We start from the raw sequence: 57,671 nt of genomic DNA, 5'->3' as shown, positions 1-57,671 counted from the left end.
TTTGCGCTGTTACTGTTGTTCTTCACTGTATTTTTTATTTTCACTAAAGTCTGTTCTTATCAAGTTTTTCATTTTTTTCTGTTTATGCGTCCCATTTTAGAGCGATCAAGTGTCAATTTGGTGACATCGGTATGACGTATTGATGACACATACCATTTAAACAGCCAATCATTGTTCACTGCAAGTTTCTAGCACTTAGCGCTGTTTTGGGCTAGGCTATAGCCAGTTTGATGATATTAACGTGAAAAAAATATGTTAAAAATTTATGGGATTAAGAACTGCAATTCAATGAAAAAAGCCTTCGATTTACTCAATGAATTGGGGCTAAGTTATGAGTTTCACGATTATAAAAAACAAGGGATCGATGCCGACACTGTCAAAAGTTGGTTAGATGCGCTTGGGCAAGATGTAGTACTGAATAAAAAAGGCACCACTTGGCGCAAACTCAGCGAAGCAGAACAGCAAGCTGCTTTGGCCAGTGAAGCCAACTTAATTGAAGCACTTTGCACTCACACCAGTTTAATTAAACGTCCTGTCTTAAAAACTGAATCAGGCTTTATTGCGGGTTTTGATGAAGCGGCTTATCGTGCTTTAGGTTAAGTTTAAAAAAATACCAATAAAAAACCTGCTCACATGGAGCAGGTTTTTTTATATCCTGTGCAATATGATTTCAACTGCACAGGTGGAATACATGCTTAGTTCGCACGAATCCATGTTTGGTTACGACCCAATGCCGCTACACCAATGAAACCACGCAATTCCAGTTTCTTACCACCATCGGCAAGTTTACCTTTTAGCTTGTAGGTTTTACCTGTTTGCGGGTCAAGAATTGAACCACCATCGTAGCTCGTGCCGCCTGTATTTTTCAGACCGCGAACAATGGTCAAACCTTTGAGTGATTTGTTGTGATACGGACCTTCACATTTTGTACAGGCATTTTCTTCACCAGGCGTTAAAATTGACTGAATGCTTGCGGTTAAAGTTCCATTTTTTTGCTCAGTAAATCTTACCGTGGCTTTGGGTTGTTTGGTTTTGTCGTCAATTGTTTTCCAAACTGTGCCGTTAAGCGGATCTGCAGCATTGGCCAAAGCGCTTAAACCTAACAGCCCGAATGCAAGTGCAATTTTTTTCATTGTTTTGTTTCCCTGGTCTACTATCAGACAACTTTATTATTAAAAAGTCACAACAAATTTGCAATTTTTGAATGTGACCGTTTAGTGTACCCTTGTAAATTATGTTGGTAAATACACAAATATCCGATCAAATAAAGAACAAGATGGAAAAATCATGAAGATTAACCCCATGTGGAAACAAATTATTACAGAGCAGTTTTTAAAAACCACCATTCGCAAACCAAGCCAATTTAATTTACCCCCCAATTCTGTACGTTTTGCACTAGAACAAATGTGCCGTTTATTTCCCATGCAAAAGTCGGTGCAGGTACGCGCGCTGCGTTTAGCAGGTCTGCATGCCGAAGAATTAAAACCACAGAATGCTGCAACACAGCTCATTTTTCATATTCATGGCGGGGCTTTTTTTCTGGGTTCGTTAAATACCCATCGAGCATTTTTGAGTCAAGTTGCGGCACGCACCCAAATGCAAGTGATTCATGTCGATTATCCGCTTGCACCTGAGCATCCTTTTCCACATGCTTTGGAAGCCGTGTTTGATGTCTATCAAAGTCTGTTGGCGCAAGGTATACACGCCAAAGATATTATTTTGTCAGGAGATTCTTGCGGTGCAAATTTAGCGTTGGCGCTAGCTTTAAAAATACGTGATGAGCAATTGCCGCAAGTGAGTGGCTTAATGCTGCTGTCACCATTTTTAGATTTAACCCTCACCAGTGAATCCTTGCGTTATAACAGCAAGCATGATGCCCTGCTGTCAATTGAAACGCTGGAAACAGGCATTGATTACTATGTACCGCCTGAACTTGATCGGGCAGACCCGCAAATTTCGCCATTGTTTGATGATTTACACGAATTACCACCAGTTTTAGTACAAATTGGCTCTAAAGAAATTTTGCTGGATGATGCAACACGTTTTAAAGAAAAAGCCGAACAGGCAGGCGTAGAAGTGCATTACAAACTCTACACGGGTATGTGGCACAATTTTCAAATGTTTTCACCGTGGTTTGAAGAAGCCAAACGTGCATTGGCAGATTTAGCAGAGTTTGCACATCGGCAAGATCAGAGCTAAGTTCAACCATAACAAGGCTTTGCTAACCAACCCTTTTAGCCGATCCATCTATATAAAAAAAGCTCAGCACCCTCAAGGCACTGAGCTTTTTTTATTGAAATAGTGGGTTAAATCGCCTGAATTTTTTGCATCGCATTGGCAACAGCTTGGTCTTTAAATTCCGACATACTCACCCCTTCAGCGCGAATAATTTCTACATCATTCACCCCTGTAAAGTTGAAGATGGTTTTCAAGAAATCTTCCTGAAAATCGGCAGGGCTGTTATCACCATACACACCGCCACGGCTACTGGCGATATAGGCTTTTTTCTCACCCGCCAAGCCTACAGGCCCTTGCTCGGTATATTTAAAGGTTTTACCTGCCACGCTGATGCGATCAATCCATGCTTTTAAAGTTGAAGTCAAACCAAAGTTATACATGGCTGCACCCACCACCACGACATCGGCATCAATATATTGTTGGATGATTTTTTCACCCAAAGCCGCTTGTTCTGCATCCTGCCCCATTAAAATTTCGGCAGTTAAGTGCGGAATCGGCTGTTGTGCCAAATCTAAATAATCGACCTGTGCATTGCTATTTTTTGCAGTCAATTGTTGCACAATCGCTTGGCTTAACTGACGTGAAACTGAGTTTTCACCTAAAATACTCGAGTCGATGTGTAAAATTTTCATGGGGATGTTCCAATCTTGTATTCATTTAATAACGCTATTTTAATCGTGCAGCGTAAATAGAATAATTGGGAAAACTAAGACACTATGTTTTATTTTTGGAACAAAAAAGACCACTTTACCGCACAAAAACTTCCGCAGTATTTTTCCTAATCCTGCTTTTTCCAAGTCATTTTGCTGGTTTTTGATAAGGCTCTAAATAATTGACCCACATTGCTTCTTGTGATGCGGCGTGTACCCAAGCGCGCATAGCAGGATGCTGCATCACCAGTTGCATATACTGCTGACTTTCTGCGCTCACGGGCAAAGCATAAGTCATAAAACGTGTCACCACAGGGGCATAAAAGGCATCGGCAATGCTGAATTCACCACATAAAAAGCCACCTACAGTTGGGCGTGTTGCCCAAATCTGTTCAATGCGAGCCACATCCTGCCTCAAACCTGCATGTTCTTGCCATAATTTTGCGCCAACTTCCGCTAAATTGGCGCGAATATTCATCCCACATAAACTGCGTAAATCTGTAAAACCGCTGTGCATTTCTGCACAAATACTGCGTGCCCAAGCGCGTTGTTGTGCATTACGTGGCCACAGGGCTTGCTCTGGAAATTGCTCAGCCAAATATTCACAAATGGCAAGAGAATCCCAGACCAATAATCCATCATGCAATAAAGCAGGTACTTTACCGTTTGAGTTCACTGCCAGCACCTGCTGTTTAAAATTACCCTCACCACGCTCGCATGGAAAGTTCAGTTGTATTTCTTCAAAAGCCAAATCAAACGCCTTCAGTACCAACCACGGGCGCATCGACCAGCTCGAATAATTTTTATTGGCAATATACAGCTGCATCATGGCGATGACTCCTGTGTGGTTTGAAGTTGCTGCAGTTGATTTAACAAGGTGCTTTCGTTAAACGCACCCGTTAAACGCAGACTGCGAATTTCTTGTTGTTGTGCATCCAAAAATAAAAAGGTAGGTGGCCCTAAAATTTCCCATTTATTCAGCAAAGCTTGATGACTGGCATCGTAATGGCTTAAATCGAGTTTAATTAAATAAAATTCTGCAAGTGCCTGTTTTACAGTGGAAGATGTCAATACCTGTTGCTCAATCGGACGGCACGCCACACACCAATCGGCATAGACATCTATAATCATGCGCTGATTTTTCGGAGCTTGGGCAAGTAACTGTTGTAATTCCGTTGCAGTCGTTGCACGGTGCCATTCTAAAACCGCATCGTTTTCCTGCTGCCAAAAACGCTGGCTGTGTTGATATTGGTTATAAATCAGATACGGCACCACCACCAATAACGCACTCAGATAAATCGCCCGCAGCGTACCATGATAGCCACTCAAACGATGCAGCACATAGCCGACAAAACCCACTCCAAGTGCCAAACTAAGCCATTGCATCCATGCTTCACCCAATAACGGACGAATGAAATACAACGCCAATGCCAACATAATAAAGGCAAACAGCACTTTGACTTGATGCATCCACAAACCTGCGCGTGGTAAAGCTTTTGCCCCAAGCACACTGGCCAATAATAACGGCGTACCCATACCAAAACCGAGCGTAAATAACAGCAACGCCCCCTGCATCTGACTTTGGGTTTGTGAAATAAACAATAACGCCCCTGCCAGTGGTGCAGTCATACACGGGCCGACCAAAAGTGCCGACAACATGCCCATGAGTGCAGCACCCGCCAAATTACCGCCTTTTTGCATGGATTGTGCCTGATCGAGTCGGTTGACCCAAGCACGTGGTAACTTGATCTCAAACAGTCCAAACAAATTTAAGACAAACAACACAAACAGTAAACTAAAGGCAATTAAAGTAGCAGGTTGTTGTAACCAACGCTGAAAATTCAAACCTGCGGATGACGCAATTAAACCCAATATGGCATAAACCATTGCCATGCTACAGACAAAAACCAGAGTAATCGTCCACGCTTTGACACCTTTATGTTCACGCACCAACAAGGAGGTCAAAATGGGCAACATCGGCAAAGAACATGGAGTAAAGGCCAATAAAACCCCTAAACCAAAAAACAGTAGCAAGCCATAAGCAAATGAACTCTGTGCCAGTTTTTCTGACCACATTTGATCTTGTGCAGTGATGGGTTGCGCTGTCGCAACACTTGTTGAGGATGCTAGCGTGGAATTGGCAGGTGTTGTCGAAAACACATTCTGGGTTGGGTTACTGTGTCCACCCCACAGATTTTTTTGTGCTGCGCTTTGATTGTCTAAAATCACCAAACCAGTGCTGTCTGTCTGAAATTCAATGCGCTGTGGTGGATAACAAAGTCGATCTTGCGCACAACCTTGCCAGCTCACTTGATAGCGCTGTGCAGCCTGCGTGGGAATTTTAAAACTGACTTGTTGATAATAAACCTGAGTATGTCCATAGTTTTCATCATAAACATCTTCTGCGGGAGGCAACTCTAAAGCCAGTATTTGCTGTCCATGCTCAACCTTAAATTGATGCTGATACAAATAATACTGTTCAGGCATGTTCCAGCGCAGTTCGGCTTGTTGGGGATTGACCGATTCAACGCTAAACTGAAAGGCTTGTTCGGGTGGGAGTAAAGGTGCTTCTGCGTGTAGGCTTAGCGAACACAATAAAAGTAGACTTGCGAGCAGACAAGATAAGCCCCTATTCATATAGCGAAAAATATCAGCCATTAGATCAACAGCAGCTTGCCAAAAGGTCTGAAATAAGGACTGCTTCATGTTCTGCTCGCCTCGGCATGAACTTTATTAGGATGAAAACGAATCTGCAGCAAGCTTGATGAGTTTAGCCTGCTGCAACATACAACGTATTTTAAAGCTTTAAATGGTTTAAATGGCTTAGAACAAGAACGCCATACCTAAACCTGCATGGTAACTTTTATCTGCACCGTCTAAATCTACACCGACACTGGCATCCAGCTGAGTGCGTTCATTCAGTGCGTAAATCACCCCCGAAGTTAAGCCATATTCATTGTCCTGACTTTCTGCTTTACGATAGACCAATTCTGAAAAACCTGACCATTGATCGCTTAAACGATACTGAATATTGGGAATTGCTGTAACCGCCCAATCGCTATTTTGTACATCGTAACGCATGTTGATGCCTGTTTTTAACAGCTCACTGTATTGATAGCTGACTGCCGTACCCAAGCTATAAATATCATCTTCTTCGCTAAAGCCATCATTGCCTGTGGCAATTAGCGCTTGCAACAACACGGCCATAGAAAGTTTGTCATCATTTAAGTCAATGGCTTGTTTTAAACCAATGCTGACATCACCCAAACCATCATCTTCAACCGATTGACCTGCAGTTTTGCTTTTGCTCCATGCAGGCCCTTGCCAGCCCAGCTGTAACTCTAAATCTTGCGCCAAACCTGTACGTAACAGCATGTCAGCATTAAGGCGAGTAGTTTTAACTTTTTCGCCCGAAGCATCGTTACTTTCTTGATAACTTGCACGTGGCAAAGCCTGTTCCCAAGCCAGTTTCCCTACAGGTGTAATACCCGTACTCATTCCTGCACCAGGACGATCAAACTCAAAATCTGCCGCGCTCACCTGCATGCTGATGCCTGCCGCCACGATTAACCCAACTGTTTTTAATGCTGACATATTTTTATCTCTGCTCTTAGGCCAATTCTTTGCTCATTTTTGCGCCATAACGACGCAACAATTCTAAAGTCTGCTGTTCTTCTAGCAAAGCATCCGACCACTGAATTTCATCAAAATCACAATCAAACAATAAATCACTAATTGAAGATAAAATCGTTAAACCATCTTCATCTTTGCTGTTCGGATCGACTTTTTCATCTAATAAACGCTGTACCGCAGGAACACATGCTGCAGAAGCCGCATCCCACAATGGGCCGTAAATTTCTTCGGCATCCCATAAATGCAAATTCACTTTGGCTTGAATCAAGGCCTCTAAAATATCTAAATGCACTTGCAAATCTTGCTGTTTTTGCTGCTCTGTGAGTGGCTGACCTGCTTCATATGCTTCGCAGACTTTTTCCCACCATTGAAATAAACCATCTGACCAGACTGAAATTACAGGGCCTTTTTCGGCATCCATAAAGTTAGGGTCTAAACCGTCTGCCAATAGGCGTTGCACTTGGGCAAGGTCTAATTCTTCTATTGCTTGCACCAAGACTTGTTGTTGCGCAGTTAACATGCAGAGAGCTCTCTTATTCAATGTTTAATTTAGAACTATTATGCCCAATAAAGCGACATTTGTATGAGATAAATGTCAGCAAATCGTGAATTTAGTGCATTGGCTGCATGCAAACACAAAAAAGCCCCGCAAAATTTGCGAGGCTCTTGGAATCTGTCTGATCCTTATTCGTCGTCGCCACCAACATCTGTATCTACAAATTCTGGGCGAGCACCACGAGGATTCTCATTTTTCTCAAACGCATGTTCTAGGCTGCGTTTTAAACGGTCAATCGCACCGTGAATGGCTGTATCAATATTATGACCACGATGATTCACAACCACTGGTTTTAAACCTGCTGGACGTGCTTCAATCATACAACGAATGTCGTCATCACCGCCTTTTTCACCATTTTCATCACTAAAATGCACTGAAAAATGGGTAATACGCTCACTGTGGCGTTGGAATTCATTATTCAGTTCTTCACGAACGTAACTAATTAATCGATCACTGTTTTGAATGTTTTTATCGGTACGGATTTCAATGTTCATGATTTCATCCTCTTGCGTTCGTTATTTCTGAATCTTGTTGTGCCAAAATCTTACACATAATTTTATATATATGTTTTGGCGTGTTTATAATGTGCTGTTTTTACAGCATAAAGTACATCTTCAACTTAGTTTGGAATCACTTCCTCCTACGTGAATGATGAACACTTTTAATTCTGCAGAACCGTGTCCCTATACCTTGAATATCGGGCCTATCTGAAAAATATGCAAGCAATATTTATAGAAAAGCAGCAAAAGAATAACCCTTTTATCACCAATTTCAGCTTAGATGCTCAATAAGCGATCAATTTGGATAGCACCATGTTGTTCAATCTATTGCCAATAAGAAACTTGATGCTTTTAAAGGGTTTAGTTACATCTGCAATATTCGCCTTTGCATTTTGACCATTGGTTTTAAATCGTTTAAAAAACACTCAACCCAAAAACTGATAAAAAACACCCAAAAATGACCCGTCAATAATCGAATTTTGCTTTATTTTTGCTAAAGGATCTGTATCCTTGAAACGCTTTTATTGGGGTCTATTTTTATGAAACTTACACATATTGCTGCGCTGTGCGCAATCTCCACTGCTGCAACTTTTACGCAAGCTGCACCGATTTGGCAAGATTTTAGCGTGACAGGTTTATACGGTGAAAATTACAAATCACCTTTTTTAACTGGCGATCAAGAGATTGAACAAAGCACTGTAACTTTTGAATACGCTGCTGGTTTTAAATATGGTGATTTTTTTGCCTTTGCTGACCGTTCAAACAATGATGTAGATGGCAATGACACTTACTTTGAAGTATCACCACGCTTAAGCTTAGGCGCTGTTTCTGGTCAAAAACTTGCCTTTGGTCCAATTAAAGATGTTTTAATTGCAACCACTTGGGAAGGTGGCGAAGGCTTTAACAATTACCTATACGGTATTGGTTTTGATCTTGAGCTTCCATATTTCAAATATGCGCAATTGAACTTCTACAAAGCAGATAATGATAAAGATATCTCTCAAGATGATTATCAAATGACGTTTGCTTACGGTCTTCCATTTAAAGTCGGTGTTGAAGACTTTTTAGTAGATGGTTTCCTTGATTGGTCTACTGCAGAAGATGACCACGCTAGCGAACTCAACTGGACTACACAATATAAATGGAATGCAGGCAAACACATTTCGCCAAATACACGTTTATATGTCGGTATCGAACACTCTGTTTGGAACAACAAATACGGTAATAAATCAGGCATCAATCAAAACGATGTCAGCGCATTGGTCAAATACCACTTCTAAGCTGTATTTTTCGCTGTTCAAAAAGCAAGACCTCGGTCTTGCTTTTTTATTGGTCGTTAAAATAGTTTCCAATAAATATGCTTTGCTCATAACCATGCAGCCCATTTGCACTTAGCGCAAAACTCCGCTACATTGAGTTAAATTTCAAATAAAAAGCACTGTGAAGCCCACATGCAAAAAACCGATTTCATTATTCTGCTGTTTTGTGCGATTGCTGCAATTTTGCATGGCATGAGCGGTTTTGGTTTTCCTATGCTCAGTACGGCTGCGGTGGCGATGTTATATCCACTCAGTACTGCGGTTGCTTTGGTTCTGATTCCCTGTTTGCTTCTCAATATCTACATGCTGCGGGGCGATGCCACACAATCTATATTCAGCAGTTTATATGGCTACTGCAAAAAATATTGGGGTTTAATCTTCAGTGCGCTGATTGGCAGCTATTTGGGCGTCAGTTTGCTGCTCATTCTGAACGAAGGTTATTTAAAATTGGCAATGGGCGTACTGATTTTATTGTACGTGGCCGATCAATTTCGACAACGTCCTTTGCAAATTTCTGCCTCACTCAAAAATATGCTGATTTTTGGTTTGCTGGCAGGTGTGATTGGTGGTGCGACCAATGCCATGGCACCATTTCTAATGATGTATTTACTCAGCACTCAACACAGCAAAACCGATATTGTGGTGATTAGCAACTTAAACTTTATTATTTCCAAACTCATTCAATTGGCAGTTTTATATCCAGTAATTCAACAGTTTAGCCACATACAATTAAAAGTTTTAGCCCTGATTTGCATCATCTCTATGCTGATGGTGTATATCGGCAGTCTGATTCGTAAACAAATTTCCCAGACATTATTTAAGCAGATTGTATTTACGTTATTGGGTTTTATGGCACTTTACGCGATTGCTCAAGGATTATTCATCATCCAAACATCACCTGCTTTATTGATATAAATCAGACCAATAAACATAACAAATGGAAAATTATTTAGATTTTTTTTGGCTTAAATAATTATTTACACCTATAATTAAGACCAGCTTAAAAAACAGTCTATTCAGACTGCTTCGGTCGTTTGCATCGACCAATCTTCCCTCTTTTCTTTTAATTCCTTTTGACGGAGTGAACTTCTATGGAAAATAACCATATAGAAGTGCCAGCCAATATTAAGCGAAAAGAACTGATCAAGACCTGGGTGATTGTTGCAATTGCAGCCCTGCTCTCTTTCGGTTTATACAATGTCTTGCCCTATGATGAAAATGCAAATAAGGGTCTAAGTCTGTTGCTTTTTATTGGTATTTTATGGCTCACCGAAGCTGTACACATTACCATTACCGCGCTTTTGGTGCCAGTGCTTGCCGTAATTTTGGGCATGCCTGTAGAAAATGCCAGCAAAGTGCTTGAGCCAATTAGCACCAGCAAGGCATTGGCGACTTTTGCCGATCCTGTTATTTTCCTGTTCTTTGGTGGTTTTGCTTTAGCGACTGCACTGCACATTCAGAAACTGGATCGTAAAATTGCGATGTGGATTATTTCCATGTCGGGCGGTCACTTGGGGATTTCGGTTTTATCTATTTTTATTGTCACTGCTGCGTTGTCGATGTGGATTTCCAACACAGCCACGGCGGCGATGATGTTACCGTTGGCGCTGGGTTTGTTATCACACCTCGATGCCACTAAAGAGCGTAAAACCTTCGTTTTCATTTTATTGGGGATTGCCTACTCTGCCAGTTTAGGTGGTTTGGGTACGTTGGTAGGTTCGCCACCAAACGCTATTGCAGCCAAAGCGTTAGACTATGACTTTGCTGACTGGATGAAAATTGGTTTACCAATGATGCTGATTTTGCTACCAGCAATGTTGGTCAGCTTATATTTGGTATTGCGTCCAAATTTAAATCAAAAAATTCATTTTGAAACTGAAGTAATTCCTTGGACCAAAACCCGTGTTGCAACGATGATTTTATTCGTATGTACTGCAGTGGCGTGGATTTTTGGTAAAAAACTTAGCGAAACCTTTGGTATTAGCCAACCCGATACATGGACTGCATTAACTGCTGCATGTTTAGTGGTTATGCTAGGTACTGCGTCTTGGAAGCAAGTGGCTGAAAATACCGATTGGGGCGTGTTATTACTGTTCGGTGGTGGTTTAACCCTCAGTGCGATCTTAAAAGATTCAGGCGCATCTTTGGTATTGGGTCAAACCCTTGCCAATACCTTTGGTGATACTTCGCCATTGGTAGTGATTTTTGCGGTGACCATCTTCATTATTTTCTTAACTGAATTTACCAGTAATACAGCGTCTGCTGCGTTATTGGTTCCTGTATTTGCTGCAATTGCAGACCAAATGGGTATTCCAAAAGAAATTTTAGTGGTGATTATTGGTATTGGTGCATCGTGTGCCTTTATGTTACCTGTGGCAACGCCACCAAATGCGATTGTATTTGGTACAGGTCAAATTAAACAAAGTGAAATGATGAGTGTGGGCATGGTGTTGAACGTCATGTGCGTATTTATTATTTCATTATTTGTATATTGGTTCTTTAGTTAAGGATCAATAAAAAATGGAGCACAAGATGCTCCATTTTTTTCGCCTCAATTTTAGAATATTTTTAATCATCAAATCATTACCTAAATAAATTCGCTATACTCAGGACATAATAATTTAGACACAATGAGGAGGGTTAAATGGCTAAGTTTTTAAATACGAGCGCGACCAATTTTTTCTTAGAAGAACTGATAAAAAATGCCAAAGAAAGGTTAATTTTAATTAGCCCATATTTACGTTTAAATGACCGTATTAAAGAGTTACTTGAAGATAAAGATCGACTCAAAATTGATATTCGAATCGTTTATGGAAAAAGTGATTTACATCCTGATGAAATAAAATGGATGCAAAAACTTGATTTTGTTCGGCTCAGTTTTTGTAAAAACTTACATGCTAAATGCTATCTCAATGAATCTGAATGTATTATTTCTAGTCTAAATCTTTATGAATTTAGCCAAATTAATAATAACGAAATGGGCATTTTGATTCGCAAATATGAAGATCAAGATGTCTTTAAAGATGCTTATGAAGAAGCGCAACGTATTATTCGTATTAGTGATGAAGTTAGAATTAGTTTAGATGAAGTGAAAGCCGAACCAACAAATGAATCTGTTGAAGAAACCAATGACAATAATGTTGGTAAATTAACATCATCTAAACTTGCAGCAAAACATAAAATGAAAACCAATGAATTGTTGGCTCATTTTACCGAAAAAGGCTTATTAAATATCAATGATGCTGGAAAGCACATACTCACTCAACAAGGCAAAGACGTAGGTGCAGAATTTAAAACCAGTCAATATGGTGGATATTTTTTATGGCCTGAAAATATTGAATTATAAACACCAATCAAAATTACAATAAAAAGCATCCATTACTTTTTTGAAATAATGGATGCTTTTTCTAAATTAAATCAGCTTAAACCGCCAAATCGGCTAAATTACCTTTCTGCTCTAACCACACTTTACGGTCTGCAGAGCGTTTTTTGGCCAGCAATTTATCCAATAAACCCGCGGTAAAATGACTATCATCCAAATCCAATTGCACCAAACGGCGTGTATTTGGGTCCATCGTGGTTTCACGTAACTGACTGGCATTCATCTCACCCAAACCTTTAAATCGGGTAATTTGCGGATTTTTGGTTTTGGCTTTTTTCAGCGTATTTTCTAGCTCATCTTCATCTAGCGCATAATGCACATCTTTACCGTCATCAATACGGAATAACGGCGGCATGGCGACGTATAAATGCCCATCTTCCACCAAACTTGGGAAATGTTTCACGAATAAAGCACACAGCAAAGTGGCAATGTGTAAACCATCTGAGTCGGCATCGGCCAAAATACAAACCTTACCGTAACGCAATTCAGATAAATCATCACTACCTGGGTCAACCCCAATCGCAATTGCAATATCGTGTACCTCCTGCGAACCCAAAACCTCGTCCGAAGACACTTCCCACGTATTTAAAATTTTTCCACGAATTGGCATGATCGCCTGAAAGTTTTTATCACGCGCTTGCTTAGCAGAACCACCTGCAGAGTCACCTTCTACAATAAACAGTTCCGATTCTTCACGGGTTTGTCCCACGCAGTCGGCTAATTTACCCGGCAAAGCTGGGCCTGAAACGATTTTTTTACGTTCTACTTTTTTCGCTGCTTTTAAACGACGACCTGCTTTGGAAATTGCCATTTCTGCCAATTGCATGGCAATGTCAGAATTTTGGTTCAACCACAAGGCAAAAGCATCTTTGGCGATATTCTGCATAATGCTTGCCGCTTCACGGCTCGATAAACGCTCCTTGGTCTGCCCAGAAAACTGCGGCTCTTGGAACTTTAACGATAAAATGTAGTTAACCCCATCCCAAACATCTTCGGCAGATAGCTTTAAATTGCGCGGCAATAAATTGCGTAATTCACAGAACTCACGTAAAGCATCGGTCACACCAGAACGTAGTCCATTGACATGCGTACCGCCTTGCGCAGTCGGAATCAAGTTGACATAACTTTCCTGAATTTGCTCGCCACCTTCTACGTTCCAACAAATTGCAAATTCTGCACTAGCACGTTCTGCCTCACCTGTCGCCACAAAAGCAGGAGCAGGTACAATCTCACGATCTTCCAGCTCATCCATCAAATAGTCGACTAGACCATTTTCAAACTGCCAGACAATTTTTTCATCGTTAATTTCATCAATGTAATGAATTTCTAAACCTGCAGCCAGTACCGCTTTGGCTTTTAAATTGTGCTTTAAGGCTTTTAGCGCAAATTTAGGTGAATCAAAATATTTAGCTTCAGGCCAGAAATGTACCAACGTACCCGAAGCACGTTTTGGCGCTTTGCCTTCCAAGACTTCTAAAGGTGCAGCGGCTTCGCCCTGATCAAAAGCCATTTTATACAGGTTGCCCTGACGCTGTACGGTCACTTCAACCCGACTGGACAAGGCATTCACTACAGAAATACCGACCCCGTGCAAACCACCCGAAAATTGGTAGTTGTCGGTGCTGAACTTACCGCCTGCATGCAGCTTGGTCAGAATAATTTCAATCCCGCTTTGCCCGTATTCTGGGTGAATATCGACAGGCATACCACGGCCATTGTCTTCTACCGACAAAGAGCCATCTTTATAGACTTTTACGGTAATTTTATTGGCATGCCCTGCAAGTGCTTCATCCACCGCATTATCAATAACTTCTTGCGCCAAATGGTTTGGACGTGTGGTGTCGGTATACATGCCCGGGCGACGACGTACTGGATCTAAACCAGATAAAACTTCAAGAGATTGAGCGGTATATTGAGACACGTTGTACTGTTTCCTTAAGCTAGGGAATCCGATAAAAATTGCAGTAACATCGGAATTTTGTCTGCAAAATCATCCATGGCATGATTGCCGTGCGCTTCAGTCATGATCATGGCCGAAGGTGAGGCAGCACTATAATAACGCTGCGCTTCACGATAATCCAAAACTTCATCGCCTTGTTGCAATAACACCAATATTTTGTCTGCATCTTGCGCAACTGGCAACGCAATGTCTGCTAAGTCATCCAATTGCGCTGCAGTTAAGCTCCAGTTCGGATGTACCACATAGGGCAGCACATCGCCAAACAAGTCCTGAAACAATTGCCATGGTCGCATAGCAGGGTTAATCACAACAGCAGGCACATGATGCTGTGCGACCAGTTGTGTCGCATAAAAGCCGCCTAGACTGCTGCCCACCAATGCCACATTGGGCAAACGTCGAATCAATGCCGATACGTTTGCCAAAACCGCTAAAGGTGGAGCATTTAAATCGGGCAAATGCATCTGAATATCAGGGCGATGCTGCTGCACATAGGCATACAATAGCTGCCCTTTCATGGACAAAGGACTGCTCTGAAAACCATGTAAATAAATTAAATTCATGCGTGACATTTCTAAGTAACACCATTCAATTTTTGGCTGATACAGCACTTATTTTGCGTTTTTAATTTAATTTTCATGGAAAAATGCAATTGTTAGACAAAAAGATGCGAACATCTTGGCATTCATCGGTATTTTACAAGTAGTTCAAGATGAACACGATAAAATAAAAGTATCGGGTTTGGTGACAATTCATCTAAAAATTTACAGTCCTGTAAATTCATGAAATGCCAACAGACCCTTGAGTTTATACCGCGAACCCAAGTAAAAATAAAGCGTTCGGTATATGGGAACACAAGGGGCAACACAGTATGCCAAGTTTAACACCGCTGCATGAAACCTATTGTAGATGGGACCGTACACCTCCAAGTCAGGCCGATATCTTAGAAGGCTTGGCACAGTTGGTCAGCACGCGCCTGAATGCCGTGATGAGCGAAGTGATTCAAACCATTCAGCGTGAAGTTTTGCTCAGCGTATTTGGCATGAGCGAACAACGCTCGCAAAAGTTTCAAAAAACCGCGACTTTTCAAAAGCTGTATAAGTTTGCCTTTCACAGCTTACAACAATACGGCTATCACTTTGTTGCGCCAGGTTTACGTCAAATTATTGCGCAATTTCCCAACTTACATGACAAAGCACTCACACCAAGCCTGCATTTTTTAGTCGGTGTACTGAATGGCGTATTGGGAGATTATCTACTCGAACAGCAAAATCCGCTCGCCTTACCTATGGTGCTCTATGACCATTATGGCGAAGTCCAACAAGGCGATTTGTCTGGGCGTGTGGTGATTTTTGTGCACGGTTTATGCCGCAATCACCTCGATTGGACTACACACCAATTTGGTGGTTTTGGTGAAAAATTACTGGCACAACGTGACCATAACACCATGTTATATCTGAATTACAATACAGGGCGTCGCATTTCTGCCAATGGCCGCAGTCTTGCCAATACCTTAGATGATTTAATTCAGCGTCATCCTAAAATTACCAGTATTGATTTAATTGGGCACAGCATGGGTGGCTTGGTGTCGCGCAGTGCGCTGTTTTACGGTAAGCAAAATTTGCAGCACTGGATTCACTTGGTCGAAAATCTGGTCTGCTTGGGTTCACCACATCATGGGGCTGTTTTGGAGCGTTTTGGTTTCCATTTACAGGAAAAATTAGGTCGCTTTCCTATTGTGAAAATTGTCGGGCATTTGGTCAACATTCGCAGCAACGGCATTTTAGATTTGCGCTATGGCAGTGTGCGAGATGATGACTGGGAACATAATCAGGCACGAATTGGACAGGTCGATGACAACCGCAAACCTGCACCTTTGCCAACCCATATTAATGCTTATTTCGTGGCAGGCAGTATTGAGTTCGAGAAAAAGCAGAACCTGACCCGCAAAGTCATTGGCGACTATTTGGTCAGTGTAAAAAGTGCTTTGGGGGAGCACCCTAACCCACGGTTTCAATTAAGACTGCCTGAATCACACAAAGCTGTGTTCTATGGTCTGAACCATTTTCAGTTGCAATATCATCCGAGTGTGGCAGAGCAATTGGTGAAATGGTTTTATCCTGCGCATGAAGAAGTGCCAGAGCAGCAAATTCGTGAGTTTATTGGTGATTGGTCAAGCTTAGAAGGCATCGCGCTCACCTAACATAGTCTAAACAGTTCAAAATACGCTACAACACGATGATTGGTAGATGGATTTTCAACAGCCCCTAAATACACAAATAAAAAAGCGCCATCTACATTGAGATGGCGCATTTTTATCAATTCAGTGAGCAAGTAGCCCGAATTTATTTTTTCTTCACTTTGCCAAATGTAGTCGATGCCACAAACGGATAGTTACGCAGCAATTGCCATAAACTGATGAGTGCCAACACGCTAAAGAACAGCAATGACCACACGGGTAAAGACTGCCCCAAGAACGTCCAATCAATCACAGCACATTCACCTGAACCCGACAGCACTTGTTGCAACACAGCTTTCATGGGTAAAGCATCTACCAAATAATCCAGTCCTGGGCCGCAGCTTGGCACTTGATCAGGCGGTAAGTTTTGCAGCCAAACATGACGTGCTGCCACACCCACCGACCATAAAATTCCAATACTGCCGAACAGCGCATAAATACGCTTAACCACGTTAGATTTAGGGTTATGCACAAAGGCAATCAGTGAAACCAAGCCCAATGCAATTAGGCCCACCCGCTGAAAAACGCACAGTGGACACGGCGCTAAACCTTGCACATGCTCCAAATACAATGCAAATGTCATCCCAATGACACTGGCTAAAAATAAAACACCACTTAGCAGACGATAACTCAATTGCATGTTTAAATCTCTGAGCTGTTATCTATATTGTGCGACATAGTCTGCAAAACTCAGACCTTGTGCTTGTTCAAGTTGTTGTTGTTGCTGAATAGATTGCACTGCAATTTCATCAAAATATGTTTGTGTTTCAGGACGAAGCGTATGTTGTTCATACGCATGTGCATGTTGCTGTGCCATATAACTGCCAAAGCCCCACGTACCACCATGACGAATAGTATCGGCAATCATGTGTGCCGACAGAGTTTCATCGACTTCATGCAAACGCACCATCATGCGTTCTAAAGCTTGAGAATACAGCTGCGTCGCATAACTTTGGTCGAGTAAAGCAGCCAAAGGTTGCATGGCGGTGACATACTGCTGTCCCCACGCTTCAATTGGGGTTTTAACATCGCTCTCTTGAATGTGCGCATTTGGCGCACGCCCACGATTGACCACTTCGGCCTGATTTTTTTCGATGATGCTTTGTTCCGCATCTAACAAGGTTGGGCTGTCTTGCAACAAACAATACAATGCTAAGACTTCCAAAAAGCCTGCGGTATGTTCATCTATCCCAATTGGGCTATACGGATTAACATCTACCGCGCGTAATTCGACATAACCAATACCACGATTGGCAAGTGCTTGAGATGGGGTTTCACCTTCTTGTGGTACTTGTTTTGGGCGCACCAAACTGTAGTACTCATTTTCAATTTGCAGCACATGGTCATTAATTTGAATTGGCTCACCCGTGGCATCATCTAAACCTAAGCGGCTAAATGGCAAGTACGGGGTTTTTACGGCTTTTTGCAAACCATCCAAATAACCCGTTAAATCATTGTAATGAATACCAAGTTTTTTCTGCGCCGAGTTTTGATAGCCAAAGTTACCCATACGCAATGCAGTCGCATACGGTAAATACAACGTGCCTCTTAACAACGGCAGCAAATGATGTTCACGCCCCGTCATAAAACACTGACAAACCGATGGACTTGCACCGACTAAAAACATCACCAATGGTGTTAAACGAATAAAGTTACGAATTAAACCTAAATAACGATGACTACGATAATCTTGCAAACTCAGTGCTTTGAGCTGCTCATCACTTTCATGTTGTTGCAAGGCGGCAAATAAATGTTCAGGGAAGGATAAATTATAATGCACCCCTGAAATGGTCTGCATACGGCGACCATAGCGCACACCTAAACCACGGCGATACAAAGTTTTAAAGCGCCCAATATTGGAGCTGCCATATTGCGCCAGTGGAATACCGTCATCGGTTTCATCAAGCATACATGGCATCGACAGCGGCCAAAGTTTTTCACCTTCGCCTAAGTGTTGATGCACCACGCTATGAATATCTCGCAAATAATCAAGCGCGTGTTGAATGCTGCTTTGCGGTGGAGTAATGAACTCCATCAACGCTTCGGAATAGTCCGTAGTAATATGCGGATGTGTGAGTGCCGAACCCAAGGCTTGAGGATGTGCTTGCTGCGACAAGAAGCCATCGCTTTGCATACGCAGACTTTCGCGTTCAATCCCGCGCAACATCCCTTGAAGCAACGCAGCGTCTACCCATGTTGGTAGAACATCTTGCGCATTTGGTTCGGGTTGACTCATTACACTCTCGCTTAATCCAATACACTACAAATACGACATAAACCACAGGCTGATTTTGGGTCGGTGGCAATTTTCTCTATCATGCAGATGATCTGAGATGAAATTGCTACCGTTCAAGTATAACTTGATTTGGCATCAGCACATGCGCTTGGGCTGTTTTTTCTAACAAAATGATGATTTTGGGGCATGCTGACATTTTATAAAGTGGTCAACGTCAATAAATTTTAATTTGGCAATTTTTTATCACAAAGTTGCACTATAAGACATGCTAAATTTGTGATTTTATAATCAAAAGAACAGAGGTAAATAATAAAGCGTATGAATTATCAAGATTTTTTAGATTTTTGGTTTTCTCCTGCTGCAGAACCGAACTGGTTTGTCAAAAGCGCAGAATTTGATGCCCTGCTCGCAGAAAAATTTACCGATGTACTGCAACAAGCGGCACAAGGAGAATTATGGACATGGCGCGAAACACCTGCAGGTCGTTTGGCTGAAATCATTGTTTTAGATCAATTATCACGTAATTTATACCGTAATGACCCGCGTGCCTTTGCCCAAGATGGAATGGCCTTGGTGTTGGCACAGGAAATGATTCACTTAAAATTGGATCAGGACTTAAACCCAACCGAACGCCGTTTTTTATATATGCCGTTTATGCACAGTGAATCCAAACGTATTCACGAAGTCGCATTGACGTTATTTGGAAGTTTGAATGACCCCACTGTGCTGGACTATGAACTGAAACATAAAGTAATTATTGACCGTTTTGGACGTTATCCGCATCGGAATCAGGTGTTAGGACGTCCATCTAGCGCAGAAGAACTTGAGTTTTTAACTCAACCCAATAGCAGTTTTTAACTGGCGAGTTTGTCTTGGCTGGTTGATGTGTACAGGAGCTTTCACATGAAATATTTCCTACTCGGTCTTGCCCTTGCCAGCAGTTTGCTGTTTACAGGCTGTGCCACGACACCCTCTAAACCGCTCAGCTTTGAACAGTTGGGGCAATACAGCACCACACCGCTCAATGCGCAAACCTATCGGATTAGTTTTTTAGCGGGTCATAACATGAGTTTTGGCACTGCAGAAGAAATTACTTTGGTGAAAGCAGCACAAACCACGCTGCAACACGGTTTTCGCTTTTTTAAAGTTTTAGATGATCCGAGTAACCGTAGCCAGAAACCACCTAGACAAGCCGTGGTTTACCCTGCACCAAGTTACTATCCGTATAGCTATTCGCCGTATGGATATTATCATCGTCGCGCACCATTCTGGCCTGACCCATTCTATGATATGCCGCAAGTGGTGACCCTCGATCCGACTCAAGTGTCTTACACCATTCAGTGTTTTAAAGATCAAAAATCTGCACCTGAAGATGCCTTTGATGCGAGCCTAATTTTACAATCACTGGGGGCAAAATATGGTTTAAGTCCCACAGGACAACCATTACCCCCACCAACCTCTGCCCCTGCCGCGCCCTAATGAGATAAGGATGCCTGCATGAATACAGCGTCTGACCACACTTTAGCGAGCAGCTCGCAGCATAGCTCTCCGAGTCTGCAACGCAGTAAACGCTTTGCCACCATTGCTTTAGTGATTGCCGTGGTGGCATGGCTGGCATTAATGCTAACCGCAAAATTACTGCCTGAATATACGTGGTTGATTCACATACTAATGCTGTCTGCCGAAGCAGGCGTGGTCGGTGGTCTGGCAGACTGGTATGCGATTACGGTGCTGTTTCGCAATCCTTTTGGCAAAATGCCAATTCCTAAATTCTTACGTGATCACACCGAAATTATTCCACGCAACAAAGACCGTATTGCCGAGTCGATGGGGCGTTTCGTACAGGAAAACTTTTTATCGCCCCAAGTGGTACAAAAAAGCCTGCACAGCACTGACTTATCTTTATCCGTGGGCAAATGGTTGGCGAATCCACAAAATAATGCGCAAGTGACCCAAGTCATTCAGCAGACTGTACCGAAAATTTTTGAATTTGTCGGGCAAGAACAAATTGGGCGCTTTATTCAAAGCAACAGTGTGCAATGGGTTCGCAACACGCAGGTCAACTACTTGGCCAGTGAAATGCTGCGTGCGGTTTTGGAAAATGACTTTCATCAGGATGTGCTGCAACGCGGTTTAGACCTTGCCCATGACTGGATGCTGAAACATCCTGAAAAAAGCCGTGAATTGACCCGTCAATTGTTTAAAGAGCTTGGCGTGTGGAAACTGGCCAAAGGTGCGAGCTGGATTGGAATTGATGTGCAGCAACGCACCATAGATTCTTTACTGCAACGGGTCGAATCTATGTTGGCAGACCCTGAACACCCTTGGCGACAAAAAATTGAAGAGGCTGGGCAACAACTGATGTTACAACTGGCAGATAACAACAGCAGTGCCAGTCTACGTCTAAATGACACTAAAAATGCCCTATTAGACAGTCCACAAGTCTTGAATTTTATCAGTGGTGCAGTGGTGATTCTCTGCAATGCGATTAAGGAAGATTTACAAAAACCTGATTCGGGAATTGCACAAAACCTGCGTGTTGCTATTCAGCAAGTCGGTGAAAATATCATTGCCAATACCGCAGTACGTCAATTACTGAATGAAAAAATGAGTACGATTGCGGTGAACTTGTCAGATCAATATAGTGAAAAAGTGATTCGCTTTATTAGTGAGCGTATTCACGAATGGGACTCGCGCGAAATGATTGGTAAAATTGAAAACGAAGTCGGTGGTGATTTACACATGATTCGGGTCAATGGTGTGGTCGTAGGTGCATTTATTGGTCTGGGATTGGGGATTATTCGGGCATTGGTGGAGTTGATTTAAAATGCAAGTTTTTGATAAGTCGATCTTGAGGTGTTCAATCAAAAATAACGCCTCGAACGATCTATTCAAGCCACATCATCACCCTTTACCCCATTTGCATTCCCCCCTGAAAACGCTACGATGTAAAACAAGCTGCTGCCACAACCAGAACCCCACTATGCTCGATATTCACGCGAAACTGCCTGCTCAAGGTCTGAGTATTTTTAGTACCATGTCTAACTTGGCACAACAACTAAATGCCTTAAATTTATCGCAGGGTTTTCCCGACTTTCCCCCACCTGCAGCATTACTGGATGCTTTAAGCCAAGCCACACACGCAGGCTTCAATCAATATCCTTCGGGCGATGGTTACTTGCCACTACGCGAACAACTGGCACAGCAATTTTTACAGCGTGATCAGCTAATGCTTGACCCGATCAGTGAAATTACCATCACCCCAGGGGCAACACTGGCTATTTTTAGCATCATGCAAACCGTGCTGCAGGCAGGCGATGAAGTCATTATTTTTGATCCAAGTTATGACAGTTATGCACCCTGTGTAAAATTGTTGGGTGCAAAAGCCGTTCATATTCCGCTGCAGGCTCCACATTTTCAGGTGGACTGGAATATGGTCAAAGATGCGATTCATGCCAAAACCCGCATGATCATCATCAACACACCACATAACCCCACAGGCACAGTATGGTCAGCGCAAGATTGGCAGCATTTAATTGATGTTATTCAGGAACATAATATTGTGGTGCTGTCCGATGAAGTCTATGAACATTTGGTCTTTGATGCGCATCAACACCGCTCTGCACTGTCTTTTCCTGAGCTTAGGGAACGCAGTTTTGTCGTGGGTTCCTTTGGTAAAACTTTTCATGTCACAGGCTGGAAAACAGGCTACTGTGCGGCTGCACCTGCCTTAATGCAGCTCTTTCGCCAAGCCTATCAATTTATTAATTTCTGCGGAGTTAGCGCTGTGCAAGTGGCTTTGGCAAATTATATGCAGCAGCACCCTGAACATATTGCAGAACTGGCAAAGTTTTATCAGGACAAACGTGATTTGTTTAATCAAGGCATTGCCAATTCACGCTTTCAATTCAGCCCTGCACAAGGCACTTATTTTCAAAATTTAGATTACAGCAATATCCGTCCCGGCTTAAATGCTGTCGATATGTGCCATTTTCTAGCCGAGCAGCACGGCATTGTCGGTATTCCTGTGTCTGCATTTTATCAAACCCCACCCGATGATTTACGTTTAATCCGTTTCTGCTTTGCTAAAAAAACCGAAACCCTGTTGCGTGCAGGTGAAATTTTATCGGCAATTTAAGCGATGAAGCTCCACTGAAATGTCACTGAGTTACTGAAAAGCTAAGGCTTTTTATGACCAAATCATGCTAGGGTGAAATTTCAAACAACCGCATATTGAAGCGCAGGATTTGGCATGGCAAGACCTCAGGCACTGGTCGATCACCCTCAGCTTTGGAAAACCTTTTTGGTGTTTCTATTGCCACTGATTGCCACCAATATTTTGCAAAATCTTTCGGGCACCATTAACACGATTTTTGTCGGGCAAATGCTCGGTGTGGAAGCCATTGCTGCGGTGTCGGTATTTTTTCCCATTATTTTTTGCCTGATGGCCTTTGTGATTGGGCTTTCGGCAGGATCGACCGTGTTGGTCGGGCAAGCGTGGGGCGCACAAAATGACGAAAAAGTGCGTTGTATTGTCGGTTCGACTTTATTTATGACCCTAATTGGCGGCAGTTTCATTGCCTGTTTGGGGGTGATTTTTGCCGAACAAATTTTAATATTATTAGGCACAGACCCTAAAGTGATGCATCTATCCCTGCCGTATGTGCAATGGATGTTGGCAGGCAGCCCACTGCTGTTTGTTTATATTATTTATACCTCTATTTTACGTGGAGTGGGCGATAGCCTTACGCCACTCATTGCCCTGAGTTTGACTAGTTTAATGGGATTGGTGATTACCCCCATCCTGATTGCAGGTTATTTTGGCTTTCCTCGCTTGGGCATTATTGCCCCTGCAATTGCCACCATTCTGGGCTATCTGGCTGTTTTAATTTTTTTGGTGATTTACCTGAATAAAAAGAATCATCCCTTAAAAATGGATGTGCATCTACTACGTCAAATTCGGCATCAACCCAATTTAAGCAAGGTGATTTTACGCTTAGGGATTCCCACAGGCTTACAAATGGTCACTACCTCTATGGCAGGTTTGGTGATTGTCGGTTTGGTCAATCGGCATGGTGCTGAGGCCACTGCCGCCTATGGCGCAGTTAATCAGGTGTTGAACTATATTCAATTTCCTGCGCTATCTATTGCAATTGCCGCTTCAATTTTTGCTGCACAAGCCATTGGTGCAGGCAAAGCCGAATTACTGGCTAAAGTGACCCGTACAGCCTTAGGCATGAATTTGCTGATTACAGGTATTTTAGTCACCTTGGGTTATTTATTTTCTAAATATCTGATGGCGTTGTTTATTACCGATCCTGCGGTGGTGGTACTGGGTCAGCAGCTCTTATTTATTGTGTTATGGGCCATTTTATTTTTTGGTGCCAGTGCAATTTTTGCCTCCATTATGCGCGCCAGTGGCACGGTCAATGTTCCAATGATCATCAATATTTTAGCGATTGTTTTAATTGAAGTACCGTGTGCTTATTTCTTCAGTCAGTGGTGGGGTTTGCAAGGAATTTGGTATGCCTATGCCTTGGCATTTGTGAGTCTGTGCATCGGTCAAGGTGCGTATTATCAATTTGTCTGGAAGAAAAAAACCATTCAGGTTTTGGTCTGAATGGTCTGTTATATTTGTAAGTTAGATTAACCGCGTTTCTTGCCCAACTTAGTCGCCCATGCGGTAACTTTCTGATAACCCGTTGGAACAATACGCTGGATTAAATCCAAAGTTTTGGCATCATTACCAATCAATAAACGGCGCTTGTCTTTTTGTACCGCTTCTAAAATTTGGCGCGCCGCTTCTTCAGGCGGGCAACGCAATAATTTATTAAAAGCACGTGCCGATTTTTCAGGATTCATGCCCAAAGTGCGCATGCTGTCGTTCATTTTAGCATTGTTGGCAATATTGGTACGAATCCCGCCTGGATGCACGCTCAACGCACTCACACCACAATTTTCCAAATCCAATTCCTGACGCAAAGACTCGGTAAAACCGCGCACCGCAAATTTGGTTGCGTTATAAGCCGACTGCGTTGGCTGTGCAGTTAAACCAAATAAACTGGAAATGTTAATGATATGACCATCTCCCGTTTGTTTGATTAAAGGCAAAAATTCTTTGGTGCCATAGACCACACCCCAGAAATTAATACCAACAATCCACTCCAACTCTTCGTAACTTGCACCTTCTACGGTAGAACCCAAAGCCACGCCTGCATTATTAAAAATCATATTGACCGAGCCGTGGTCTCGCACAGTTTCAGCTGCCCATTCGCGCATTTGTTCTAATTTAGAAACATCCACCTTTTTAATGGTCACGCGCACATTACTGTCTTTGAGCAAATCCACTGTTTGCGCCAAACCTTGTTCATTCACATCACTGAGCGATAAATGACAGCCTTGCTTCGTCAATAGAACAGCCAATTGCTGCCCAATACCCGAGCCTGCGCCTGTAATTGCGGCAACTTTATTTTTAAAATTTTTCATGTGATTTCCTTGAGTATGTGGCGTGCACAGTTCAGACCTGCTTGTTGTTTTGTAGGGCTGTGCGATGCGCTGTGGTTTAAATATAATTTTGACAATAAGTATTGTCAATATAAGCCAGTACGAATATCGCAAATGAATCTGAAAACATAGGTTTAACAGATAATTATTGCTAGTATAAAGCCTAATTACGGTTCTTATTTGGCTTAACTGAACATGACAGAACAACTGCCCGTGACTGCAGAAACAGAAAAAACCACCCAGAAACAACAAAAAGAACGTCAGTTTAAAGGCTTGTCTTTAACTGAGCGCAAACAGGCGCGTCGTGAAAAACTGATTGAGGCAGGTATTCAAGCCTATGGCACGCATGGTTTTTTTGCCGTGACCGTAAAAGATATTTGTACCGAAGCCAAACTAACCGAGCGCTATTTCTACGAATCCTTTAAAAAAAGCGAAGAACTGTTTCAGACCATTTTTTTAAAATTGATTGATGAATTACAGCAAAATGTCATGCAAGCCATTATGCAAGCCTCGGCTGATCCTAAAAAAATGATTGATGCAGGACTGACTGCTTTACTGACCACGCTAAAAAATAACCCGCAAATGGCACGTATTATTTATATTGATGCCATGCTGGTGCAAGAACTACATAACCAAGCCACCATTCACGAAACTATGTCGCGTTTTGACCGCATGATTCAGGCCTTTGTCATGCTGATGATGCCGCATTTAGACCGCCCCAACCGAGAAATTTCACTGGTAGCGACAGGCTTAAATGGTTATGTCACCCAAATTGCGATTCGCTGGGTGATGAGCGATTTCAAACAATCCATGGAAGATGTCTTGTCTTCTTGCCGTATTGTATTTTTATCGTTATTACAGACCTTTTCGGAAAAAGAGCAAGCTTTTGTGAAAGATTCTTCGACATTGTCATAAAATCGAAAAATATTCATAATATTTTTCAAATTCAGAGGGGTCTGCTGACATTTCATAAATGGCTTGCGCTGTAGGCTAAAACTGAGCAGATCAGGCATGAAACGCAGGGAATAGTGGGTCTATTGCCAAGTTTCATAACGCAATCTGAGAAAGTTTTAGCTACAGTCCTTCGGAACGAGCATATTTTTTTGCCGCTATTGCGTTATGAGTCAGTCACTTAGAATAACTAAATTTCCTGCCTCATGCCTTATATCAGCTAAAAAATCTTGCGAGATATATCTCTCACGTCGCAAACATAGACGAAGTGTCAGCAGACCCTATTTACTTTGACTGAATCTGTTCAGTTTTTTCATCAAATCGACACTATTTTGTCACAAATTATTGCAAAAATAGCCCATTCAACCCTTTCTGCAATGATACTGTCATAATTAATCTTTGTAATAAGCCTGTCATAAATAAAACGGTCCACCGTTAACATCTATAGGATATTGCGTTGTGAAAGATGACTACATTTTAATCGTCGATGACGAACTTCCAATTCGGGAGATGATCCATACCTCTTTAGATATGGCAGGCTTTCAGTGCTTACAAGCAGAAGATGCAAAACAAGCTCATCAGATGATTGTCGATCAACGTCCAGCGCTTATCTTGCTTGATTGGATGATGCCAGGCGGTGTCAGCGGTGTAGACTTGTGCCGTCGCCTAAAACGCGATGACAACCTTGCTGAAATTCCTGTGATTATGCTCACTGCACGTGGCGAAGAAGATCACAAAGTTCAAGGTTTAGATGCTGGCGCGGACGACTACATGACTAAGCCGTTCTCGACCCGTGAACTGGTGTCACGTATTAAAGCGGTCTTACGTCGTGCCAATGCCTTAAGCGGTGAAAAAACTATTGATGCCAACGGTTTAATTTTGGACCCAGTCAGCCAGCGTGTTAGTTTTGGTGACAATATTTTAGAAATGGGCCCAACCGAATATCGTCTATTGGCGTTCTTTATGACGCACCCAGAGCGCGCTTACACCCGAGCGCAATTGCTTGACCAAGTCTGGGGCGGCAATGTATATATTGAAGACCGAACTATTGATGTGCATATTCGTCGTTTACGTAAAGTTTTAGAACCGTATGGCGTAGACCGTTTTGTACAAACGGTACGTGGTACAGGCTATCGCTTCTCGACACGTGCGGATGTTGCTTTAGGCTAAAATTATTTTATGTACGAACCTTACCCAGTCCCTGAACTCGCCCGTGACCTCAAACAAGTTCGTTACAGCAGTTTATGGACTTTTGCCAAACAAGATTTTCGTTTATTGGCCTTTTTCCTAATTATTGCAAGCTTGATTGGTTTTGGGATTGGGTATTTTTGGATTTGTATTAGCCTCGCCTTTTTGCTGTTTTTTCTTCAGCAAATGCGCTCCCTCTATTTAGTTAATGATTGGATTTCCAATCGTCCTTATGATGTGCCGCCAAATCTGCATGGTATTTGGGGTGCATTACTGTTCAATGTTTATCGCTCACAACGTCAGGAACGTATCGTTCAGGCCGAAATGGTCGGGTTGATTGATCGCGCCCAGTCTTCATTGGTGGCGTTGGATGAAGCCGTGATGCTGATTGATGAAAATCATCAAATTGAATGGTGGAACCCTGCTGCTGAAAAGCTATTGGGTATTCAGCCTTTAGACCGTGGACGCAACATCCTCACTATTTTGCGCCAACCTAGTTTTATTGAATATTTTAATCATATTGATCAAGCACCTGACGGTTTAAAAATGAAATCTAGCGTGCATGAAGGGCAATATGTGCAAGTCAAAATGACTCAGTTTGGTGGCGATAGCCGTTTGTTATTTGCTTACGACATGACGCGTATGCATAACCTAGAACAAATGCGTAAAGACTTTGTCGATAATATTTCACACGAATTACGCACTCCGCTAACGGTGCTGAGTGGTTATATCGAAACCTTTACCGATCAGGAAGATATTAACCCGCGTTGGAAACGTGCTTTTGAGCAAATGCAGTCACAAACCCGACGCATGAACGCTTTGGTAAATGACCTGCTGCTGCTGTCGCGTCTGGAAAATGAAAAAACCATCGCCAAAAATCAAATTATTGAAATGCCAAGTTTAATGAATCAATTATTTGACGATGCACATGCCTATAACGTCGATTATGGACATACGCTCAACTTAAATATTGACAGTCATTATGATCTGATTGGTTCAGATGTAGAATTGGCCAGTGCCTTTAGCAACCTGATCACCAATGCGATTAAATATACCCCGAAAGGTGGGACGATTACCATTGGCTGGCATGATGATGGCAATCAAGGTTATTTTACTGTGGAAGATACAGGCATCGGGATTGATCCGAAACACTTACCACGCTTAACCGAACGCTTTTATCGTGTAGACAGCGCACGCAGCCGACAAACTGGCGGCACAGGTTTAGGCTTAGCAATTGTGAAGCACGTTTTAATGCAGCACAACGCACACTTAGAAGTAGAATCTAAAGAAAATCAAGGATCTACCTTTAAAGTTGTGTTCCCGAAAGAACGTTTATACCACGTGACTTAAGTTCATGTTTAAAATTATCCTACTCATTAAAAGCAAAAAACGCCAAATCAATTTGGCGTTTTTTGATTTCTCAACACATAAAATTATACTGCGGTAACGGTATGCCCCAAGGCTTTGCCCATTTCCACCACCGAATTGGCTCGAAATTCAGCATCCCACTGCATTTTATTTTCTTCAAATAAAACAATTGCCGTTGAACCTAAATAAAAACGTCCCAATTCTGCACCCTTTTCAAGGAACAATTGGTGTTGATTCAGTTCTAAACGCCCCGATGGTTTCACCTTGCCTGTAGCTACGGTTTCAATACCCGCTACAATCATCGCACCGACTAAAACCACTGCCATACGACCCAGTTCGGTATCAAACAAACACACCATACGCTCATTGCGGGCAAATAAACCCGGAATATTTTCTGCTGTGGTTTGGTTCACCGAAAATAGCTCACCTGGCACATACAGAGTTTCAGTCAGTGTGCCTGCAAACGGCATGTGCACACGGTGATAATCTCTCGGAGATAAATATACCGTGGCAAACTGACCATTTTTAAATGGTTCTGCCAGTTGCGGGTCGGCAATTAAATTTTCAACAGTAAATTGCTGACCTTTGGCCTGAAAAATAGCACCATCTTCAACTTTACCCAATTGCGAAATTGCACCATCTGCAGGCGATACAATGCTGCTCGGATTGCTGTCAATTTCACGTACGCCCTGCTTTAAAGAACGGGTGAAAAAATCATTAAAAGATTTATATTTCAAGGCATTGCTTTGCTCTGCCAATGACATATCAATGCCATACTGGGCTTTAAATGCCGTAATAACCGCATTTTTCAGTACAGGATGCTCGCTAGCTGCAAGTTTACCTACAACACGTGATAATTGATGTTGTGGCACAACGCGCTGTGCCTGAATGAAAATTTGTTTTTTTAAACGTGATGTGAGGCTCAAGACGGCAACTCTCCAGTAATAACAGGACTGTCAGGGCGGTTGCCCCATTCACTCCACGCACCATCGTAGGCCTGAATTTGCCAACCCAGTAATCTTCCTAAAATATAGGCCAGACCTGAACGGTGATGTGACTGACAATACACCACTACAGGCTCTTTGAGATTAAATCCGAGTTGTTCCAGACGCTGTCGTGTGCGTTCTAAGGGGTGCAATTTTAAATGATTTTCACGATTAAGGGCAGTACTCCATTCAAAATGCAATGCCCCAGGTATGTGACCACCGCGTCGTGCAGCCAAACGCAGCCCTGTATATTCATCTATAGTACGGCAATCCCACAGTTGTACCGACTGGTTTTGGCATTTCTGCAACAATTCATCATATTGAATACGATACTGATTTTGCGCTACAACAGGAGCAAGTGTACTGACAGGTTTCAGTGATTCAACTTCAGAAGTGGTCGGAAAACCTGCGGCCAACCAAGCATGAATACCGCCATTGAGCAAACTGGTATTTTCAAAGCCCAAACAGTGCAAGTTCCAAATCAGACGCCCTGCCCATGCACCGCCTTCATCATCATAAGCCACCACATGATGCTCAGGTGAGATATTCAAATACTGAATCAGCTCCTGCAAGGCTTCAGGTTCAGGCAATAGACCTGAAGCATCTTCATCCTGACGTAACAACATGCTCGGTTTGACCTGTAAGGCATGCGGCAGATGCAATTGCTCATACACCGAATTACGGCTTAAATCGACAATGCGTAATTTGTCATGTCCTAAAACGGGGACTAAATCTTCTGCTTCAATCAGCAGTCCAAAATCGAATGGTGAAGCGTTCATTTTTATGCTGTTCAGTCTGGTTGGCAATCCACTTTAACTTAGTATAGGTCATTTTTGGGCGCATGCTGTTTTTTTCATAACTTTCTCAGAATTTTAACAATCGCATGCTTTAATCTAGAAAAAAACCGAAGATTTTCTTCGGTCTTTTTTTCAGTTTTTTAGGCTTGTTGGTCTTTAAACTGGTGCCTGAATATCAAAAACTTGGCGCAAATATGCCAAGAAGGTGTCATTATCGGTCATGGTTTTACCAGGACTATCTGACAATTTCGCCACCGACTGACCATTACATTCCACCAATTTCAACACAATATTTAGCGCAGTTTGCCCCATATCATTGGTTAAGTTGGTACCAATCCCAAAACTAACCTGAAAACGGTCTTTAAAATACTGATGCAAGGCCCATGCTTTTTCGACATTTAAGCCATCACTGAAGGTCAGCATTTTAGTTTTACTGTCAATTTTTAGCTTTTTATAATGTGCATAAGCTTTATCGCCCCACACATACGGGTCGCCACTGTCATGTCGTAAGCCATCAAATAACTTGGCAAAATACAAATCAAAGTCACGCAGGAAAGCATCCATCCCGACCACATCAGTCAAGGCAATGCCTAAATCACCCCGATATTCTTGCACCCAAGTTTCTAGTGCGGCTTTTTGGAAGTCACGTAAACGTACATCTAGCGCCTGAAATGCCTGTAAAAACTCATGTGCCATTGTCCCAATTGGGGTAATGCCTAATTCTTTAGCCAACAGTACATTACTAGTACCACGAAACACTTCAGGTACAGCTTGATGAAAAGCCGCAATCACGTGCTTTTGCCATGCAAAACTATAACGGCGGCGCGTACCAAAATCTGAAACCAAAAATGGTGGATCTTCAGGCAGTTGCTGCTGTTGGTAACTTTGAATCAGGGCAATTTTTTGCTGTAAACGGCGCTCACCTTCTGCCCAAACCTCATCATTACGGATGCGCTGAAAATACAGTTCATTGACAATTGCCAGGACAAAAATCTCGAACATCATGGCCTGTACCATCGGGCCTTCTACCCGAATATCCAAACGACCTTGCGCATCAATACTGGCGTGAATAAAACGACGCTTGAGCTGAAATAATTCTAAATAATCGACAAAGTCACTTTTAATAAAGCGTAAATTACGCAAATACTGCAATTCATCTTCTTTAAATTTCAACTGACACAAATGATCAAGCTGCGCATTCAACTCAGCTAAAATATCGCTCAGTGGATACGCGGTATCTTCAAGATTACGGCAGCGGAATTGATACACACTGTGCGTTTGCGGAAATTTATGCAGCACCACCTGTAACATGGTGAATTTATATAAATCAGTATCGAGCAGAGATTGAATAATGGGGGTCATAGGGATCATCATTTCGCGGTACTTCTTGCATTAAAGCATACTTTATTCAGCAAAAAAGGGCTTTTATCGACAATCTTGTTACAACTTTGCTGAAGTGTAGCCTTCCCAAGATATTTTACCTCTCTGCGGGCAGCTACCGTTGTGATGCTTTCGTGATTGATGTTAATGCACGCCAAAGTGCCTAAGTTTGCTACAATCTGCAGCCATCCCCCACACTGAGAAAATTAGTCCCCCATGCGCGCATTATTACAACGAGTTCTTGAAGCCAAAGTCGTGGTCGATGGTGAAATCACTGGCGAGATTCAACAGGGTATTTTGGTATTTTTGGGCTTAGGCAAAGACGATAATTTTGAGAAAGGCAAAAAGCTGATTGATAAAATTTTAAAATATCGTTTTTTTGATGATGAACAAGGCAAAATGGGTTGGAATGTCAGTCAGGCCAATGGCAGTGTGTTATTGGTTTCACAATTTACCCTCATGGCACAGACTCAAAAAGGTTTACGTCCTGATTTTGGCCCTGCGATGCCCCCAAACGATGCCAAAGCGCTGTATGAACAATTGGTGGACTATGCCAAAAGTCAGTTTGACAGGGTGGAAACAGGTATTTTCTCTGCCGATATGAAAGTGCATTTGGTAAATGACGGGCCTGTGACTTTTTGTTTGGAGGTCGAGTAAATCACATATAAAAAAACCTCTGTCAAAAATTGATCAGAGGTTTTTGTTTGGGTCTGAGCAGCTTATTTACCCGTTTTTTGTTTAATAAACTGGCGTGCCATTTTAATTTTTTCTTTTACAGGTTTTGGTAGTTTAGGTGGAATCAATTTCGCTGCTTGGTTAAACCACACCAATAAGCCAAAATCACCTTCCATTTTAATGCTGCCATTTTGCATGCCTGTCATAAATGCAGTTGGATCACCTTTCATTAAGGTTTTTACGCCTTGCTCGCTGTCTGCAAACTGCAAAATAAAATCGGCTTTTTCTGCATCGCCTGCCACAGTGTCAATATGTCCATTGTTGACAATAATTTGACGCGCCATACCCAAGTCTGTGCCAATTTGAATACGGAACTGGCGTTCATGCACCAACTCAATAAATTTTGGACTGGTACGTGCCAGTTGTTTCATACGCAATGCCAAACCTGCCACGAGAAGGTCAAGTGGATCGGTGCTGACATCAACCAAAGGAAGTTTGACCACAGGAATTGCAGAAAGTTTCATGACAGTGAAGCCTATTGTAATTGTTGGATAATGAACAGACTCATCCTATCACAACTCCCGCTTTTTGCTGCAAGGCTTTGTATAACAATCTTTAGGAGGGTGTTAAAATTTTGTCGCTGTTTGGATGGCGCAAACTGCCGTACAGATAAAGCAAAAAAGATGCAAACCAGTTGCATCTTTTTAAAGTTTTTGAATTTAGTCTGTACGATTTAGCGGCTTGAGCACTGCTGCTGATCGTCTTCATAGACTGGGGTATGTTCGATATAGCGACGTTTTGCCAAAGCACGCTCTGCCCGACGGTCTTCTCGTAATAATAATAAAGTCACCAAAGTCATCGCCAAGAAAATTGCCGACAAGTAACTGTAGGTAATTGGCAGTTCAAATACGCTTTGCACACTGTAGCGCACCACTTCCAATAAACCCCAAAACACCATACCTGCCAACATAAAGTTTAACCAGCGACGATAAGGCGAAAAGAAAACAGCAATCAACGCAGCTGCGACGAGGCTTAAGCCTACAATGGTCGCTAAATTCGCTGTTAGCATAAAAACCTCCGTCTAAAGATGCAGCCTCTTTTTGAATTGGTCTGCGACTTCAAATACCGTTTAAATAAATAATGGATGTCGATTTAAATTCTATGTCTGCATTATGCTGCGTTTTCTAGATAAAAAAAGACTTGTATTTTTATAAAGCGACACACCTTGTCGCAATATTATATTGTCATTACATTTTTTAAATTTTGTAGTTTTCGGGAAGCTAAGCTAGCTCTTTATTCGCGTGTCATTACAAAAAAACACCTTATTTTTTTGCCTTAAAAAATATTTTTTTCATTCAATGCTGTTGCGGTTTTTATCGACAGTTTTTGTTTACCGTTCATCGTTATCTGCTGATTATACAAACAAAAAACGCAGCATGACTGCTGCGTTTTTTTCATTGAATTGTCATATTAGGCACGGTTCAAGTCTTTGTCATGCACGCCCAATAAGTACAGCACACCATCTAAGCCCACGCTTGAAATGGCTTGATTGGCGTTTTGACGTACCAACGGTTTAGCACGGAACGCCACACCTAAACCTGCAATAGAAAGCATTGGTAAGTCGTTCGCACCATCACCCACCGCAATGGCTTGTTCCAAAGAAATCCCCATTTTGTCTGCCAGTTCACGTAGCAATAATGCCTTACGCGCACCATCCACAATGTGACCTTTTACTTCGCCTGTAACCATGCCATTTTCCACATCTAGAATGTTGGCATGCACTTCATCAATCCCCAATTTTTCCTGCAGATATTCTGCGAAATATTGGAAACCGCCCGACAAAATAGCGGTGCGATAACCCAAAGATTTCAGGGTTGAAATCAGGCGTTCAGCACCTTCGGTCACGGTCAGACGTTCGGCAATTTTAGGCAACACAGCAGCATCTAAACCTTTGAGCAATGCTACGCGCGCGCGGAAACTTTGCTGAAAATCCAGTTCACCCTGCATGGCACGTTCGGTAATGTCCGCCACCTGATCGCCCACACCTGCCTCAATCGCCAACTCATCAATCACTTCTTGTTCAATGAGCGTTGAGTCCATGTCAAAACACACCAAACGGCGGTTACGACGGTAGGCATTGTCTTCTTGTACCGCGACATCCACACTCAGTTCATTCGACAGGCTTAAACACGCAGCACGCATGGCAACTGCATCTAGCATTTGTCCACTTAATCCAAACTGAATGCAAGCACGTTTAGGTTCATCTTCGGCTACATTAAGCTGTGGGCGACCCGACAAACGGGTTACAGTTTCAATGTTAAAACCTTGGCTAGATACAATATGCGTGACCGCCTGTAAATGTGAGGCATTCAGCTCTGGTGCCAGTGCAGTCACGATATAACGGGTACGACCGCCTTCTTTGACCCATTGCTCATATTCAGTTGCAGAGATTGGTTTAAAACGCACAGTTAAGCCAATATCATGTGCTAAAATCAGAATCTCCTTCATGGCTAAAGCAGTTGCAGTCTGGTCTTCTGATGCAACAACAATACCTAAAGTCAGTTGATTATGAATAACAGCTTGGCCAACATCTAAAATTTGTAAGGAATGAGCGGACAATACCTGCATTAATCGAGTAAACTGATTAGGTTGGTCAGGTCCTAAAAATGATATAAGAATGATTTCTCGCATGAATTGACTCGGGTCTGAGCTACAACTATTGTGAGAATCATAATCTAAATTGAATATAAATGCCTTGGAAGTTTTACCTTGAATGCGCCTAGACAAGGGCTATTTGCTAGCCTATTGATTGTAAGTTTTGCTTTTCACACCTTTTTATTGGTGCTTGCAACAACACACCAATTAAATGAAAACCGCGCCAATCAGGGGCAGTTAATGACCAGCCAACTGGTCACAGACAGCCTTTCTGAGCTGGAACCTGCCAATACAGTATCACTGGCATTATTGGTGAATCGTTATGCCACCAATCCAAGCATTGCTTCTATTCGTATTTTAGATGCGCAAAATCAGGTCTTGGCGACAGGTGGACAGTCACGTACCCGTGAAGGTGAAGTCTTTGTCCGCGATGCAATCATCAATGAAAAGAAAGTCGGCAGCATTGAAATTACCTTAATTCAGCCAAGTATTGGTGAAATTCTGCGTACCCAATGGTTAGCGACACTTTTATCATTATTGGTTCATGGCTTGTTATGGTTGGCTTATCGCGCGATTGCCCGTCCAAGTCGTAGTGAATATTTAGCACGCATTAATAATGAATCTCGCCTTAAACACGAATTACAATTATTGACGCAAGCCCTTGAACAAGAAAAACATCAAACGGCTTTGGCACTTGCGCAGGCACAGCAACAGCCTAAACCTGTGATGTCGCCTAAAGCAAACAAAGCCATTGAGCAAAGCCAAGAGCAAAACAACATTGCGCTGAATATTCAGTTTTATGACCCGAAACAATTATTAGACACGGTCACGCAAAGTGTGTCTGTGCCTTATTTTAGCTTATGTCAGATTTTCCTGAACAAAAGCATTGAACTGTGCGTACAACACTACAAGTTAAACCGTTCCGACATTCAAACAGTACAACCATTCCATGAAGATGGCGCAACACTCAGTATTGCAGCCAATACACCAAATGCAGCAGCCTGTATGGCCATGATTGGCACGGTGTTCCAGTTATTGTCTGAAGTGCTGTATAAGCGTTATCGTGAAGAAAAGCGTTTTGTGTTGCAAACTCGCAGTGGTTTATCAACCGCAGTCGAAGCCATGCAGTTATCTGCAGTGCAGGCAGCAGAGCGTTTGGTGCATCAATTATCTGCTCGTGAAAATGCAGTGCATTTACCGAATGAATTACTAGATGAACTGTCTACGCATTATGAATTGGTGAGTATGCCAAATCCGACCAATGTGCTGATGCGCCATGCCTTTATGGTTAATGGCATGGACAGCCAATCGGCTGAGTTGGCGCAAAGCCTGCGAACTGAAATTCTAAAAGGCAAACATTCAAGAGCTTCTTAAAATAATCCATGAGATGCCTTAAAAGCATAAAAACCTGAGTATGCACACATACTCAGGTTTTTTATACTCACAGATGCTAGATCACATCCATTTACTGCAGCCCAATTTACACATTCAACTGCTTCTGCTCGACCAAATACATTTGCGCATTGTGTACAGCAGCCTGCCCCACCACAGCAGCTTTCTGCCATTCGCCATTGGCTTGTAGCTCCCACGCATTTTGATTGTCATGCAAATAACTCAGCAAGCCATCTTCTACAATACGCTGTTTAATTTTCTCATCCAAAATAGGGAAGCAAGTTTCCACCCGTGAAAATAAGTTGCGCCCCATCCAGTCTGCGCTGGCGCAGTACAATTTTTTTGCACCACCATGCTCAAAATAATACACGCGGGTATGTTCCAAAAAGCGTCCCACAATCGAACGGACATGAATACGCTCAGACATACCTTTCACTTTTGGAATCAAACAACAAATCGAGCGGATAATTAAATCGACCTGTACCCCTGCCTGCGAAGCACGGTACAAAGCCGTAATTAACTCAGGCTCAGTCAATGCATTGACTTTAATGATAATTCGGGCAGCTTTGCCTGCTTGTGCAAACCCGATTTCTTGTTCAATCAGTTTGAGCAATTCACTGTGCAAGGTAAATGGTGCATGCAGCAAGTTTTTTAATTTTGCCGATCTGCCCATGCCTGTGAGTTCCTGAAACACCCGATGCACATCTTCACAAATATCAGGATGTGTGGTCATCAAACCATAGTCGGTGTACATACGTGCATTGCCCGCATGATAGTTGCCTGTACCCAAATGCACATAGCGCACCAACTGATCTTGCTCACGACGCACAATCAAAATCATTTTGGCATGGGTTTTATAGCCGACAATGCCATACACCACCACTGCGCCTGCCTCTTGCAAGACGTTGGCGACCATAATGTTGGATTCTTCATCAAAACGTGCGCGTAGCTCGATCACGGCAGTGACTTCTTTGCCATTACGTGCGGCTTCTGCAAGTACCTGCACAATTTCAGAATCTGGGCCACTACGATACAGCGTTTGCTTAATCGCCAACACATTTGGGTCTTTCGCCGCTTCTTTGAGTAAATTAATCACCGGCTGAAAAGAGTCAAATGGGTGATGTAGCAACACATCCTGCTTTTTCAGAATCTCAAACATCGGTTTTTGCTTCCGAAATATTTTTGGAATCACAGGTGCAAAAGGTGGATATTTCAATTCAGGTCGGTCAAAACTACTGGTCAGACGCGACAGGTTAATCGGGCCACTAATCCGATACAGTTGCTGTTCATCTAAATCAAATTCTGTCAGCAGGTAGTCAATAATGTCTTGCGGGCAGTCATCTTCAATTTCCAAACGCACTGCGCGACCAAAACGGCGCGATGAAAGTTCATCTTTAAGGGCTACCGCCAAATCATCAACATCTTCTGCCAAAATCAGGTCGGCATTACGCGTCACCCGAAATGCATAGCAGCCTGTAGCTTTCATGCCTGGAAATAAATCATTGATATGCTGTTGAATAATAGCCGTCAAGAAAATGTGTTCTGTCGCACTGCCTGCAACTTCTTTAGGTAAGTTGATTAAACGTGGTAATGAACGTGGCGCAGGCACAATCGCCATTTCAATTTCACGCCCAAAGGCATCTTTGCCCTGCAAACTAACAATAAAGTTCAGGCTTTTATTGACCAAACGTGGAAATGGATGCGAAGGGTCAAGGCTGATTGGCGTTAAAACTGGTTGTACCTGACGCGCAAAATAGTCGGCAATCCAAGCCTTATGTTTATCTAGAATGTCTTGAAACTGAATAAAATGAATCCCCAGACTTTGTAACTGCGGCAAAATTGCAAAGTTCAAGGTGTCATATTGCTGTTTGACCGCCTGATGGACTTTATCTGACAGCTCTGCCAACACGTGTTCAGTTGGAATTGCATCTGGGGTACGGGTAATCGCATTCAAATCGAGCTGCTTCATTAGCCCAGCAACTCGAATTTCAAAAAACTCATCTAAATTACGTGAAAAAATAATTAAAAAGTTCAACCGTTCTAAAATAGGTAAATCAGGGTCTAATGCTTGCGCCAAGACCCGACGGTTAAACTCAATTAAGGAAAGTTCACGATTAAAATAAGTATCAGATGAATGCTGAAAGTGTTCCATATCTTCTCTATGCTGTTTTGGGACAGTCTGCTTATTTCGCCTCAGTGCAGGCATGGTAGGTAGAGATTATGACAATCATGTTACACTCACAACCAATTGCAGAACATTTCGTCAGTACAAGGTCAATCTAAAAAATTGATTTTGTTTGTTTTATCTTACATTCAATACATTTTTATAGCAAAACAGCACTTTTAGTGACTTCTTTTATCTTAGACCATGTATCTGACATTAATTTAAAATATCTGCACTTTGAATCCGCTGCACACCATGTGCCAGCATTTTTTGCCATGCCTGCTGCAAAGAACCATTTAGATCAATGGCTTTGGTGGCATCTTCAATCACATAAGTCTGAAAGTCTAACTGGCAAGCATCCATTGCCGTCCATGCCACACAAAAATCGGTGGCAATGCCCACAATATAAACCGTATCAATCTCACGCGCCTTTAAATACGCGGCTAATCCTGTTGTGGTTTTGCGGTCGGCTTCCATAAAGGCAGAATAACTGTCTATTTCAGGGTGGAAACCTTTGCGAATAATCAGTTGTGCTGTTGGTAAATCTAGGTCTGGGTGTAGTTCAGCATCGGACGTACCTTGCACACAATGCACAGGCCAAAGTACCTGCTCACCATAGCTGAGCTGAATCTGTTCATAAGCTTGCTTGCCCGCATGGTTTGCCGCAAAGGATACATGCGTTGCAGGATGCCAGTCTTGCGTAATCACAATATTATGAAACACGCGCCCAAGCGCATTAATGCAGGGAATGATTTGATCGGCGTCGGCAACGGCCAAATTTCCACCCGGACAAAATCCGTTTTGCACATCCACCACAATCAGGGCGCTATTGACCTGCTGCATGCTGTTTCCTTTTCAAAGCTAAACACTGCCATCAGCATAGCTGAAATTTAAACCTGAGTTGTATCACTTTGATAAAAATAAAAAGAACCCTGTTCCACACAATATTGATAGGCAGGTAGTTGTGACAATAACTGCCGCACAAAGCGCGGATAGACTTTGGCTTTACGTGCTGTGGCCGCATGGAAATAAAAATAAGGCAGTGGATGCCGAGTCAAATAATTCACCAAATGTTGTCTAGCCAAAGACATAACCTGAAAGGCATCAATCCCAGCATTGACATCTTCATAAGTGACTTGATCTGCAAACGCCAGCCATGCGTTTTGTTTTGGGGATGTCCGTGTTGCCTGAAACTTGCGTTTAAGTTCTAAAATAAATTCGTATTCAACCAAATACAGTGAAAACTGCTGTTGGCTGACCTGAAACTCAGCAATCAATTTTTTCTGTTTCATGTCCATCACACTCTTATTTTTTTAACTGTTTTTTACGTTTTATTATACGCTGTGTGGTGGATGTACCCCGATCAAATAGGCAGCTGTACGACAGTACTTGTCACACTAAACAAAGCGGTTTGCTCACTCAAAATTTTCAATCAAAACAAAAAATAGCCCGCATTGCGGGCTATTTTGACTTCAAACTGTTCTCATCCATTTAAACAGTTTGAATACGGCGTACCAATAACAACATGAAAACTGCTGAAATAATGATACAAGGAATGGCTGCTGATACGACCCCTGCCGCACCAAAGCCTGCTGCCAATAACTGACCCGCAATTGCAGGACCAAGCATTGCCCCTACACGGCCAACGGCAGAAGCCACACCTACCCCTGTACCACGCACTTCTGTTGGGTAAACAATACTACCAAAAGCATACAACACGCCCTGACAGCCAATCACGAATGCACCCACCAAGGCCGATGCCATATACATTTGGGTCAGTGAACCTGCTGCATTCAGTGCAAATAAGCCTGCCAAAATGCCACCGTACATCAACAAAATAACGTAGGCTTTTTTCCAGCGGTCGGTCAGCATACCTAAAATTACGGTACCTACAGTTGCACTCACCATAAAGTAGAACTGTGCTGTACTGCCTTCTTTACGTGAGAAACCCAATTCCATAAATAAAGATGGCAACCAGCTCAACATGATGTAAACCACCATTAAGGTAAAGAAGTAGCTCACCCAAATAAATAAGGTACGCATTAAGTTTTGTGAGTTAAATAAATCTTTAAAAGATGCTTTAGGCGCAGCATTTTGTGCGGCCAAATGATTGCCTGCTGCTTGTGCTTTTAAAAACTCACGTGATTCTGGCAATAACCACATCATCAACGGAATCACAATAAACGGAAGCAAACCGCCCAAATAGAAAATGTTTTTCCAGTTTGAACCAAAATCTGTACTGGCCACTAAAGATAAAATGGCTGCACCCACAGGCATACCACAATACATTAAGCCCACAGCACGACCACGGTTTTGTGGTGAAACTGCTTCAGAAGCCAAGGTAATCAAAATTGGCATAGCAGCACCTAAGCCCGCACCCGCCAAGAAACGTACCGCCAATAAACTTTCAAAGCTATTGACCCAAACGGTACACAAAGTAAATAAGGCAAATACCGCAGTCGACCAAATCAGTACTTTTTTACGACCAATACGGTCTGCAAATCGTCCACCAACCAATGCCCCAGGCAATAAACCTAAAATACCCGCACTAAAAAACACCCCAAGTTGTGAGCTGTCTAGTCCAAAATGTTCACGAATACCCGCAGCCGCAATACCCGCTGCCTGAATATCTAGGCCTTCAATGACTGCAATTAAAAAACAGATCGCAACGGTAATCACCGCATGCCGTTGATCTGTATGTTGTGTTGATCTATCCATTGGGTCCCTCTACTAGAATTAGATAGCCATGTGAAAGCCTGCATCTTGCGCAGTTTTAAACAGCAGCAATAGCTATCAATAAGTGTTAGACCAAAGTGATTTTTTGAAGATCAGAAGACAGTACAAATAAATTGTGCGGCAAAAAAACATAGCGAAAAAAACAATAATTCAGCTGCGTTCCCATCATTTTTTTGAATAAATACCACTATTTCGCTAGAAAATTCTCACTATTTAAGAAGCCTGCATGAAGCAGAGTAGACTTAAAAGCTATTAATCTGAAAGGCAAAAACCCCATATATTCCGATTAAAACACTCAGATATAAGAGCTATAAACTCTGAATTGAGTGTTTTTTTCTATAATAATCATGGTTTCAGCGACAAATTTCAGCCTGCAGCATTAAAAATGGCTCACGTAGCATGATCTAAATACCTGCAGAAAATCATTTCAGCTTTGCTGCGATCGTTTTTGCTTTTTATCGTGAAAACAAATACCTGTTCAATTCATTTTTTTACTGAACTTCACAAAGTTTCTGTTTGCTTTGACGAAAGCATATTGTTCTGACACACTGAATCAGTCATAATTTGGCTAAGCATTATTTAATCAATTTGATTGAATTTTGACCCAAATCAAAATACTGCAACCATCCACATCTACCTTTTCTACACCTCTGTGGATGGAAAAATAGGATCTTTTTAAAAAATGACTCAGCAAGCACAGACCATTCAAGGCTCAATTGTCGCAATTGTCACCCCAATGTTAGAAGATGGCAGCGTAGATTGGAAAGGTCTCGAGAAGCTCGTTGAGTGGCACATAGAACAAGGTACCAACAGTATTGTTGCTGTAGGTACAACTGGTGAAGCATCGACCTTAAGTATGGAAGAGCACACCAAAGTGATCGCAGAAATTATTCGCGTCGCAAATAAGCGTATTCCTGTCATTGCTGGTACTGGTGCAAACTCAACGCATGAAGCCATCGAACTGACCAAAGAAGCACAACAATTGGGCGCAGATGCGGCCTTATTGGTAACGCCTTATTATAATAAGCCAACTCAGGAAGGTTTATACCAGCACTATAAAGCAATTGCAGAAGCAGTTGATTTACCTATCATTTTATATAATGTACCGGGTCGTACTGGTGTAGATATGTCAAATGAAACGGTCATCCGTCTTGCTGACATCCCAAATATTGTGGGCGTAAAAGATGCAACAGGCGATGTGCCACGCGGTCAGCAATTATTGGCTGGCTTAACAGGCAAAAACATGGTGGTGTACTCAGGCGATGACGCTACGGCATATCAATTGATGCTGCACGGTGCAAAAGGCAATATTTCTGTAACTGCCAATGTTGCACCCAAAGCCATGAGCCAAGTTTGCGCGGCTGCAATCGCAGGTGATGCTGTAGGTGCAGAGCAACAAAACAGTGCGATTGCAAATTTACACAATATTCTATTTTGTGAATCGAACCCAATTCCTGTGAAATGGGCACTTCATGAAATGGGATTAATTGGTACAGGAATTCGCCTGCCATTAACTCCGCTTGCAGAACAATATCGTGCACCGTTACGCGAAGCCCTTCAGGCTGCGGGTGTCATTCAATAAAAGAGCTTAGTATGATGCAATTACGTTTTGGTTTTATCGCCGCACTTTCAGTATTGAGTTTGGCTGGTTGTAGTTCTCTTGCCATCAATAATGGTTCATTGGACTATAAAGACGCCGCTACTTTAGCACCACTTCAATATCCAGAAGGTTCTGTGGTTCGACCTGCAACACCGTTGTATCCTGCACCAAGCGTTGACCCTTTAGCAACGGCAAATGCACCTAAGCTTGAAAATGCACGTGGCAACCGTTTTGCGATGCCACGTCCTGAAGCCATGCAAGCCAGCAGCAACACAGTTCAAGACAGTACGCAAATTGGACGTCCTCAACCCGTAGTTGACGGAAACCAAAATCCGTTGCTCAAAATTGATGGAAATTCTGCTACAATTTGGCAATACACACTTGCCACCCTCAGCAGTCTGAATTACAGCATTGTTGGTCAAAGTAAGAACCGTTACGAGGCAACCATTAAGGTCGATCAACAGATTTATGTCTTAAGATTGACCTCTGTCGGTTCGAGCAACAACCTAGCTGTATTCAATGCCGATAACAGCTTTGCAGATCAAGAAAAAGCTGCAGATCTGTTGGCCCAGATTTACCAAAATTGGCCAGCCTAGCCGTACTAGGCATTTTTTTTTGAAAAAGGTTCCCTCATGTTAAAACAAACCTTGCTCTATACTGGTAAAGCAAAATCTGTTTATACCACAGACAGTGCAGACCACCTGATTTTAGTCTTTCGTGATGATGCCTCTGCGTTCAATGGCGAAAAAATCGAACAACTAGATCGTAAAGGTAAGGTGAACAACCGTTTTAACGCCTTTATCATGGAAAAATTGGCTGAAGCGGGTATCGAAACTCACTTTGAAAAACTACTTACACCAAACGAAGTATTGGTGAAAAAGTTAGACATGATTCCTGTAGAGTGCGTTATTCGTAACTACGCTGCAGGTTCACTCTGCCGTCGTTTAGGTGTAGAAGAAGGTAAAGAACTGACCCCACCTACATTTGAATTGTTCTTTAAAGATGACGCTCTTGGCGACCCAATGGTAAACGAATCTCAAGCGATTGCTTTAGGTTGGGCCAATGCTGAACAATTGGCAAAAATGAAAGAATTAACTTACCAAGTCAACGATGTATTAAAAGCATTGTTTGATGCAGGTAACATGATTTTGGTCGACTTCAAACTTGAGTTTGGTGTATTCCACGACCGTATTGTGTTGGGTGATGAGTTCTCTCCAGACGGTTGCCGTTTATGGGACAAAGACACCAAGAAGAAACTCGACAAAGACCGTTTCCGTCAAGGTTTAGGCGGTGTGGTTGAAGCTTATGAAGAAGTTGCTGCACGTTTAGGCATCGACTTAGACAATATCTAATTCAAGCTTTTCAATTTTAAAAGCTGAATTCCCAAAACCGAGCAACATTGCTCGGTTTTTTGTATTTTGCTGTAGACCAAACAGGGTTTACAAACCAAATCTTTGAAAAAATCGCCCCATCCACAATGCCCAGTCTGTCTGCCTATTTTTAAATTTATCTGAATTTAAATTGTGTATTCTGCAATTCCGTGTATGCTTGTTGTCATACTAGAAAAATATGAAGTTCGTTTTAATCGTCTAAGTCCGTAGTTTTATTTTGTAATCCTTCGTTTGTTCAGATTTTAAGTCGCATCTTTTTCCCAGTTATTCCAAATCTTTTTTAGATTGCAACATATTAAAATTCAGCAGGATATTTCCCTATGTCAAATCCGACAATGAAAGGCACGGTAAAGTGGTTTAACGAAACTAAAGGTTTTGGTTTTATTCAACCAGAATCTGGTCCAGATGTGTTTGCGCATTTCAGCGAAATCGCACACTCAGGCTTCAAGACTTTACACGAAGGTCAGCAAGTTGAATTCAGCATTGCGCAAGGTCAAAAAGGCCCGAATGCTGTAAACATCAAACCGCTTTAAACCTTTGAATGCAGCACTCAAGGCTGCAAACAAATCTAAAAAAGCTCAAGTTGATTCTTGAGCTTTTTTTATGCCAATACTTTTACAAATATCTTTTCAGCTATACCAAATCGCTTAGGATTGAGTCTGCTGCCAACGACGTTGTTGTAAACGCTCACCTTCCACTTCACGTTTATTACGTGCCGACTCATACAACTTTGTGCCTTTCAGTTCAGGCGGCAAATAGTCCTGTAGCACAAAATGCTCTGGGTAATTGTGCGGATACAAATAATCTACGCCATAGCCTTGTTCTTTCATCAGTTTGGTCGGTGCATTACGCAAATGCAGTGGCACAGGTAAGTTGGCGGTTTTTTCAGCCAAATCCATGGCTTTATTAATTGCCAAATAAGTACTGTTACTTTTGGCACTGGTTGCCAAATATACTGCACATTGTCCTAAAATAATCCGCGCTTCGGGCATACCCAGCACTTGTACCGAGCGGAAACACTCGCCTGCCAATAACAAGGCATTCGGATTTGAATTGCCAATATCTTCCGAAGCAGCAATCAACATGCGACGCGCAATAAAGCTCGGGTCTTCACCGCCTTTGAGCATGCGCGCCATCCAATACAATGCAGCATCGGGGTCACTGCCACGAATTGACTTAATAAAAGCCGATACCAAATCATAATGTTGCTCGCCTGACTTGTCATAACGGGCAATGTTTTGTTGCGCAACCTTGACCACAATCGCGTTGGTGATGATATTTTCCACCTCGGGTTCAAAGGTGCTTGCCACCAAGTCCAGTAGGTTTAAAGCCTTGCGTGCATCACCTGCAGCAAACTGAATCAGAGCATCAAATTCTTCAATCTGAATATAACGGTCTTTTAAGAATTGATCTTGCTGAATGGCTTGAGTAAGCAAAGTCTGAATCGAATCGGCATCTAAAGCCTTTAAGGTATAGACCTGACAACGTGAAAGCAGCGCACTATTGACTTCAAAAGATGGATTTTCAGTGGTCGCACCAATTAAGGTGATTTTGCCCTTTTCCACCGCATTTAATAAGGCATCTTGCTGCGACTTATTAAAGCGATGAATTTCATCAATAAACACCACTGGTGTGAGCAAATCGCCGCCTTCGGCAATAATTTCACGCAGCTCTTTGACCCCAGTATTCAAGGCAGAAAGGCTGATAAAAGGACGATCTACCGCCTGCGCCAACAGCAAAGCGATGGTGGTTTTCCCCACCCCTGGTGGCCCCCAGAAAATAATTGAAGGCAAATGCCCCTGATCAATCATTTGGCGTAACGGCGCTTGCTCACCTAAAAGATGATCTTGACCAATAATTTGCGATAAATCGCGTGGACGCAAACGCTCAGGCAGTGGAATATGACTCTCTGACATCTTGTTATTTCTATACTTGACTTCAACCTAGTCTACTATGATCTCAAGCTTTGGAGTATTTCTAATCGTACCGATTTATCGCTAAAACACGATTCAAAGTTTATTCTGCAGTATGAATTAACGCACCCAACGCACCACATAATCTTCTATATCTTCTTCTGCAACATCCAGTTCTGAAATACAACGCCCTGCCGCAGATTTTTTGGCTTTAATCACACTTTGGCGTGAGCCCGTATTTAAGTAATGCCAAGATGGCAAATTTTTGCCCTGTTTTAAACGACGATAGGCACAACTTGGCGGCAACCAGTGAATTTTTTCTAGTTTTTCGGGGGAAAGTTGAATGCAATCGGGCACAAAGTCAAAGCGATTGGCATAATCTGAACAACGTGCTGTGTTACAGTCCAGTAACTTGCACGCCACTTTGGTATAGGCCACTTCTTGCGTGTCTTCATCTTCTAGTTTGACCAAACAGCATAAACCGCAACCATCGCACAAGGCTTCCCATTCCGCAGTATTTAAGGCATTCAGCGGATAGTTTTTCCAAAATTCAGGTCGTAATTGATCAGACATAGCGCACAGAAAATAACAAAACTGCGTCATTATAACAGCCTTGTTTCAACTTGTTGCTTTTGTTTAGTCTTTAAATGAATCAAACACTTAACTCAAACAACTGAACATTTAATACACAAAAACAAAACAGTGTGCTGCGTTCAGCTCCCTATACTAAATTCAGAAGCTATAAAAACACATGGAGAACAATTATGTTTCGTTGGGCTATAATCTTCGCAGTGATTGCGTTAATCGCGAGTTTACTTGGTTTTGGTGGTGTCGCAGGTTTATCCAAAGACTTTGCCATTATTTTATTGGTGATTGCTGTGATTTTGGCAATTGTTGGTTTCCTCTCTCGCGGAAAAATCTAGTGACCTCGTCTATAAATTCCTAAAAATCAGATAAAAAAGAAGGATTTTTCCTTCTTTTTTTATGTCCGCTTTTTACGCAACAAATGCCAATTTGGCTATTTTAAAAATATTTTCTCACATTTATAGGCAGTATTTACCCTGTTTTTAAAAATGCGTGCCATATTATTATGCTTTAATCATGGCATTGAAAACGATAAGGAATAAGGCATGGCTTTAGCAATCAAAACTCGCGAAATTGAATATACGGCTGCAGATGGCAGCAAACTGATCGGTTATTTTGCTGCACCAGAAACAGCACAAGCTGTCGCGGGGGTGATTGTCGCACCTGAATGGTGGGGACGTAACGAATACACCGAACAACGCGCGCGTGAATTGGCTGAACATGGTTTTGCAGCCTTAGCGATTGATATGTATGGCGATAAAAAAGTCACCACCACCGCAGCCCAAGCCAATGAATGGATGATGCAAACTTTTGCAGATGCTGACACAATTGTGACTCGTGCGTCTGCAGCTTTGGACACTTTAGCTGCCCAACCTGAAGTAAATCGCGATAAACTCGCTGCAATTGGTTTCTGTTATGGCGGCAAAGTCGTTCTGGATTTGGCTCGTTCTGGTGCAGCATTAAAAGCAGTGGTGACCTTCCACGCCAACCTCAGCCCGAAAGCCCCTGCACAACAAGGTCAGGTACAAGCCGAGATTTTGGTGTTGCATGGTGAACTGGACAGCATGGTGACTTTAGAAGATGTAGCAAGTTTCCGTGAAGAAATGCATGCGGCACAAGTTGACCATGAAGTGATTATTTTTGAAGATGCCAAACACGGCTTCAGTAACCCTCAAGCCGATGAGCGTGCTAAAGCCAACGGTGTAGATTTAGGCTACAACGCTTCTGCAGAGCAGCAAGGTTTAGCGGCAATGTATGAAGTGCTAGATCGACGTTTGGCCAATTAATCTGCTGTACATATAACGCAGCATATACTCAACGCAAGCCAAAGAAAATTTTAAAGAAGAGGATATAACAATGACTGAGCAATGCCCTTATTGCAATTATGATGATTACGATGTTTTGGCAAAAAATGAATTTGGGGTGATTTTGCCTGAACCGAATGCCCTGTCTAAAGGACATTGCGTAATTATTCCAATACGTCATGTGGGTTCTTTTTTTGAAGTCACCGACAAAGAGCGTAAAAGCCTGTTGTCTTTATTGGAACTGGCGCGCAATGAGTTGCAATTACGTCATCAGCCTGCGGGTTTTCACATTGGCTTTAATGATGGCGATGTATTCGATGCCAAATCTGAGCATTTACACATCCACATTATTCCGCGTTATGAAGGTCAGACCTTAAAACTGGATAACCGTTGGGGCATGAGCGGTCAAATCTAAGCGACTGCTTTTTTCTCTCAACAGGGTCAAGCCCAAATAAAAGAAGATGCTGCGTCATCTTCTTTTTTATGCACCTCATTCCTGCGCCAGTTTGGCTATACTAGGCCGCTACTTTACAAACTGGGTTCGCATGACTGCTTTTTCATTTTCTGATGCTCTCCTCACGTGGTTCGATCAACACGGACGCCATGACCTGCCGTGGCAAGTCGCCGATGATCCCTATGCGGTGTGGGTGTCTGAAATCATGCTGCAACAAACTCAGGTCAAAACCGTATTGCAATATTTTGAGCGTTTTTTGCAGCGCTTTCCGACAGTGCAAGATTTAGGACGTGCAACTTGGGATGAAGTTGCACCGTATTGGGCAGGTTTAGGCTATTACGCCCGCGCCCGCAACTTGCATAAAGCCGCAGCCATTGTGGCACAGCAAGGACATTTTCCAAGTACGCTCGAACAGTGGATGGCTTTGCCGGGCATTGGTCGCTCTACGGGTGGTGCCATGATGTCGCTGGGTTTACGCCAATACGGCGTCATTATGGATGGCAACGTCAAACGGGTTTTAGCACGTTTTTTTGCTATTGAAGATGATTTATCCAAACCTGTACATGAACGTGCCATGTGGCAACTGGCAGAACAACTCTGCCCCGAAGTACGTAATCATGACTATACGCAGGCCATTATGGATTTGGGCGCAACCATTTGTATCCCCAAAAAACCACTGTGCTTATATTGCCCGATGCAACAACACTGCAAAGCACATCAACAAGGTTTAGAGCAGGAATTGCCCTTTAAAAAACCGAAAAAAGCCGTGCCTGTTAAATCTGCACAAGTCTTGGTGCTGCAATGCGCAGATCAATGGTTATGGCAACAACGTCCCAATACAGGACTTTGGGGCGGGCTATGGTGTTTGCCTGTTATTGAAGATGCACAGGCTTTTGAGCAACTGTGTCAAAGCTTGGGCCTTAAACAGGTACAGCAACGCGCACAAATTTCGCATAGCTTTACCCATTTCACTTGGCAGCTTGAAGCACTGTGTTTTCAGGTCGATGCTGATCTACAAGAACACTTGGCAATTGAACTGAATGCAAATTGGTATAGTCCGCAACAAGCTAGCGATTTGGGCATTCCGACGGCCATGAAAAAATTGATCTCGGCAATCAATCTGTGACATAGTCAGGCATCGTGATGAATGAAATCTTTGCTTTCACTGCCATTACAAGGATGTCTTATGTTTCGATGGATTGCTGTTTTAAGCCTGTCACTCTTTACCTTATTGATTGCGGCCTGTAGTTCTGCACCGAAACGTCCCAGTACCCCACTCCCGCCTGCCTTGGTGCAAAAACTCAATCAAATGAGTTTAAAAACTCGCCTGCCCATTCCTGTGCAGGGCATTAAAGCGCATCAGTTGAATGACACTTGGGGTGCATCTCGTAGTAGCGGACGTTTGCATGAAGGCATTGATATTCTTGCAGCCAAAGGCAGCAAAGTGTATAGCGCTACAGAAGGTTTAATTGCAGACTTACGCGATAATCGCTTAGGTGGTAAAGTAATTTGGATATTAGGGCCTGCAGGCACTTGGCATTATTATGCACACTTAGATGGGCACAAACGCGGTTTAAACGTGGGCGATTATGTCAAGGCTGGAGCGCATATTGGCTATGTCGGCAATACAGGCAACGCCCGACACACTGCCGCACATTTGCATTACGGACTTTATTTAAATGGTAAAGGACGCGGTGCGGTCAATCCTTATCCTTATTTACGTTAATTTTGTTAGGAACATTTCATGTCTGAAGCCTTGATAAATCGATTGGTGGAATTTGCAGAATCTGGCAATCAACAAAAAATTGTATTGGCAGGACAAGTCCATCAAGGCTGGGTCATGGAAATTACTGAAGATGCCCTGCTCATCAGCACAGGCTATTCAGATAAAATCGGTAAAGACAACTGGATTTCCTTTCACGATCTGCAACAGGCAGAACTATATTATTGGGATAACCAACATGACCAATGGGCAGCATTTCAGCTTTAAGCCTGTCCCATTCACATCTATTCAGCTATCTATTCAACAAGGAGCATGACCCATGACGATACAACGCTGTGGTTGGTGTTCCGATGATCCGCTCTATATTGCCTATCATGATTTAGAGTGGGGACAAGCTGTATTTGCCGAAGCACATTTATTTGAAATGCTGTGTTTGGAAGGACAGCAAGCAGGCTTGTCTTGGATTACTGTATTAAAAAAACGTGAGGCGTATCGTCAACATTTTTTCCAATACAGCATTGCTGAAATTGCCGCATTTAGTGATGATGATCTTACGCTCAAATTACAAGATGCTGGATTGATTCGACATCGAGGTAAATTACAAGCAATTCGTGACAACGCACGTGCATGGCAAAAACTAAAAGACGCCGATATAAACGTCGTGACATGGCTTTGGGGTTTTGTTGCACAGCAACCTATTAGGAATGATGTACCTGACTATCGTCTTGCGCCTGCACAAACCGACGCTAGTGTTGCCATGTCGAAAGCCCTAAAGAAAAATGGTTTTAAATTTGTAGGCCCGACCACCTGCTATGCTTTTATGCAAGCTGTAGGCATGGTCGATGATCATGAAAATCACTGTCACTTTAAAACAACATCTTAAAGCAACATCCAAGCTTTAGTATTCAAAACTGCTCAACCCATAATAGCAAGATCACCAATCAATACAGTCAGCCTTATGACAAGGACGGTGCAATATGAGTAATACCATTCGAGCCTATGCCGCAATGCAGGCAGGTGAAGCCCTGCAAGCCTATCAATTTGATGCGGGTGAACTGCAGGCGCATCAGGTAGAAGTCAAAGTCGAATATTGTGGCTTATGCCATTCCGATCTTTCAGTCATTCAAAATGACTGGCATTCCTCGGTATATCCTGTGGTGGCAGGACATGAAATTATTGGCACGATTACTCAATTGGGCAGTGAAGCCAAAGGTTTAACCGTGGGGCAACGTGTAGGCATTGGCTGGACTGCAGACAGTTGCCAACACTGCGATGCCTGTATTGCAGGCGAACAAGTGCTGTGCAGCAATGGCACCACCGCAACCATTGTGGGACATGCAGGTGGTTTTGCTGATAAAGTCCGTGCAGGTTGGCAGTGGGTCATTCCATTACCCGATGAGGTCGATCCTGTCAGTGCAGGGCCTTTGCTCTGTGGTGGAATTACCGTATTTGATCCGATCTTGAAACATCAAATTCAGGCAGTACATCATGTTGCGGTGATTGGTATTGGTGGCTTGGGGCATATCGCCATCAAATTATTAAAAGCATGGGGCTGTGAAATTACGGCGTTCAGTTCCAATCCAGACAAAACCGCAGAATTACTGGCTATGGGTGCAGACCATGTAGTGAACAGCCGTGATGCTGCTGCCCTTAAAACCCAGCGTGGCAAGTTTGACCTGATTTTAAGTACGGTAAACGTAAGCTTGGACTGGAATGCTTATTTAAGTACGCTTGCACCACATGGCACTATTCACATGCTAGGTGTAGCGCTAGAACCCATGCAAATTAAGGCGGGCAGCTTAATTGGCGGTGCAAAATCGGTTACTGGTTCATCGACAGGTTCGCCTGCAGCGCTGCGTCAATTACTACAATTTGCCGCACGCAAACAGATTGCCCCACAGGTGGAAGTTTTTCCGATGTCACAAATCAATCAGGCAATTGAACATTTGCATCAGGGCAAGGCACGCTATCGGGTGGTGTTAAAGGCCGACTTTGACTGATTTTTAAGTTAAATCTTGCCCAATTTAACGGTCTTGCTCATCTCAGATGGGCAAGATTTATGTATAAAAAATGTTTTAGATATTCAGTCTGTTATAGAATAAACTGCGTAAGCAGCATATATTAAAAAGTTGAATCGACACAGGCTGCAAAGCCACGTGCCAAACTAGAAAAGTCTGTGAAAAAGTCTGCTAAGATGAATGCTGCTTTTTTAACTATAAAATGAATTTGAGAAAACCTATGAGTAAAGCCTTACCCATCGCTGTTGCTGTAATTTTAGGCGGTGCTGCACTTGTTCCTGTTTATTATGCCTCTCAAAACCCAGCAGTGGCGACCTCTAAAGCGTCGGCAAATGCTTCTGCGGTTGAAAAAATCAGCTACGCTTTGGGTTATGAAGTGGCACATCAAACCCCACCAGAGCTAGACATCAACAGCTTTGTAACAGGTGTGCGTGAAGGTCATGCGCGTAAACAACCTGCCTACACCGAAGAAGAATTACAAAAAGCCTATGAGCAATTCCAGCAAGAGTTGCAACAAAAACAAGCCACTCAAGCGCAAGCTGCGCAAACAGCCAGTGATTCATTCTTAACTGAAAATGGCAAAAAAGCAGGCGTACAAACCACAGCTTCTGGCTTGCAATATCAAGTGATTAAAGAAGGCACAGGCAAACAGCCAACGGCAAGCTCTGTGGTCAAAGTGCACTACACGGGTAAACTGGTCGATGGCAAAGTATTTGACAGCTCGGTACAACGTGGTGAGCCAATTGAATTCCCACTGAATCAAGTCATTCCGGGCTGGACTGAAGGTTTACAGCTCATGAAGGAAGGCGGTAAAGCTACGCTGTATATTCCATCGAAACTGGGCTACGGCGAACAAGGTGTACCAGGCATGATTCCTGCCAACAGCACCTTAATTTTTGATGTTGAACTGATTGAAGTGAAATAACAACATCACCCTTTCAGGAGAGCTTGGCTCTCCTGTATGGTCTTAGGACGAAAAGAATGAAAAAACACCTTGCCCTTGTGTGTATCGCACTGCTCAGCAGTGGCAGTTTTGCCAAAACCGTGACCAATAAAAGTCCTGTTGCAGATCAGGTCGGTTATAGCTTTGGTTATTTAATGGGGCGCAGCAATGCGGAAACCTTAAAAGATATTGATCTCGAAGCCTTCATTGCTGGCTTAAAAATGGCAACACAAGACCAAGCCGCCAGTTTAAGCGATGAAGAAATGGCACGAGTGCTGACTCAATTCAAAAAGCAAGCCGAAGCCAAACAACTGATTGAGCTTAAAAAAGTAGCCGATAGCAATGCTAAAATTGGGCAAGCCTTTTTAAACAATAATGCCAAAAAGGCAGGGGTCAAAGTCACCAAGTCTGGCTTGCAATATCAAGTCTTACAGGCAGGTACGGGCAAATCACCCAAAGCCACCTCTACCGTTAAAGTCCATTATGAAGGTCGCCTGATTGATGGTACGGTATTTGACAGCTCCATTGCTCGTGATCAGGCTGCTGAATTTCAGGTGAGTCAGGTCATTCAAGGCTGGACTGAAGGCTTACAGCTAATGAAAGTCGGTGCCAAATATCGCTTCTTTATTCCTGCTGCTCTAGCCTACGGTCAAATTGGCTCAGGCGATGCAATTGAGCCAAACAGCACGCTTATTTTTGATGTGGAACTTTTAGAAATTGTAAAATAATCCAAAGCCGCATCATCTTTAAACAAAAAAATACCGCAATTTAAATTGCGGTATTTTTTCAGATCAACTTCGCTTCATTAAGGTTTTAAATGACGTGGTCTAAAACCCGTTGCCAACAATCCAACCCCATAGGCCACTACGCCCACCACACACAGCGCAGTGACTTCTGCCACACGCATCCATTGTGATACATCACCGTTATACCAAGTTAAGGCATACCACAACGCAGCAATCATCACGGCATTTGCCACTGCAAACTGCACCATGAGTTTTTTCCAGTGCGCACCAAAACGGAAAATCTTGCGTTGATGCAAATAGAAATACAACATGCCTGCATTCACCAAAGCCGAACCTGATGATGCCAGTGCCAATGCCATGTGTTCAGCTTGCCAGTCAATCAGTTTAAAGAAGCCAATAAACAACACGTTTAAAATCGCATTGGCAGCCACAGCCATTAAACCCACACGTACTGGTGTTTTGGTGTCTTGCTGTGCATAAAAACCCGGTGCAAAGACTTTAATCAGCATGAATGAAATTACCCCTGCACTCATACATTGCAAGGCCAAAGCGGTCATTTGCGTATCTTTAAAACTAAACTGACCACGCTCAAACAAGGCTTGGATAATAGGCGTTGATAACATAAACAGTGCAATACTGGCAGGGACACCTACCAAAATAATCACCCGTGCAGCCCAGTCCATCATGCCGCGGAATTTATCCATATTTTGTTCTGCATGACGCGCAGACAGTGACGGTAAAATGACCGTCCCAATCGCTACACCAATTAAGCCCAAAGGTAGCTCTGTCATACGTTCCGCACTATACAACCACGACACCGAACCATCCTGCATAAAAGATGCCCAAATGGTGTTGAGTAGCAGGTTAATTTGCGTGACCGATACCCCAAATAAAGCAGGCAGCATCAGCTTCATAATCCGATCCACCCCTTCATGCTTGAAATCAACTTTAGGGGGAATCAGCAGCTTTTTACGCCATAGTTCTGGAATTTGAATCGCAAGTTGTAAAGCACCCGCGATAATCACCGCCCAACCCAGTGCCATAATCGGCTCTGCCATGTACGGTGTGAGCCATAATGCACCTGCAATCATCGCCACATTCAGCAATACAGGCGCAAAGGCAGGCGTGGTAAATGAGCCATAGCTGTTCAAAATACTGCTGGCAAATGCCGTCAGCGACATAAACAACAAATAAGGAATGGTCAGGCGGAACATATCGGTGGCTAGCGCAAACTTTTCAGGGTCGCTATGGAAACCCGGTGCGTAGATATACATCACCGCAGGCGCAGCCACCATGGCGGTAAAGGTTAGCCCTGTCATTACCGTCATTAAACAGCCAAAAACCCGACTAATTAAAATTTGTACTTCGGCATGAGTGCGGCTGGTTTTATATTCGGTCAATACAGGAATAAATGCCTGCGAAAACGCCCCTTCGGCAAACAGTCGCCTGAAAAAGTTGGGGATACGAAACGCCACCACAAAGGTATCGAAATCTTTACCTGCACCAAACACATTCAGCAATACCACATCACGGACTAATCCTAGCACCCGTGACAGCATGGTCATTGCACTGACAATAAAGGTCGATCGCCAAAGCGCCATCGTTACCACCCAATTAAAAATTTAGTCGCTATTGTAATCAAAGCATCAACAAAGTTTTGTTATTGATTGATCAATTTTTCCTGTGATGTCGAAGCTTTAAGTTGAGATAACTGTTCACGAAAATACTGCCAGTCAAAATACGGCCCTGGATCAGTTTTACGTCCTGGTGCAATATCGGAATGTCCTGCAATATGCTGTTGAATACTCGGATAGGCCTGCTGCAAACTGTGTACCACCTGCACCAAACTCTGATATTGCGCTGTTTCAAAAGGCAAGTCATCACTGCCCTCTAATTCAATCCCAATTGAATAGTCATTACATTCAGGCTGTGCCAAATAACTAGAACGCCCCGCATGCCACGCCCGATCTGCAAAATTAACAAATTGCAGCACCTCGCCTGTTCTTAAAATCAACAAATGTGCCGAAACCTGCAGGCCCTGAATGGTCTGAAAGTAAGGATGCTGCGACCAATCCATTTGGTTCTGAAAAAATTGCTCAATATAACCACCACCAAATTGTGACGGCGGCAAACTAATATTGTGAATGACCAGCAATTGAATCTCTTGGTCTGTCGGACGGGCGTTGAAATTCGGAGATGGGACTTGTCTTGCCCCTTGTAATTGACCCTCAACCACCTGAAACGACGGCACATGCTGCATAAGGCAATCCCCAAACCATTAGAATAGAAAAATAGAACAGAAATTTCAGTTTAATGCCAACGCGTGACAATGAACATCTTAAATTACACCCGAACGTGGCTAAAAAACACATCCTGACGCAGAACAGTGTTAATATAACGCGCAATTTTCATGGGCAAGATCGACACGGAAAATCTTATGAGCATCTCTCCAGCTTTGCTTGAACAATCCATCCAAATCAATATTCAGCAAGCCTTGCAAGAAGATATTGGCGATGGTGATATTACCGCATTATTGACCCCTGAAGATGAGCAGGCCACTGCCACCATTATTAGCCGTGAAGACATGATTTTGGCAGGTCAACCGTGGGTAAATGCCCTGATTCAAGCATACGATGCCAATGTGCAAGTCACGTGGTTAAAAAATGATGGCGACCACGTTGCTGCCAATGAAGCCTTTTTGAAATTGGCAGGTTCTGCACGCAGCCTGTTAACGGTAGAACGCCCTGCGCTGAATTTTGTGCAAACCCTGTCTGCTGTTGCGACTAAAACCGCAGCCTATGTGCAACAACTTGAAGGCTTAAATACCAAACTGCTAGATACCCGTAAAACCTTACCGGGTTTACGCATTGCACAAAAATATGCTGTCACGGTCGGTGGTGGACAAAACCATCGTTTAGGCTTATTTGATGCCTTTTTGATTAAAGAAAATCACATTATGGCAGCAGGCGGCATTACTCAGGCAATTGCCAAAGCACATGCCATTGCTCCGGGCAAACCTGTAGAAGTTGAAGTGGAAACTTGGGATGAACTAAATCAAGCCCTTGAAGCCAAAGCTGATATTGTGATGTTGGATAACTTTAGCCAGCAACAAATGATTGATGCGGTCAAGCATGTGGCAGGTCGTTGTAAACTTGAAGCGTCGGGCAACATCACCATTGAAAATTTACGTGAAGTGGCTAGTACAGGCGTAGATTATATTTCGATGGGTGTTTTAACCAAAGATGTCAAAGCTGTGGATTTATCAATGCGTTTTAATGCGTAAACGATTACTTTTAAAATTAAGGGTGCAATCTGCACCCTTAATTTTTTCCAAAAATTGATTTTAAGGAGGCAAATGAGCCTCCTTTTTTTATGCCTCAATTTTGAATTTAATCATCGTCCTTGTTGTCGTTGTCGTTGTCGTTGTCGTTGTCGTTGTCGTTGTCGTTGTCGTTGTCGTTGTCGTTGTCGTTGTCGTTGTCGTTGTC

General features: G+C 42.8%; 58 protein-coding genes. 32 read left to right on the top strand and 26 right to left on the bottom strand.

What is annotated here, in order from left to right; all coding sequences use genetic code 11:
• Positions 1–252: 252 nt before the first annotated feature.
• Entirely contained in the window at positions 253–600 is a 348-nt protein-coding gene (locus tag F947_RS07640; RefSeq protein WP_026438350.1) for a Spx/MgsR family RNA polymerase-binding regulatory protein, read from the top strand.
• A gap of 95 nt (positions 601–695) precedes the next feature.
• On the opposite strand, the gene F947_RS07635 is transcribed toward F947_RS07640, so the two are convergent.
• Positions 696–1,133, bottom strand: a complete 438-nt coding sequence (locus F947_RS07635) for a DUF2147 domain-containing protein (RefSeq protein ID WP_004974208.1) — start codon at positions 1,131–1,133, stop codon at positions 696–698.
• Between the two features lie 154 nt (positions 1,134–1,287).
• Here F947_RS07635 and F947_RS07630 point away from each other — a divergent pair, with 154 nt between their 5' ends.
• The gene (locus F947_RS07630) at positions 1,288–2,199 is read left to right on the top strand and encodes an alpha/beta hydrolase (RefSeq protein ID WP_004974206.1); all 912 of its coding nucleotides are present in this window, start codon (positions 1,288–1,290) and stop codon (positions 2,197–2,199) included.
• A 107-nt stretch (positions 2,200–2,306) separates the two neighbouring features.
• Here the strand turns inward: F947_RS07630 and F947_RS07625 are convergent, their stop codons facing one another.
• From F947_RS07625 to F947_RS07600, 6 genes are all read right to left on the bottom strand, one after another.
• Positions 2,307–2,870, bottom strand: a complete 564-nt coding sequence (locus tag F947_RS07625; protein WP_004974205.1) for an FMN-dependent NADH-azoreductase — start codon at positions 2,868–2,870, stop codon at positions 2,307–2,309.
• 166 nt (positions 2,871–3,036) lie between these two features.
• A complete protein-coding gene (locus F947_RS07620) occupies positions 3,037–3,717 on the bottom strand; it encodes a glutathione S-transferase family protein (RefSeq protein ID WP_004974204.1) in 681 nt (226 codons plus the stop codon).
• Positions 3,714–5,546: a protein-disulfide reductase DsbD gene (gene dsbD, locus F947_RS07615; protein WP_026438349.1), complete on the bottom strand. Its 1,833-nt coding sequence runs from the start codon at positions 5,544–5,546 to the stop codon at positions 3,714–3,716. The genes F947_RS07620 and dsbD overlap by 4 nt, the downstream gene beginning before the upstream one ends.
• Before the next feature lie 165 nt (positions 5,547–5,711).
• The gene (locus tag F947_RS07610) at positions 5,712–6,482 is read right to left on the bottom strand and encodes a transporter (protein WP_004974200.1); all 771 of its coding nucleotides are present in this window, start codon (positions 6,480–6,482) and stop codon (positions 5,712–5,714) included.
• A 16-nt stretch (positions 6,483–6,498) separates the two neighbouring features.
• Entirely contained in the window at positions 6,499–7,041 is a 543-nt protein-coding gene (locus F947_RS07605) for an ankyrin repeat domain-containing protein (protein WP_004974192.1), read from the bottom strand.
• A gap of 164 nt (positions 7,042–7,205) precedes the next feature.
• Entirely contained in the window at positions 7,206–7,571 is a 366-nt protein-coding gene (locus tag F947_RS07600) for an HPF/RaiA family ribosome-associated protein (protein ID WP_004974190.1), read from the bottom strand.
• Between the two features lie 545 nt (positions 7,572–8,116).
• Between F947_RS07600 and F947_RS07595 the strand changes: the two genes are divergently transcribed.
• The 4 genes from F947_RS07595 (at position 8,117) to F947_RS07580 (ending at position 12,242) form a co-directional block, all read left to right on the top strand.
• Entirely contained in the window at positions 8,117–8,857 is a 741-nt protein-coding gene (locus F947_RS07595; protein ID WP_004974189.1) for an outer membrane protein OmpK, read from the top strand.
• A 171-nt stretch (positions 8,858–9,028) separates the two neighbouring features.
• Complete coding sequence (locus F947_RS07590) at positions 9,029–9,811, top strand: sulfite exporter TauE/SafE family protein (RefSeq protein WP_004974188.1); 783 nt, start codon at positions 9,029–9,031, stop codon at positions 9,809–9,811.
• 176 nt (positions 9,812–9,987) lie between these two features.
• On the top strand, positions 9,988–11,403 hold the full coding sequence (locus F947_RS07585; RefSeq protein ID WP_004974185.1) for an SLC13 family permease: 1,416 nt from the start codon (positions 9,988–9,990) through the stop codon (positions 11,401–11,403).
• Between the two features lie 137 nt (positions 11,404–11,540).
• A complete protein-coding gene (locus F947_RS07580) occupies positions 11,541–12,242 on the top strand; it encodes a phospholipase D family protein (protein ID WP_004974184.1) in 702 nt (233 codons plus the stop codon).
• A gap of 76 nt (positions 12,243–12,318) precedes the next feature.
• Here the strand turns inward: F947_RS07580 and parE are convergent, their stop codons facing one another.
• Entirely contained in the window at positions 12,319–14,199 is a 1,881-nt protein-coding gene (parE, locus tag F947_RS07575) for a DNA topoisomerase IV subunit B (RefSeq protein WP_004974183.1), read from the bottom strand.
• 14 nt (positions 14,200–14,213) lie between these two features.
• On the bottom strand, positions 14,214–14,798 hold the full coding sequence (locus F947_RS07570; RefSeq protein WP_026438348.1) for a YqiA/YcfP family alpha/beta fold hydrolase: 585 nt from the start codon (positions 14,796–14,798) through the stop codon (positions 14,214–14,216).
• Positions 14,799–15,106: 308 nt separating this feature from the next.
• On the opposite strand from F947_RS07570, the gene F947_RS07565 reads away from it, so the two are divergent.
• Positions 15,107–16,438 carry an alpha/beta fold hydrolase gene (locus F947_RS07565; protein ID WP_004974178.1) on the top strand — a complete coding sequence of 444 codons (1,332 nt, stop codon included), beginning with the start codon at positions 15,107–15,109 and terminating at the stop codon, positions 16,436–16,438.
• A 142-nt stretch (positions 16,439–16,580) separates the two neighbouring features.
• On the opposite strand, the gene F947_RS07560 is transcribed toward F947_RS07565, so the two are convergent.
• Positions 16,581–17,114, bottom strand: coding sequence for a disulfide bond formation protein B (locus tag F947_RS07560; RefSeq protein ID WP_004974176.1), 534 nt, complete (start codon positions 17,112–17,114; stop codon positions 16,581–16,583).
• A gap of 18 nt (positions 17,115–17,132) precedes the next feature.
• A complete protein-coding gene (gene gshA / locus F947_RS07555; RefSeq protein ID WP_004974175.1) occupies positions 17,133–18,710 on the bottom strand; it encodes a glutamate--cysteine ligase in 1,578 nt (525 codons plus the stop codon).
• A 318-nt stretch (positions 18,711–19,028) separates the two neighbouring features.
• Here gshA and F947_RS07550 point away from each other — a divergent pair, with 318 nt between their 5' ends.
• The 5 genes from F947_RS07550 to F947_RS07530 all read left to right on the top strand — a co-directional run bounded on the left by F947_RS07550 (position 19,029) and on the right by F947_RS07530 (position 24,330).
• Positions 19,029–19,568 carry a DUF924 family protein gene (locus F947_RS07550; RefSeq protein WP_004974174.1) on the top strand — a complete coding sequence of 180 codons (540 nt, stop codon included), beginning with the start codon at positions 19,029–19,031 and terminating at the stop codon, positions 19,566–19,568.
• A gap of 45 nt (positions 19,569–19,613) precedes the next feature.
• Positions 19,614–20,189: a CC0125/CC1285 family lipoprotein gene (locus F947_RS07545; RefSeq protein WP_004974173.1), complete on the top strand. Its 576-nt coding sequence runs from the start codon at positions 19,614–19,616 to the stop codon at positions 20,187–20,189.
• An 18-nt stretch (positions 20,190–20,207) separates the two neighbouring features.
• Positions 20,208–21,536: a DUF445 domain-containing protein gene (locus tag F947_RS07540; protein ID WP_004974172.1), complete on the top strand. Its 1,329-nt coding sequence runs from the start codon at positions 20,208–20,210 to the stop codon at positions 21,534–21,536.
• Between the two features lie 157 nt (positions 21,537–21,693).
• Complete coding sequence (locus F947_RS07535; protein WP_026438346.1) at positions 21,694–22,848, top strand: methionine aminotransferase; 1,155 nt, start codon at positions 21,694–21,696, stop codon at positions 22,846–22,848.
• A gap of 114 nt (positions 22,849–22,962) precedes the next feature.
• Positions 22,963–24,330: an MATE family efflux transporter gene (locus F947_RS07530; protein ID WP_004974168.1), complete on the top strand. Its 1,368-nt coding sequence runs from the start codon at positions 22,963–22,965 to the stop codon at positions 24,328–24,330.
• Positions 24,331–24,356: 26 nt separating this feature from the next.
• Here the strand turns inward: F947_RS07530 and F947_RS07525 are convergent, their stop codons facing one another.
• Positions 24,357–25,196 (bottom strand): SDR family NAD(P)-dependent oxidoreductase, encoded by an 840-nt coding sequence (locus F947_RS07525; RefSeq protein WP_004974166.1) that lies wholly within the window; start codon positions 25,194–25,196, stop codon positions 24,357–24,359.
• 213 nt (positions 25,197–25,409) lie between these two features.
• Here F947_RS07525 and F947_RS07520 point away from each other — a divergent pair, with 213 nt between their 5' ends.
• The 3 genes from F947_RS07520 (at position 25,410) to phoR (ending at position 28,703) form a co-directional block, all read left to right on the top strand.
• On the top strand, positions 25,410–26,129 hold the full coding sequence (locus tag F947_RS07520) for a TetR/AcrR family transcriptional regulator (protein WP_004974164.1): 720 nt from the start codon (positions 25,410–25,412) through the stop codon (positions 26,127–26,129).
• A gap of 495 nt (positions 26,130–26,624) precedes the next feature.
• Positions 26,625–27,335 carry a phosphate regulon transcriptional regulator PhoB gene (phoB, locus tag F947_RS07515; RefSeq protein ID WP_004974162.1) on the top strand — a complete coding sequence of 237 codons (711 nt, stop codon included), beginning with the start codon at positions 26,625–26,627 and terminating at the stop codon, positions 27,333–27,335.
• A gap of 9 nt (positions 27,336–27,344) precedes the next feature.
• Positions 27,345–28,703, top strand: coding sequence for a phosphate regulon sensor histidine kinase PhoR (gene phoR / locus F947_RS07510; RefSeq protein ID WP_004974154.1), 1,359 nt, complete (start codon positions 27,345–27,347; stop codon positions 28,701–28,703).
• Positions 28,704–28,786: 83 nt separating this feature from the next.
• On the opposite strand, the gene asd is transcribed toward phoR, so the two are convergent.
• The 3 genes from asd to pncB all read right to left on the bottom strand — a co-directional run bounded on the left by asd (position 28,787) and on the right by pncB (position 31,866).
• Positions 28,787–29,647 carry an archaetidylserine decarboxylase gene (gene asd, locus F947_RS07505; RefSeq protein WP_004974153.1) on the bottom strand — a complete coding sequence of 287 codons (861 nt, stop codon included), beginning with the start codon at positions 29,645–29,647 and terminating at the stop codon, positions 28,787–28,789.
• Positions 29,644–30,486: a sulfurtransferase gene (locus F947_RS07500; RefSeq protein WP_004974146.1), complete on the bottom strand. Its 843-nt coding sequence runs from the start codon at positions 30,484–30,486 to the stop codon at positions 29,644–29,646. The genes asd and F947_RS07500 overlap by 4 nt, the downstream gene beginning before the upstream one ends.
• A gap of 174 nt (positions 30,487–30,660) precedes the next feature.
• On the bottom strand, positions 30,661–31,866 hold the full coding sequence (gene pncB, locus F947_RS07495; protein ID WP_026438345.1) for a nicotinate phosphoribosyltransferase: 1,206 nt from the start codon (positions 31,864–31,866) through the stop codon (positions 30,661–30,663).
• 234 nt (positions 31,867–32,100) lie between these two features.
• On the opposite strand from pncB, the gene dtd reads away from it, so the two are divergent.
• Positions 32,101–32,541: a D-aminoacyl-tRNA deacylase gene (dtd, locus tag F947_RS07490; RefSeq protein WP_004974142.1), complete on the top strand. Its 441-nt coding sequence runs from the start codon at positions 32,101–32,103 to the stop codon at positions 32,539–32,541.
• 62 nt (positions 32,542–32,603) lie between these two features.
• Here the strand turns inward: dtd and F947_RS07485 are convergent, their stop codons facing one another.
• The 3 genes from F947_RS07485 to serB all read right to left on the bottom strand — a co-directional run bounded on the left by F947_RS07485 (position 32,604) and on the right by serB (position 35,250).
• A complete protein-coding gene (locus F947_RS07485) occupies positions 32,604–33,083 on the bottom strand; it encodes a hypothetical protein (protein ID WP_004974140.1) in 480 nt (159 codons plus the stop codon).
• Between the two features lie 209 nt (positions 33,084–33,292).
• Complete coding sequence (aciT, locus tag F947_RS07480; RefSeq protein WP_004974137.1) at positions 33,293–33,628, bottom strand: ciprofloxacin tolerance protein AciT; 336 nt, start codon at positions 33,626–33,628, stop codon at positions 33,293–33,295.
• Positions 33,629–34,029: 401 nt separating this feature from the next.
• A complete protein-coding gene (serB, locus tag F947_RS07475) occupies positions 34,030–35,250 on the bottom strand; it encodes a phosphoserine phosphatase SerB (RefSeq protein WP_004974136.1) in 1,221 nt (406 codons plus the stop codon).
• Between the two features lie 78 nt (positions 35,251–35,328).
• On the opposite strand from serB, the gene F947_RS07470 reads away from it, so the two are divergent.
• Positions 35,329–36,588 (top strand): hypothetical protein, encoded by a 1,260-nt coding sequence (locus F947_RS07470; protein ID WP_004974135.1) that lies wholly within the window; start codon positions 35,329–35,331, stop codon positions 36,586–36,588.
• A 106-nt stretch (positions 36,589–36,694) separates the two neighbouring features.
• Here F947_RS07470 and ppk1 read toward each other — a convergent pair whose 3' ends face one another.
• From ppk1 to mhpT, 4 genes are all read right to left on the bottom strand, one after another.
• Positions 36,695–38,758: a polyphosphate kinase 1 gene (ppk1, locus tag F947_RS07465; protein ID WP_004974134.1), complete on the bottom strand. Its 2,064-nt coding sequence runs from the start codon at positions 38,756–38,758 to the stop codon at positions 36,695–36,697.
• A 228-nt stretch (positions 38,759–38,986) separates the two neighbouring features.
• On the bottom strand, positions 38,987–39,613 hold the full coding sequence (gene pncA / locus F947_RS07460) for a bifunctional nicotinamidase/pyrazinamidase (RefSeq protein ID WP_004974133.1): 627 nt from the start codon (positions 39,611–39,613) through the stop codon (positions 38,987–38,989).
• Positions 39,614–39,660: 47 nt separating this feature from the next.
• The gene (locus F947_RS07455) at positions 39,661–40,062 is read right to left on the bottom strand and encodes a hypothetical protein (RefSeq protein ID WP_004974132.1); all 402 of its coding nucleotides are present in this window, start codon (positions 40,060–40,062) and stop codon (positions 39,661–39,663) included.
• 199 nt (positions 40,063–40,261) lie between these two features.
• Complete coding sequence (gene mhpT / locus F947_RS07450; protein ID WP_004974130.1) at positions 40,262–41,488, bottom strand: 3-(3-hydroxy-phenyl)propionate transporter MhpT; 1,227 nt, start codon at positions 41,486–41,488, stop codon at positions 40,262–40,264.
• Positions 41,489–42,188: 700 nt separating this feature from the next.
• Between mhpT and dapA the strand changes: the two genes are divergently transcribed.
• From dapA to F947_RS07430, 4 genes are all read left to right on the top strand, one after another.
• Positions 42,189–43,088, top strand: coding sequence for a 4-hydroxy-tetrahydrodipicolinate synthase (gene dapA, locus F947_RS07445; protein WP_004974123.1), 900 nt, complete (start codon positions 42,189–42,191; stop codon positions 43,086–43,088).
• A 14-nt stretch (positions 43,089–43,102) separates the two neighbouring features.
• Entirely contained in the window at positions 43,103–43,702 is a 600-nt protein-coding gene (locus F947_RS07440) for a hypothetical protein (RefSeq protein WP_026438344.1), read from the top strand.
• 36 nt (positions 43,703–43,738) lie between these two features.
• Positions 43,739–44,458 (top strand): phosphoribosylaminoimidazolesuccinocarboxamide synthase, encoded by a 720-nt coding sequence (gene purC, locus F947_RS07435; RefSeq protein ID WP_004974116.1) that lies wholly within the window; start codon positions 43,739–43,741, stop codon positions 44,456–44,458.
• Positions 44,459–44,817: 359 nt separating this feature from the next.
• Entirely contained in the window at positions 44,818–45,030 is a 213-nt protein-coding gene (locus tag F947_RS07430; RefSeq protein WP_004974113.1) for a cold-shock protein, read from the top strand.
• A gap of 114 nt (positions 45,031–45,144) precedes the next feature.
• On the opposite strand, the gene F947_RS07425 is transcribed toward F947_RS07430, so the two are convergent.
• Together F947_RS07425 and F947_RS07420 are read right to left on the bottom strand one after the other, a co-directional pair.
• Entirely contained in the window at positions 45,145–46,413 is a 1,269-nt protein-coding gene (locus F947_RS07425) for a replication-associated recombination protein A (protein WP_004974112.1), read from the bottom strand.
• A gap of 117 nt (positions 46,414–46,530) precedes the next feature.
• On the bottom strand, positions 46,531–46,983 hold the full coding sequence (locus F947_RS07420; RefSeq protein WP_026438343.1) for a YcgN family cysteine cluster protein: 453 nt from the start codon (positions 46,981–46,983) through the stop codon (positions 46,531–46,533).
• A 191-nt stretch (positions 46,984–47,174) separates the two neighbouring features.
• Between F947_RS07420 and F947_RS14320 the strand changes: the two genes are divergently transcribed.
• From F947_RS14320 to F947_RS07370, 10 genes are all read left to right on the top strand, one after another.
• Positions 47,175–47,333: a DUF1328 domain-containing protein gene (locus F947_RS14320; protein WP_004974108.1), complete on the top strand. Its 159-nt coding sequence runs from the start codon at positions 47,175–47,177 to the stop codon at positions 47,331–47,333.
• A gap of 207 nt (positions 47,334–47,540) precedes the next feature.
• The gene (locus F947_RS07410) at positions 47,541–48,281 is read left to right on the top strand and encodes a dienelactone hydrolase family protein (protein ID WP_004974106.1); all 741 of its coding nucleotides are present in this window, start codon (positions 47,541–47,543) and stop codon (positions 48,279–48,281) included.
• A gap of 70 nt (positions 48,282–48,351) precedes the next feature.
• Positions 48,352–48,714, top strand: coding sequence for an HIT family protein (locus F947_RS07405; protein WP_004974104.1), 363 nt, complete (start codon positions 48,352–48,354; stop codon positions 48,712–48,714).
• A gap of 130 nt (positions 48,715–48,844) precedes the next feature.
• Entirely contained in the window at positions 48,845–49,879 is a 1,035-nt protein-coding gene (gene mutY, locus F947_RS07400) for an A/G-specific adenine glycosylase (protein WP_004974101.1), read from the top strand.
• 60 nt (positions 49,880–49,939) lie between these two features.
• On the top strand, positions 49,940–50,479 hold the full coding sequence (locus F947_RS07395) for a M23 family metallopeptidase (protein WP_004974099.1): 540 nt from the start codon (positions 49,940–49,942) through the stop codon (positions 50,477–50,479).
• A gap of 18 nt (positions 50,480–50,497) precedes the next feature.
• Positions 50,498–50,743 carry a hypothetical protein gene (locus F947_RS07390; protein ID WP_004974096.1) on the top strand — a complete coding sequence of 82 codons (246 nt, stop codon included), beginning with the start codon at positions 50,498–50,500 and terminating at the stop codon, positions 50,741–50,743.
• A gap of 52 nt (positions 50,744–50,795) precedes the next feature.
• A complete protein-coding gene (locus F947_RS07385) occupies positions 50,796–51,359 on the top strand; it encodes a DNA-3-methyladenine glycosylase I (protein ID WP_004974094.1) in 564 nt (187 codons plus the stop codon).
• 94 nt (positions 51,360–51,453) lie between these two features.
• A complete protein-coding gene (ahr, locus tag F947_RS07380) occupies positions 51,454–52,476 on the top strand; it encodes an NADPH-dependent aldehyde reductase Ahr (RefSeq protein WP_004974093.1) in 1,023 nt (340 codons plus the stop codon).
• 238 nt (positions 52,477–52,714) lie between these two features.
• A complete protein-coding gene (locus F947_RS07375; RefSeq protein ID WP_004974091.1) occupies positions 52,715–53,419 on the top strand; it encodes a BamJ family beta-barrel-assembly machinery protein in 705 nt (234 codons plus the stop codon).
• Between the two features lie 56 nt (positions 53,420–53,475).
• Positions 53,476–54,165, top strand: a complete 690-nt coding sequence (locus F947_RS07370) for a BamJ family beta-barrel-assembly machinery protein (protein ID WP_004974089.1) — start codon at positions 53,476–53,478, stop codon at positions 54,163–54,165.
• A 77-nt stretch (positions 54,166–54,242) separates the two neighbouring features.
• Here the strand turns inward: F947_RS07370 and murJ are convergent, their stop codons facing one another.
• Entirely contained in the window at positions 54,243–55,793 is a 1,551-nt protein-coding gene (gene murJ, locus F947_RS07365; protein WP_171062582.1) for a murein biosynthesis integral membrane protein MurJ, read from the bottom strand.
• Between the two features lie 50 nt (positions 55,794–55,843).
• Positions 55,844–56,443 carry a 1,6-anhydro-N-acetylmuramyl-L-alanine amidase AmpD gene (gene ampD / locus F947_RS07360; protein WP_004974083.1) on the bottom strand — a complete coding sequence of 200 codons (600 nt, stop codon included), beginning with the start codon at positions 56,441–56,443 and terminating at the stop codon, positions 55,844–55,846.
• A gap of 177 nt (positions 56,444–56,620) precedes the next feature.
• Here ampD and nadC point away from each other — a divergent pair, with 177 nt between their 5' ends.
• Positions 56,621–57,466 (top strand): carboxylating nicotinate-nucleotide diphosphorylase, encoded by an 846-nt coding sequence (gene nadC, locus F947_RS07355; protein ID WP_004974082.1) that lies wholly within the window; start codon positions 56,621–56,623, stop codon positions 57,464–57,466.
• The last annotated feature ends 205 nt before the right edge of the window (positions 57,467–57,671 follow it).

It is taken from the genome of Acinetobacter towneri DSM 14962 = CIP 107472 (assembly GCF_000368785.1).
Lineage (GTDB): Bacteria > Pseudomonadota > Gammaproteobacteria > Pseudomonadales > Moraxellaceae > Acinetobacter > Acinetobacter towneri.
Note: the sequence above shows the minus strand (reverse complement) of the source record. Positions and strands in the feature narration are given on the sequence as shown.

Excerpts from the sequence above, each read along its gene's own strand:
- F947_RS07640 (WP_026438350.1), top strand. The coding sequence starts at position 253 with ATGTTAAAAATTTATGGGATTAAGAACTGCAATTCAATGAAAAAAGCC.
- F947_RS07635 (WP_004974208.1), bottom strand. The coding sequence starts at position 1,133 with ATGAAAAAAATTGCACTTGCATTCGGGCTGTTAGGTTTAAGCGCTTTG.
- F947_RS07630 (WP_004974206.1), top strand. The coding sequence starts at position 1,288 with ATGAAGATTAACCCCATGTGGAAACAAATTATTACAGAGCAGTTTTTA.
- F947_RS07625 (WP_004974205.1), bottom strand. The coding sequence starts at position 2,870 with ATGAAAATTTTACACATCGACTCGAGTATTTTAGGTGAAAACTCAGTT.
- F947_RS07620 (WP_004974204.1), bottom strand. The coding sequence starts at position 3,717 with ATGATGCAGCTGTATATTGCCAATAAAAATTATTCGAGCTGGTCGATG.
- dsbD (WP_026438349.1), bottom strand. The coding sequence starts at position 5,546 with ATGGCTGATATTTTTCGCTATATGAATAGGGGCTTATCTTGTCTGCTC.
- F947_RS07610 (WP_004974200.1), bottom strand. The coding sequence starts at position 6,482 with ATGTCAGCATTAAAAACAGTTGGGTTAATCGTGGCGGCAGGCATCAGC.
- F947_RS07605 (WP_004974192.1), bottom strand. The coding sequence starts at position 7,041 with ATGTTAACTGCGCAACAACAAGTCTTGGTGCAAGCAATAGAAGAATTA.
- F947_RS07600 (WP_004974190.1), bottom strand. The coding sequence starts at position 7,571 with ATGAACATTGAAATCCGTACCGATAAAAACATTCAAAACAGTGATCGA.
- F947_RS07595 (WP_004974189.1), top strand. The coding sequence starts at position 8,117 with ATGAAACTTACACATATTGCTGCGCTGTGCGCAATCTCCACTGCTGCA.
- F947_RS07590 (WP_004974188.1), top strand. The coding sequence starts at position 9,029 with ATGCAAAAAACCGATTTCATTATTCTGCTGTTTTGTGCGATTGCTGCA.
- F947_RS07585 (WP_004974185.1), top strand. The coding sequence starts at position 9,988 with ATGGAAAATAACCATATAGAAGTGCCAGCCAATATTAAGCGAAAAGAA.
- F947_RS07580 (WP_004974184.1), top strand. The coding sequence starts at position 11,541 with ATGGCTAAGTTTTTAAATACGAGCGCGACCAATTTTTTCTTAGAAGAA.
- F947_RS07570 (WP_026438348.1), bottom strand. The coding sequence starts at position 14,798 with ATGAATTTAATTTATTTACATGGTTTTCAGAGCAGTCCTTTGTCCATG.
- F947_RS07565 (WP_004974178.1), top strand. The coding sequence starts at position 15,107 with ATGCCAAGTTTAACACCGCTGCATGAAACCTATTGTAGATGGGACCGT.
- F947_RS07560 (WP_004974176.1), bottom strand. The coding sequence starts at position 17,114 with ATGCAATTGAGTTATCGTCTGCTAAGTGGTGTTTTATTTTTAGCCAGT.
- gshA (WP_004974175.1), bottom strand. The coding sequence starts at position 18,710 with ATGAGTCAACCCGAACCAAATGCGCAAGATGTTCTACCAACATGGGTA.
- F947_RS07550 (WP_004974174.1), top strand. The coding sequence starts at position 19,029 with ATGAATTATCAAGATTTTTTAGATTTTTGGTTTTCTCCTGCTGCAGAA.
- F947_RS07545 (WP_004974173.1), top strand. The coding sequence starts at position 19,614 with ATGAAATATTTCCTACTCGGTCTTGCCCTTGCCAGCAGTTTGCTGTTT.
- F947_RS07540 (WP_004974172.1), top strand. The coding sequence starts at position 20,208 with ATGAATACAGCGTCTGACCACACTTTAGCGAGCAGCTCGCAGCATAGC.
- F947_RS07535 (WP_026438346.1), top strand. The coding sequence starts at position 21,694 with ATGCTCGATATTCACGCGAAACTGCCTGCTCAAGGTCTGAGTATTTTT.
- F947_RS07530 (WP_004974168.1), top strand. The coding sequence starts at position 22,963 with ATGGCAAGACCTCAGGCACTGGTCGATCACCCTCAGCTTTGGAAAACC.
- F947_RS07525 (WP_004974166.1), bottom strand. The coding sequence starts at position 25,196 with ATGAAAAATTTTAAAAATAAAGTTGCCGCAATTACAGGCGCAGGCTCG.
- F947_RS07520 (WP_004974164.1), top strand. The coding sequence starts at position 25,410 with ATGACAGAACAACTGCCCGTGACTGCAGAAACAGAAAAAACCACCCAG.
- phoR (WP_004974154.1), top strand. The coding sequence starts at position 27,345 with ATGTACGAACCTTACCCAGTCCCTGAACTCGCCCGTGACCTCAAACAA.
- F947_RS07500 (WP_004974146.1), bottom strand. The coding sequence starts at position 30,486 with ATGAACGCTTCACCATTCGATTTTGGACTGCTGATTGAAGCAGAAGAT.
- pncB (WP_026438345.1), bottom strand. The coding sequence starts at position 31,866 with ATGACCCCCATTATTCAATCTCTGCTCGATACTGATTTATATAAATTC.
- dtd (WP_004974142.1), top strand. The coding sequence starts at position 32,101 with ATGCGCGCATTATTACAACGAGTTCTTGAAGCCAAAGTCGTGGTCGAT.
- F947_RS07485 (WP_004974140.1), bottom strand. The coding sequence starts at position 33,083 with ATGAAACTTTCTGCAATTCCTGTGGTCAAACTTCCTTTGGTTGATGTC.
- aciT (WP_004974137.1), bottom strand. The coding sequence starts at position 33,628 with ATGCTAACAGCGAATTTAGCGACCATTGTAGGCTTAAGCCTCGTCGCA.
- serB (WP_004974136.1), bottom strand. The coding sequence starts at position 35,250 with ATGCGAGAAATCATTCTTATATCATTTTTAGGACCTGACCAACCTAAT.
- ppk1 (WP_004974134.1), bottom strand. The coding sequence starts at position 38,758 with ATGGAACACTTTCAGCATTCATCTGATACTTATTTTAATCGTGAACTT.
- pncA (WP_004974133.1), bottom strand. The coding sequence starts at position 39,613 with ATGCAGCAGGTCAATAGCGCCCTGATTGTGGTGGATGTGCAAAACGGA.
- F947_RS07455 (WP_004974132.1), bottom strand. The coding sequence starts at position 40,062 with ATGAAACAGAAAAAATTGATTGCTGAGTTTCAGGTCAGCCAACAGCAG.
- mhpT (WP_004974130.1), bottom strand. The coding sequence starts at position 41,488 with ATGGATAGATCAACACAACATACAGATCAACGGCATGCGGTGATTACC.
- dapA (WP_004974123.1), top strand. The coding sequence starts at position 42,189 with ATGACTCAGCAAGCACAGACCATTCAAGGCTCAATTGTCGCAATTGTC.
- F947_RS07440 (WP_026438344.1), top strand. The coding sequence starts at position 43,103 with ATGCAATTACGTTTTGGTTTTATCGCCGCACTTTCAGTATTGAGTTTG.
- purC (WP_004974116.1), top strand. The coding sequence starts at position 43,739 with ATGTTAAAACAAACCTTGCTCTATACTGGTAAAGCAAAATCTGTTTAT.
- F947_RS07430 (WP_004974113.1), top strand. The coding sequence starts at position 44,818 with ATGTCAAATCCGACAATGAAAGGCACGGTAAAGTGGTTTAACGAAACT.
- F947_RS07425 (WP_004974112.1), bottom strand. The coding sequence starts at position 46,413 with ATGTCAGAGAGTCATATTCCACTGCCTGAGCGTTTGCGTCCACGCGAT.
- F947_RS07420 (WP_026438343.1), bottom strand. The coding sequence starts at position 46,983 with ATGTCTGATCAATTACGACCTGAATTTTGGAAAAACTATCCGCTGAAT.
- F947_RS14320 (WP_004974108.1), top strand. The coding sequence starts at position 47,175 with ATGTTTCGTTGGGCTATAATCTTCGCAGTGATTGCGTTAATCGCGAGT.
- F947_RS07410 (WP_004974106.1), top strand. The coding sequence starts at position 47,541 with ATGGCTTTAGCAATCAAAACTCGCGAAATTGAATATACGGCTGCAGAT.
- F947_RS07405 (WP_004974104.1), top strand. The coding sequence starts at position 48,352 with ATGACTGAGCAATGCCCTTATTGCAATTATGATGATTACGATGTTTTG.
- mutY (WP_004974101.1), top strand. The coding sequence starts at position 48,845 with ATGACTGCTTTTTCATTTTCTGATGCTCTCCTCACGTGGTTCGATCAA.
- F947_RS07395 (WP_004974099.1), top strand. The coding sequence starts at position 49,940 with ATGTTTCGATGGATTGCTGTTTTAAGCCTGTCACTCTTTACCTTATTG.
- F947_RS07390 (WP_004974096.1), top strand. The coding sequence starts at position 50,498 with ATGTCTGAAGCCTTGATAAATCGATTGGTGGAATTTGCAGAATCTGGC.
- F947_RS07385 (WP_004974094.1), top strand. The coding sequence starts at position 50,796 with ATGACGATACAACGCTGTGGTTGGTGTTCCGATGATCCGCTCTATATT.
- ahr (WP_004974093.1), top strand. The coding sequence starts at position 51,454 with ATGAGTAATACCATTCGAGCCTATGCCGCAATGCAGGCAGGTGAAGCC.
- F947_RS07375 (WP_004974091.1), top strand. The coding sequence starts at position 52,715 with ATGAGTAAAGCCTTACCCATCGCTGTTGCTGTAATTTTAGGCGGTGCT.
- F947_RS07370 (WP_004974089.1), top strand. The coding sequence starts at position 53,476 with ATGAAAAAACACCTTGCCCTTGTGTGTATCGCACTGCTCAGCAGTGGC.
- ampD (WP_004974083.1), bottom strand. The coding sequence starts at position 56,443 with ATGCAGCATGTGCCGTCGTTTCAGGTGGTTGAGGGTCAATTACAAGGG.
- nadC (WP_004974082.1), top strand. The coding sequence starts at position 56,621 with ATGAGCATCTCTCCAGCTTTGCTTGAACAATCCATCCAAATCAATATT.